This is a genomic window from Geomonas sp. Red32 (genome assembly GCF_023652955.1).
Taxonomy (GTDB): domain Bacteria; phylum Desulfobacterota; class Desulfuromonadia; order Geobacterales; family Geobacteraceae; genus Geomonas.
Genome location: NZ_JAKLOY010000004.1, coordinates 399,538 through 457,208 on the forward strand (window position 1 = coordinate 399,538; position 57,671 = coordinate 457,208).

Sequence of the window (57,671 nt, forward strand, 5' to 3'; positions counted from 1 at the left end):
TTGAGGTCGTGCGCGACCCCGGCCGCCAGGTGCCCGATGGCCTCCATCTTCTGCGCCTGCACGAGCTCCTCCTCGAGCTTCTTCTGGGCCGAGATATCGTGCATGATCCCCTGGGTGCCGATGAACTCCCCCGCGGCCGGCACCTCCCCCCGGTAGAGCCCCTCCGCCGATATGTCGAACTCGCCGATCACCGGCGCCTCGCCCGGCTGCCGCCGGGGAATCCGGAGCCGGACCTCCAGTCCCCGGGTGGCCCGAGTTCCCGTCCGCTTCTCGTTCAAACGGTAGCGTGCCTTGGGGAGATCCTCCGGGACCACCAGGTCGAAGATGGCGACGCCGATCAGCGAGTCGCCGGCGTCGGTGTAGCGGGCGATGGCGGGGCTGATGAAGGTGATCCGCCCGGATTTGTCCAGCCGGAAGATGATGTCGGGGACGGTCTTGATGATGGAGCTCAGGTTCTTTTCGCTCGACTTGAGAAGCACCAGGGCGTCCTGCACCGCATCCTGGGCCTCGGCCTGGGAGTCCCACGCCTTGAGGACGGTCAGCACGGCGTAGACGGCGACCGCCACGAGGCTCGGGAGGAGCGGGGAGAAGAGGTACCCCTTGGCGTCGAAGAGGAGCACCGCCCCGTACCAGCTCGCCGTCACCAGGGAAACCGACGCGGCAAGGCTCGCCAGGATCCCCGCCCGTACCACCGCAAGCGTGCAGGCCGCCGCCACCAGGATCCCCGCCAGCGCTTCCACGAGGACCAGCATGCCGTTGCGGATGGCCCAGCGGCCGGAGAGGAGGCTCTCCAACGCCTCGGCATGGAGCTCGGCGTGGGTCACCAGCGACCCGGCCGGCGTCTGGTAGAGCGGTGCGAGACCGGCCGCCGAAGCTCCCACCACGACCAGCTTCCCCTCCACCCGTTCCCGGGGCACCTTCCCCTCCAAAAGATCCGCCGCCGAGATGCGCGGGATCGCCCCCGGCCGGGAGAAGGGCATGATGAGGTTGCCGCGGGAATCGACCGGGATGGCGCGGCTTCCGGCCACCACCCTCCCCTCACGGAGCCATCCCCCATACAGCGACAGCTGGCCCACCCGCTGATAGCTCATCAAGAGCGCCAGCGACAAGGAGGGATACAGGCGGTCCCGGTAGCGGATCATCATCGGCATCCGCCTCATGACACCGTCGGGGTCGGGGGTGGCATTGAGAAAACCGGAGCGCCTGACCGCGCGGGAGAAGAGCCCCTGGTTGGCCACCACGGAGGTGGCGGCGAAGAAGGCAGGGAGGCTCCCGTGCCCTCCCCGCTCGACCTCCACGATCCCGGGGGGATGCAGTTCTTCCGCGTGGGAGACGGTCACCGCGGGGTCGAAGAGGAACTCGTAGCCAGTCACCAAGCCCCCACCGGCCAAGGCTTCCGCCAATCTCCGGTCTCCCTCCCCGCCACCCGAGGCTTCAGCGACAGCCACCCGTCCCCGGGCGGGCCCGGCGGCAGCCCCCCTCTCCGGCAGCTCGCCTGGGGAGGTTCCGCGCTCCGGTTCCGCCAGCACCATGTCGAGGCCGATGCAGGCCGCGCCCTCCTTTTTCAGGGTATCGAGGACGCGGGCCAGGGTTTCCCGTGGCCAGGGCCAGCGGCCATAGCGGGCGAGGCTTCGTTCGTCGACGTCGGCGATAACCACCGAGCGGGGGGCAGGTTGGCGATAGGCGAGGGAAAGGACGGCGTCCATGCACCAGGTATGGAGCGGGGCGAGCGGGGACGGTTCGGCGAGATGGGAGGCGGTGATGGCCAGGGTGATGGCCACTGCGGTCCAGAGGGTGCGCCGGGTCGGGCGGCGTTTATGGAGCAGCGGCTCCGGCATGGCGGCTCCCCCTAATGGACCACGACCTCGACGCGGCGGTTGCGCGGTTCATAGACATTGTCGCCGGTAGGGACGAGGGGGTTTTCCTTGCCGTGGGAGGTGGTGCGCAGGTAGCTCTCCGGCACCCCGTTTTTCACCAGCAGTTCCCGCACCGTCTCGGCGCGGCGGCGGGAGAGGGCGGTGTTGTAATCGGCGCTCCCCACCGTGTCGGTATGGCCGATGGCCCAGACCTCTTGCGAGGCGCGGGTAGCGATGGCGGCCAGGATGGCGGGGATGAGGGCACGGGAGGCGGCGGTCAGCTCGGTGTCGCGGTCGAAGTAGAGCAGGAAATGGACCGGGGGCTTGGGCTCGATGGAGAGCGCCTCGCCGAAGGCCGCCTCGACGGCTCCCTTGCCGATGTCCTCCGGAGGTGCCGGAGCCCCCTTTTCCCCCTTCACCACCGTGGCGCGGTACGGCTGGTCGATGGCGACCTTTTCCCCCTCGTTTTCCACCGTGATGGCCCCCACATGCCCGTCCGGGTCGGGGGCCAGCGCCACCAGCGTGCGGGGGCCGGCACAGCCGCAGACCACGGCGATAACGGCAACTGCGAGGATGAGACGCAAAAGGCCGGTCATGGCAAGCCCCCCAAAGGAACGTTAGTCGACCTGGATCAGAACGTGGGTTCCCCGTACCCCGACCGTCGCGTTGGGAGTCTTCAGGTGGACGAGGTTGGGGGCCAGCTTGGCAATCTGGCCGGAAAGGTAGGATACGGTGCCGTGCAGGATGCGGGCGACGAGGGAAAGTTTCTTCTCGTTGGGCTGAAACAGGAAACTTTCCAGCACGAGGTGACTGTCGGGGCCGAGGGAGATGACGGTGTCGTCCTCGAGGATGAGGCCCACCTTGCCGTTTTTGCCGGTGCGGACGAGGTCACCCTGGAAGACCTTGGCGTTGAGGGTGGCTGGGAAGGTGCGGCCGTCCCTCACCAGGGTCACCTCACCAGCGAGAGCCTTGACGATGCCGGCATGGACGGCCTCGGCCGCGAACGCGCAGGGGGCGGCGGCCAGCAGCATGGTAACCGAAACGACAACAAGGAGGGTCTTCATAAGGCACCATCCACCAGAGACGTAGGTCGTGTTGAGGAACGAAACGCGACGGTTTCAGTTCCACCGCCGTTATCCCTAATTGTTGCGTTTCACGGTGAGTCCGTTCAACGCAACCTACTGAGTGAGCGAGATCTCCATTCTCTATCGGGGAAAGGCTATGCCTGTCATAAAAGTTCTACTAGCTTTCCCTGAGACAGACATATTATTTCATGCTAATGACATAATGCAACCTCTCAGACTAAATTCCGATTTCTTTGTCCTTGACTGCATCAATCCTCCCACCCGCCCTTAGTTAATAGCCACCGTTGGCATTGGGTCCCCCCCTTTGCGAAGGGGGGACAGGGGGGATTTTGCTTTTAGATTTTTGCCCCACCGTTGTGCCGCCAGCGCTAAACTCCCCCTACAGTTAAGTTAAGTTCTCCCCCTCCCTTGATGGGAGGGGGCCGGGGGGGTGGGTGAAGCCGCAGGCTACTGAAAATGTGGCGCCTTCCCCCACCCCCTAACCCCCTCCCTCTAGGGGAGGGGGAACGCCGAGCTGAGGCAGAATCAACTCAACAACAGTGCTCGTGCCGCGGCGAGCGTTCACCGCGCGGTTGGTGGTATAGTAGCCGAAGAAGGTAAGCTTGAGACCCAAGGAGAAAAACACCATGAAAGGAACGATTCCGGAAGGATTTACCTCCCTCACGCCGACCCTGGTGTTCAAGGACACCAGGAAGGCCATCAACTTCTACAAGGAAGCGTTCGGCGCCAAGGAGTGCTACTGCATGCCCGGCCCCAACGGCCAGGGCGTGATGCACGCCGAAGTGATGATAGGCAACAGCATTGTGATGATGAACGACGAGTTTCCGCAGCAGCAGGTCAAAAGCGCGGAGAGCCTCGGGGTATCCCCGGTTAACTTCTATCTCTACGTCGACGACGTCGATGCGAGCTTTGCCCGCGCCCTGGCCGCCGGGGGCGAGCAGGAGATGGCAGTGCAGGACATGTTCTGGGGCGACCGCGCCGGATCCTTCAAAGACCCGTTCGGTTACAACTGGATGCTGGCCACCCACGTGAAGAATCTTACCCCCGAGGAGATGGCCGACGCCGCTAGCAAGTTCTTCGAGAGCAACAAATGCCCCTAACCGTAGAGCCTCTTCACTGTGATGAAAAGCCCTCCCCCCTTCAGCCGGGAGGGCCTCGAAGGGCGGGTGAGGGTCCCCCCCTCACTCCGCCCCTCTTCGCTCCCCGCCCCTCTTCGCTCCCCCCCTCTCTTCGCTCCCCCCCTCTCTTCGCTCCGCCCCTCTCTTCACTCCGTCCCCCCCACCTCAAACGCCCTCTCGTTCCGGCCACTCCTTTTCCCGCTTTCACTCAACTCGCATCTTTCGAACATTGCACTATACTTACAAAACACCTTCAATTTGCAGTCATAAGGGAGATAGTCATGTCAGAGGTCCGGTCCACTTCAGGCACAGCTGATCCTGCACAACTGGCAAAAACAATAGAAGGGCTTGATATCCCCCTCGAAAGAGACCTCTTCCTGAGGACCCTGATCAGGGAACTGGCGGGAACTCTGGAGGAGATCGTCGGCTATGAGGAAGCCGCCGGTTACATCAGCCTGGTAGGACAGCGGATAGGAGAATGGATCGACTCGCTGTACCGGGCGAAACTGAACGTCCCCTCCCTCTCCCGCCCCCAGGTCGCCCAGGTGCTCGTGGACCTGAAACGGAGGATCCAGGGGGATTTCTCGGTGGTCGAACAGGACGACGACCGGATCCTCCTGAAAAGCGCCAGCTGTCCCTTCGCCGACAAGGTCGTCGGCCGCCCCTCCATGTGCATGATGACCTCCAACGTCTTCGGCGTGATCGCCGCCAACAACCTGGGATACGCCAAGGTGGCGCTCGAAGAGACCATCGCCGAGGGGAAAAATGGGTGCAGGGTCGCCGTCTACCTGCAGAGGTCTCCCGCCGCCCTGGCGGCCGCGGGCAGGGAATACTATGGGAGATGACCACCCCGCTTCCGGCCTCGCCGAGCTCTTTGCCGAGCTCTGCGACCCGTGGGACCAGGCCTGTTTCCTGGTCACCTCTCAGGGGGAGGTGGTGGCCGTCAACCAGGCCGGCCTCCGGATTCTCGGCGCCGCGCCGGGCGCGGTGACCGGAGAGGAGCTCCCCGCCCTGGTCGCCAATCCGCCGGAGAACGTCCGCCGCTACCTCCTGAGTTGTGCCGGGAGCCGTAACCAGCTCCCCGGCGTCCTCACCTGCCAGGGAAACGACGGCAAGGAGATCAGGTACCGCGTGGCCGGCTTCCGGGTCGACACCTCGCTCACCTCCACCCCGCTCATCTTCCTTCGCTGTACCCTCACCGAGGGGGTGGTGGACCGCTTCACCGCCCTCAACCGCCAGCTCGATAAGCAGCACCTCATCCAGCACCAGCTCTCCGAGGAGCGCGACCAGCTCCAGGTCGAAATCGCGGAACGGAAGCGGATCGAAGAGCGGCTGCGCACCACCAGCAACACGCTCAACATGATCGTCGAGAACCTCCCCGACATGATCTTTTTGAAAGACGCCAAAGAGCTCCGCTACGTCCGCTTCAACCACGCGGGCGAGGCGCTGCTCGGGGTCTCGCGGGAGGAGATGCTGGGAAAAAACGACGCCGATCTCTTTCCCGCCTGCCAGGCGGAATTCTTCACCCGCAAAGACCACGAGGTGCTCGAGAAAAAGGATGTCCTGGACATCCCGGAGGAGCCGATCCTGGCCGGCGGCGGCAAGACGGTGATCCTGCACACCAAGAAGGTGCCGATCCTCGACGAGGCGGGAGAGCCGGTCTACCTCCTCGGCATCTCCGAGGACATCACCGAGCGCAGGAAGGCCGAAGAAGCGCTACGGGCGAGCGAGGAAAAATACCGCACGGTGGCCGATTTCACCTACGACTGGGAGTACTGGATCGGACCGGACAAAAGCTTCGTCTACTGCTCCCCCGCCTGCGAACGGATCACCGGCTACCCCGCCGCCGACTTCCTCGCCGAACCTTCCCTTCTGGAGAGGATCATCCATCCCGAGGACCGGGAGCAGCTGAGCCACGAGCATTTCAACGAGGCGGAGATGTCGGCCGCCGAGGTGGGGGAGTGCGAGTTCCGCATCATCGACCGCTCCGGTGCCGTCCGCTGGATCTCCCACGTCTGCCGCCGGGTGTACGGCGCCAACGGGGCCTGGCTCGGGCGTAGGGGGGCCAACCGCGACATCACCGACCGCAAGACCGGCGAGGAGGAGCGGATCGCCCTGGAGAGGCAGCTCCTCCATGCCCAAAAGCTCGAGTCGCTCGGTATCCTGGCGGGGGGGATCGCCCACGACTTCAATAACATCCTGATGGCCATCCTGGGGAATGCCGAGCTGGCCTTGCTCAAGATCCCCCCGGGTGCGCCCTGCCTGGAGCACCTCCACCAGATCGGCGAAGCCGCCACCCGGGCCGCCGACCTGGCGAAGCAGATGCTCGCCTATTCCGGCCGGGGAAAATTCTACGTCGAGCCCCTCGACCTCAACCGGATCCTGACCGAGATGCTCCACATGCTGGAGGTGGCCATCTCCAAGAAGGCGGTCCTCCGCCTGAATCTTGCCGACTCTTCCCCCATCGTGGTGGCCGACGCCACCCAGATCCGCCAGATCGTCATGAACCTGGCGATCAACGCCTCCGAGGCGATCGGCGAGCGAAGCGGCACCATCACGGTCACCACCGGTCACCTGCAGTGCGAGGCCGCCTACCTCAAGGACGCCTCGGGAGAAGGGGACCTCCCTGCCGGCTGCTACGCCTTCATTGAGGTCTCCGATACCGGCTGCGGCATGGACCGGGAGACCGTCTCCCGGATCTTCGACCCGTTCTTTTCCACCAAGTTCACCGGGCGGGGACTCGGCCTCTCCGCCGTGCTCGGGATCGTGCGGGGGCACCGGGGGTGCATCAAGGTCTACAGCGAACGGGGAATGGGGACCACCTTCAAGATTCTCCTTCCCGCCTCTCAAAACGCCCCCGCGGCGGCCATCCCGGGCGGCCGGGACGACGGCTGGCAGGGATCGGGAGTAGCGCTCCTCGTGGACGACGAGGAAGCGGTCCGCAAGATCGGCAGCGACATGCTGAAAGAGCTCGGCTTCACCCCCGTTACCGCCAGCGACGGCAGGGAGGCGGTCGAGATCTACCGCAACCACCCCGAGATCGCCGTGGTCATCCTCGATCTGACCATGCCCCACCTGGACGGCAAGGGGTGTTTCCAGCAACTGCGGCAGATCGATCCCGAGGCCCGGGTGATCGTTTCGAGCGGCTTCAACGAGCAGGAAACCCTGGCCATCTTCGCCGGCCGAGGAGTGGCCGGTTTCATCCAGAAGCCGTACCGGCTGAGCGCCCTCAGGGAGGTACTCATGAAGGTGTCCCCCCCGCTCTCGCGCTAGCCAGGCCGCAGCTTCCCGCCAAGATCCCCCTTAACATCGCGCATCCATTCATGTTCCAATTGGAATAGCACGTGAACGGGCAAGGCTGCTGCCAGCGGGAGGCGGCCGGGGACCTTTTGGCCGACGACTTCTGGCGGCGGGTCGAGCTATTCCGGGCCCGCGCCAACGTCAGCATTGCCGCCTTCGTCGTGAAGATGCAGCTCGGAAACTCTCCCGAGCTCTGGCGGGTGCTGGTAGAGTCGGAGCGGGCCCTGACCTACCTCGTGTAACGAAAAAGCCTCCCCCCCCCCTCGCCCGTTTCCTCAAGGGAGGGAGGCAGGCTTCGGCACTCCGTGGATACCTCCCCCACCCCCTCGCCCCCTCCCTCAAGGGGAGGGGGGAAGACTGCCTCCTGGCCTGAGGTGAAAAAAAAGGCCCCGCGGGTAGCCGCGGGGCCTGAACATCGTCCCTCCCCTTCAAGGGGAGGGACAGGGTGAGGAGGGGATTTAGAAGTACCTCTTCAGCAGCCCGGCGAACACCTGGCCGTGACGGGCCTCGTCCTTGCACATCTCGTGGACGGTATCGTGAACGGCGTCGTAGTTCAACTGCTTCGCCTTGGTGGCAAGATCCTTCTTACCCTGGCAGGCGCCGTTCTCGGCTTCCACCCTCATCTTGAGGTTGGTCTTCGTGTCGGCGGTCACCACCTCGCCCAGAAGCTCGGCGAACTTGGCGGCGTGCTCGGCCTCCTCGAAGGCGATCCGCTTGTAGGCTTCGGCCACTTCGGGGAACCCTTCGCGGTCGGCCTGGCGGCTCATGGCGAGGTACATCCCGACCTCGGTGCATTCGCCCAGGAAGTTCCTCTTGAGCCCTTCGACGATCTCGGCGTCGATCCCCTTCGCCACGCCGATCTTGTGCTCGTCGGCCCAGGAAAGGGTCCCGGCGCCCTGCTCAACGAACTTATCGGCTTTCGCCTTGCAAAGCGGGCATTCGGCCGGCGGCACGTCCCCCTCGTGAACATAACCGCAAACGGTGCAGACAAATTTCTTCATGTACTCTTTCCTCCTATTGAAGTTTCGGAATAGGTCCTTAGACCTTTGCTGCCACGGAAACTGACGCCGCCTCCCCTCGTGGCCGGAGAGGAAACGGATCGCCCGCCTGATGACAGATCGTCACCGGCAGGTCAATTCTTTAACACACCGCGCCGCCCGACTGCAACTGTCCCTTTTCCGAAGCTGCCGCGGCCACCCCCTCGCCCATCTGCAGCGACGGCGACGGAACCCCGACGTAGAAGCCTTGGGCGTAGTCGATCCCCACGCTCTTGACGGCGGCGAGGATCTCCTCGGTCTCGATGTACTCGGCGATGGTGCTGATGTTGAACTCCTTGGCCAGGATGGCAAGCGTCTTCACGAACGCCATGTCCTTGTAGTCGTTGAGCATGTTCCTGACGAAGACCCCCTCGATCTTCACGTAGTCGATGGGGAACTGGCGGATGTACTGGAACGAGGAGAAGCCGGAGCCGAAGTCGTCGATGGCGAACTTGAATCCCTGGCTCTTCAGGTCCCGGACGAACTTCTCGAGCAGGGTCAGGTTCCGCACCGTCTCCCGCTCGGTCAGCTCGAACACCACCCGGCTGCGGGCGATTCCGTAGCGGTCGGCCAGCCCGGTGATGTTGGGGAGGAACTCCTGGAGGATCATCGACTTGGGCGAGAGGTTCACGAAGAGGTTCCCCTGGTACCCTTCCTCGGTGGCCTTGGCGAAGGCCTTGTCGATCAGGATGGCGTCCATCCTCCCGACGATGCCGAGACTTTCCGCCGCCTCGATGAATTCGCTCGCCGGGATGATCTCGCCGTCCATCTCGATCCGGCAGAGCACCTCGCAGCACTCCGGCAGCCCCTCGCTGAAGGGGGCGATGGGCTGGAAGTAGGGAATGACCTTCCGCTCGTCGACCGCCTCGCGCACGAGCCGGGCCTTTTCTCCCACCAGGCGGAACACCTCGACCACGTCCTCCTCGGTCGGCACGCTCACCCGGTTCTTGCCGTCCCCCTTGGCCTTGTAGGTCATGTTGTCGGCGAACAGGAAGAGGTCCCGTTCGTTGGTGGCGTGGAGCGGGAAGACCGCGAGGCCGATGGAGGCGGTCGCCTTGGCCTTGGAATCGTCCGGGGTGGTGACGAAGAGCTCCTCGGTGATCTCCCGGATCCTGCCGGCCACCATGACCGCCTGCTCCTCCCCCGCCTCCGGCAGGATGATGACGAACTCGTCGCCGCCGTAGCGGGCGAAGATGTCCCCCTTGCGGAGGGTCTCCTGCACCTGCGTGGCGAAGGTCGCGAGGTAACGGTCGCCGGTGGCGTGCCCCCAGCTGTCGTTGATGTTCTTGAAGTTGTCCAGGTCGATCACCAGCAGGGCGAAGCGGTAGGCGTGGCGGTCGGCGCGCCCGATCTCGTAGGTGATGAGCTCCCAGAAGACCCGCTGGTTGAAGAGGTTGGTGAGGGGATCGCGGGTGGCGTAGTACTCCAGGTCCTTCGTGTACTTGTGGATCGCCTTGATGGAGCCGATCACGTTCAAAAGCGTTGTCAGGATGCTGTCGATGACCAGCGAACGGGTGGTGTTCCAGGCGGACTCCGACTGTACCCCGATCCCCACCACCCCGCCGATCTGCGGGGAGTCGAGGATCAGCGACTTGGTCTGCAGATCCATCTCGGTTTCGTTCAACGAGATGGTGGAAGCCTTGGCGGCGGCGACGTTGTGGGTGACGTGCAGGGTGGGGCTCATGGCCAGCCGGGCGTTCTCCGTCCGTACCTTTCTAAGGACCGCCTCCTCCACCTGCTGCCTCGTCTCCTCGCTTGGGTTGCTGCGCCAGAAGATCTCGATGTCGTAGAGCTCCTCCCCTACCTGGAAGATGCAGAAGAGCATGTAGGCCTCGACCACCTGGTTGATCTCCAAAAGCAGGGAGCCTACGTGCTCCTTCCAGTCCCGGATGACCTCCGAGGTGATGATGAACTTCTCCAGCATCTGGATTTCCAGCTCCATGATCTCCTTGTCCACCGAGACCGCCCGGATCTTGCCGACCAGCTCGGAGACCTCGGTGAACACCCGGTCGAGCTCGGTAAAGCCGGGGGCGACGTTGAATTCGAGGCGGGTGAGGTCGCGGATGCTGTTGACCTGGGAGACCTTGTCCCCGAGCTCGTTGAGCGAGCGGGCGACCCGGGCGTTGACGGCGCGGGAGATGAAGATCGCCATCAGGATCGGGATGGGCGAGAGGAAAAAGAAGAGCGGGAGGAGCTTCTTGCGGGCGTCGCGGGTGATCGGCTCGAGGTCCTGCCGCACCCTGAGCGCGCCGAGGATGCTTCCCACCCGGGCGTTGGCGTGGCAGCCGAGGCAGCTTTCCCCCGCCACCAGCGGGTAGACGCTCTTCACCTCCTGCCCCTCCTTTCTCTCGAGGGGGACCCCGGAGCGAAGGACGTAGGCCACGTCGGAGTCGGCGGGAAGATCGACCTTGCCGTAGAGCTGCTCGACCACCTCGGTGCGATACAGCTGCACCGATTTTTTCCCCACCGTTTCCTTGCCGCTTGGCTCGTTATAGAGGCTCAAAAGCTCGTCGCGCGAAAACCCCTTCCCCATCAGAAACGGTATGGCGCGGTAGAACTGCTGCGCTTCCTGGTAGGCGAGCCTCCCGGCATTCTGCTGGAGGGCGTCCAGGCAGACCAGACCGGTGAGGCCGAGGACCACGGCGAAGCTCACGAAGGATACCAGGAGGGATGCGGTCAGGATGAAAGTCCGCAGGGAGAGGCGAAGCCCCGGCGGGGTCTCTAGGGAAGAGGCGGCATTTTGCGACATTGATTTTCTCCAGACGGTTCGCCGACCAGGGAGGGGAAGGGGTCAGGCGGGGCAAACAAGACCAAAAAGGTCTTTTTAAAACTTGCTGCCTTATAGCACTTACCCGCGCCTTTTGCAACGTTTATCACTGAATTAAATGGGCCTAATTCTCCAGGCCGGTACTCTTAGTAAAGTATTGGCACTATTTGCCGATACATAAGAGACAAGAAGCCCTGTTTATTCCTCGCGAACGAGGCACACCTGCTCCTGTACCTCCCGCACGTGTGAGAAAGCAGCAACAACGAACACAGTGAAGGTGGAGACCGCCATGAAGATGTCACTCACAACACTCAGCTTCAGATCGAAATTGGTGCTGTTGGTCCTCTCCAGTTGTTTCGTGCTGGGAGCCCCTACCGGCTTCATCGCTCTTCGCGAGTTCATCACCAGCCATACGGCCTATGTCGAAACGTACCGGAAGTCGCTGCAGGACAGCTTCGACCTGCGGGCGAAGAGCGAGGTCGAGCTTGCGGTCAGCACCCTGCAAAGGATCTACGACCGGCAGAAAAACGGAGAAATGACGCTGGACCAGGCCAAGACCCTGGGTGCCGACATCATCCGCAACATGCGTTACGGCAACGGGAGCTACGTCTGGGTCGACACCTCGCAAGGGGTGAACGTCGCCATGATGGGAAAGGCCGCCATCGAGGGAAAGAGCCGCTGGGACCAGCAGGACGTCAACGGCAAGTACATGATGCGGGAGATCATCAAGGCCGGCAAGCAGCCGGGAGGGGGGTACACCGACTACTGGTTCCCGAAGCCGGGAGAGACCAAGCCGCTCCCCAAGCGTAGTTACTCCCTGTACTTCGAGCCGTTCGACTGGGTGATCGGCACCGGCAACTACATCGACGACATCGACCAGGTGGTGAACGCCGCGGCCATCGTCAGCAGCAACCGGATCAAAAGCGGCGTCTACCTGATCGTCGGCGTCACCCTCGCCGTCCTCATCTTCGTGAGCCTTTTGACCCACGTGGTGACCCGGTGGCTCCTCAAGAGCGTCGGGGCGGAACCGGCCGAGATGGAGTCGATCGCCCAGACCGTGGCCCAAGGCGACCTGACGGTATCCATCGAGGCCGGGCACTCCGGCATCTACGAGGCGATGCGGCAGATGGTGGGAAGCCTGCGGCAGGTTATGGAGAAGGTCAACCAGAGCAGCCAGGAGGTCTACCATTCGGCGACCAAGCTCAACGATACCTCCCGGGAGATGACCGACGGGGCCAACGACGTGGTCAGCCGGGCCGCCACCGTGGCGACGGCCAGCGAAGAGATGTCCGCCACCAGCTCCGACATCGCCCTCAACTGCCACCAGGCGGCGGAGAGCTCCAACCGGGCCTCCTCGGTAGCCCGCGACGGCGCCGGAATCGTCCGGGAAACGGTGGAGGGGATGGGGCGCATCGCCGAAAAGGTGCGTCACTCAGCCGGGGCGGTCGAGCAGTTGGGAAGCCGGTCCCAGCAGATCGGGGACATCATCTGCACCATCGAGGACATAGCCGACCAGACGAACCTCCTCGCCCTCAACGCCGCCATCGAGGCGGCCCGGGCCGGCGAGCAGGGGAGAGGCTTCGCTGTGGTCGCCGACGAGGTGCGCGCCCTGGCCGAGCGGACCACCAAGGCGACCCGCGAGATCGACCAGATGATCAAGGGGATCCAGAGCGAGACCAAGCTCGCGGTACGGGCGATGGAAGAAGGGGTCGAGGAAGTCGAGAAGGGTTCCGTGGGGGCCGCCAAGTCCGGCGAAGCACTCGAAATGATCCTTCAGCAGATCTACGACGTGACGGCCCAGATCAACCAGATCGCCACCGCCGCCGAGGAGCAGACCGCGACCACCCGGGAGATCACCCAGAACATCCACGACATCTCCAACATCGTGAGGACCAGCGCCGAAGGCGCCGAAGAGATGTCCCACTCCTCCGCCGGCCTCTCGAATCTTTCCAACGAGCTCCAGGAAATCGTCCAGCGCTTCCGGGTGTAGCCGCCGTCTCCGCCCTCCTACGAAAGAAACGGGCGGCGGTAGCGGCACTCCATCGGCCCACACAGAAAAAGGCCCTTGCCCCCTTCCGGGGCAAGGGCCTTTGCCGTTCGCCAAGAACCTCTCTTCTTACATCCGCTCGTACTGCTGGTCGACATCGTCGTCCAGCCTGAATTCGACCCCAGCCGCCGACCCGGAGGACATTCCCCGATTGGGGGCGCCGCTTCGGGTGAGCCGGGAGTAGGCACCATCAGCTCTCCCCGGTCTCGCCGTCCGGGATTCGGGCATCCTCATCGGCCGGGACCCATAGGAAACCGGCTCTCTCCTCGTCTCGCCGAAGAAGGCTACCACATCCCTCAACTGTTCCGCCTGAGAGGCCAACTCCTCCGAGGTCGAGGCCATCTCCTCGGAAGCCGAGGCGTTCTGCTGGATCACCTGCTCAAGCTGCAAGATTGCCGCATTGATCTGCTCGGCCCCCTGGTCCTGCTCCCGGCAGGCCGCGCTGATCTCCTGCACCAGTTGTGCAGTCCGCTGGATATCGGGAACCAGAACGGTCAGCATGCTTCCCGCCTCTTCCGCGATCGCGACGCTGTCCTTGGAGAGCTTGCCGATCTCCGAGGCCGCCTTCTGGCTTCTTTCCGCGAGCTTTCGCACCTCCGAGGCCACCACCGCGAATCCCTTGCCGTGCTCCCCGGCCCGGGCCGCCTCGATGGCCGCGTTCAGCGCCAAGAGGTTGGTCTGCCGGGCGATCTCTTCGACGATGGAGATCTTGTCGGAAATCTCCCGCATCGCCTGCACCGTGTTGGCCACCGCCACCCCTCCCGACTTGGCGTTTTCCGAACTGAGGGTGGCGATCTTCTCGGTCTGGCAGGCGTTATCGGCATTCTGACGGATGGTCGAGCTCATCTCCTCCATGGCGGCGGAGGCCTCTTCCGCGGCGGCGGCCTGTTCGGTCGCCCCCTGGCTGAGCTCCTGCGAGCCGGTGGAGATCTGGTGGCTCCCGGCGGCGACGTTCTCCACTGCCCGGCAGAGATCGGAGATGGGGCCGGCAATGCTCCGCTTCAACATGAAAAAGGCCGCCAGGTAGACGACCATGGCGGCCAGCATGAACGCGATCGTCTCGGCCGTGGAGCGGTCGGCGGCACTCCTGAGGGACTGCTCCTCGCTGCTCATCCGCTTGGCGCCGTCGGTGGCAAAATCCTTGGCGGCGTTCTCCAGCTTGTGGATATCGTCCTTGTACTCGTCGATGGCCGTATTCGCCTGCTGAGTAGTGGTGATCTTGTTGAGGTCGATCTGGTCGGATACCTTGCCGAAGCCGGTCACGTAGACGGCCAAGGCGGATTTCATGGTCCGGACCACCTCTTTGTCCTGCGGGGTCTGCACGATCCTCTCGAGGTCCGCAACCCTCGACTGGGCGTGCTCCAGCTGCTCCCGCCACTTCCCGCGGTATTCGTTCACCTTGGCCTTGGCGGCGATGTTGATGAAGGAGTCCTTTTCGAAACGGCGCAGCCCGAGAACATCGGCACGCAGACGCTCGGCGTTCTGGGCGATCTTGGCCTCCAGCCCCAGGGTCCTGGAAGTGGCGCCGGAAAGGGAATGAACCGCCCAGTAGCTGGTGGCGCCGACCAGCAACAGCATCGCAAAGGCGGTAGCAAAGGTTAACTTCAGCTTCTGTCCCAGATTCATATTCGCCCCAATCATGGTTCCTCCACCGGAAGAGAGTCCTTTCCCGGGAAACCGGCACGCTCAGGAAGGTCCCAACCTTATCGGCAAAAGGAGGAAAACATGAAGGAGAAAGCCTGATTCCGTCCCCGCCGTCAGGGGGACCGGCGCGAGGAACGGGCAATTTGACGAGGGAGCCGCACCAGGCGCTATCGCTGGCGGGGCATGATGCTCTTGCTGGCGGGGATTGATGCTCTTTCTGGCGGGCGCGATGCTGTTTCTGACGGGGATGATGCTGTTGTGGCGGGAATGGCGGCTTCCGGCGCTACGACTGGAGCACGCTCTGGACCTTCCTGGTAAACGAGGCTGCGTCGAACGGTTTCTGGATGTAATGGATCCCCTCTTCCAGCACCCCCTGGTGGACGATGACGTTGTGGGTATAGCCGGACATGTACAGGGCACGGAGTCCGGCATGCCCCTCCAAAAGCCGCGTGTAGAGCTCGGGCCCGTTCAGGTCCGGCATCACCACGTCGGTGATCAGCAGGTCCAGCTGGCGCCCTTTGCTTATGTTGAGCGCTTCTTCCGCCGTGCCGGCATCCAGCACCTGGAACCCCTGCCCGGCCAGGAACTCCTGCACCATGGCCCTCACCATCTCGTCGTCCTCCACGAGAAGGATGGTCCGCAGCCCGCCCTCCAAGGAGACCTCCGCTTCGGCCGCCGCCTCCTCGGCAACCGGCTCTGCGTCGACGATGGGGAAGTAGCACTTGAAGGTGGTTCCTTTGCCGGGCTCGCTGTAGACCCAGATGTTCCCGCCATGCTGGCGCACGATGCCGTACACGGTGGCGAGCCCCAAGCCGGTCCCCTTCCCCACCCCCTTGGTGGTGAAGAACGGTTCGAAGATGCGCTGGCGGGTCTCCTGGTCCATCCCGCAGCCGTCGTCGCTGACCGCCACCATGAGGTAGCGGCCGGGGACCACCTCGGTATGCAGGCCGGCGTACTCGTTGTCCAGCAGCACCGGGCCGGTCTCGATGATGATCGTGCCGTGGCCGGCGATGGCATCCTGGGCGTTGACGGCGAGGTTCATGATGACCTGCTCGATCTGGTTGCGGTCGGCACGCACACCGTAGCGCTGAGGCGCCAGGTTGAAACGGAGCTCGACGCTCTCGCGGATGGTGTGGCGCAGGATTCCCTTGAGCCCGCCGATCACCTCGCTCAGGTCCATGACCTTCATCTCCAGCACCTGCTTGCGGCTGAAGCTCAACAGCTGCTTCACGAGCTCCCGGGCCTTCCCCGCAGCCTTCAGGACGTTGGAGAGCATGGCAACGGCCTGGTCGTTACCGGCCAGATCCTTCCTCAGGATCTCGGTATACCCCATGATCGGCGTCAGCAGGTTGTTGAAGTCGTGGGCCACCCCGCCGGTCAGCCGGCCGATCGACTCAAGCTTCTGCGCCTGTACCAGCTGCTCGGTCAGGCGGATCCTTTCGGAGATGTCGAGGAAGGTCACCACCGCCCCGGTGATCCGCTCCCCTTCCCGGACCGGATACGCCCAGTACTCGGCGGGAATCGGGGTGCCGTCGATCCGCCAGAAGAATTCGCGGTCACAGTGATAGCGCTCCCCCTTCCGGAAGGCGTCGAAGATCCCGCAACGCTCCATCTGGTAGGGGGTACCGTCGGGCCTGGTGTGATGCAGCAGGCTGTGCATGTTCTTGCCCAAAAGCTGTTGTTCGCTGCCGTACCCCAGCATGGCGACGCAGGCGGCATTGCAGAAGATGCAATTTCCCTCTACGTCGAGGCCATAGATCGCTTCGGCGGTGGAATCGAGCAGGAGCTTGATGCGGGCCTCCTTCGCCACCACCTCGTTCTTGCTCCGCACCTGCTCGGCGAGCGCACTCTCGAGGGCGGCGGTCCGCTCGGCAACGGTGGTCTCCAGTTGCTCCTTGGTGAAAAGGGTCTGCCGCAACCGGTCGGCCATATCGTTAAAGGCCCGGCCGATCTCCCCGAGCTCGTCCTTGCGGTCGCCGCTGAAGCGGTAGGTGAGGCTCCCCTCCCCTATCTCGCGGATCCCGTAGAGAAAGGGGGTGATCGAGTTGCGGAGAAAGAAGTGGACGTAAAAGAAGCCGATCACCATGGCCACCAGCGCCGCCACGTTGACGGCGATGCCGGTGCGCCAAAAGAGCCGCTGCATCGACTTGGTGACGTGTGAGGCGTCGACCCCGATGGTCAGCGACCCGTCGACCTGGTGGCCGGCGTTGCCGTTGACCTCTCCGAAGGCGGGGCCGCCGGGAGAGCCGCCGACGGCGTGAAGGGGGAAGGCAACCTCGAAGATGTTGTGCGCGTTGCTGTTTATCCAGCGGGCGGCACGGATCTCTCCCTCGGCCGACTTGACTATGATGTAGCAGATTTCCGGGTCGAGCACCGCGGCCTTCAGGTGCTGATCCATCCCCCCGTCCCCGTGCTGGTGACCTTCCAGGGTCTTGGCGAGGTAGCCGCCGAAGAGCTCGATCCGGCGCCTGAGCTCTTCCTGGAGGGAGGTGTACTGCTCTTGCAGGAAATAGCCCGCCAGGATGGTGCCGAGGGAAAACACCACCGCGAGGACGATGAGGTTTATTTTCAGCGCGATGCCTGCACGCATCGATCCCCCTTCACGCGCCCCAGCCCGGGCGCCGGGCTTCCCTGCCCGCACCATGGTGGCGGTCAATCCTCACGAAACGATGAAGTGGAAGGTCCGGGGGCGGCAGTAGTCGAGGGCCTTGCCTTCCACCTCAGTGTACGGATACATGAAGTAATTGGTGGTGGAATAGGGGAACCAGAGCTTGACGTTACCGGCCTCGCGGGGTGCGGGGACTTCGATGGAGAAGGTGACGGTGCCGCGCCGTTCTCCGGCAAGAGCGGTACCGCCGCCGAGAGTCAGGAGGAAAACGATGAGCAGGCAGAGGAGGAGAAAAGATCTCTTTGCGGACGCTATAGCCATGTACCGGCACCTCCCTCCCCTCATCTATGAGGCCCGTATTGTCACTACGGAGGTGCCGCGTGTCGCAGAACATTGATACAGAGAGAAGACACATGCTTTATTAATTCATTTTAAATAACACTGCAGCCCTTTTACCAAGCTTAACATTACTCAAACCACTTGCAAGGTTGATTCGCGTTACAGGCTTCGCGTCAAATGTGACAATGTTAATTATTTTATTATCGTATTCTCGGCACATCTCACCCAACGACGAGACCGGGAGCGGGCGCCGCGGAATAATTCTTCCCGGTTGACAGCGGAAGAATTTTAGTTGTATATAGCAACTATATGAAGACTACCGATCAGAAATACAACCTGCACACCTCCCTCGGGCACCTGGCCTCCCGTTTTTCCCGCGCGGTGGTGAAGCGGCTCAACAGTGAGCTCGTCAAGCACCAGCTGCCGATCACCCCGGAACAGTATCTCCTCTTGGGACAGCTGTGGGATTCCAACGGACTGCCGCAGGGTGCGCTGGCGGAGAAAACCGCCAAGGACAAGACCACCATGGCGCGCCTGGCCGCAGGCCTCGAGGAGCGCGGGCTCATCGTGCGGCTTCCCAGCCCCGGCGACGCCAGGGAGCGCCTTTTGTACCTCACCGATGCGGGCAAGGATCTCATGGACCAGGCCACGGCCCTGGCCAAAGCTATCGTGGAGGAGGCCCAGCAGGGGATCGGCGACGAGGAGCTCGAACGCTGCCGCGACGTCCTGCGCCGCGCCTACGCCAACCTCTTGAAGTGATCGGCCCTTTTTTTCGGCAAATAGTTGTATAGAGCAACTTCTTTGGAGATTTCGACGTGATGAAAACGGAAGCAGCGGTTTTACCCGCTGAAATGAGCAGAGCGCAGCTGACCTTCTTCGTGCTGATCCTCGGGGCCCTGACCGCCTTCAGCGCCATGTCCATCGACATGTACCTCCCCGCCTTCCCGGAAATGGCCCGGGATCTCAACATACCGCTCGCCACGGTGCAGCTCTCGGTCTCCGCCTTTCTCTACGGCTCGGCCTTCGGCCAGCTCTTCTACGGCCCGCTCGCCGACCGCTACGGGCGGCGCGGACCGCTCCTCGCCGGGCTCGCCCTCTACGTGCTCTCCACCATCGGATGCGCCATGGTCCACACCGGCTCCGGCCTTCTTTTCTGGAGGGTGGCGATGGCGGTAGGAGGAGGGGCGGGGATGGTCATCTCGCGGGCGGTGGTGCGCGACCTCTACGACACGACGGAAGCGGCCAGGATGTTCTCCCTGCTCATGCTGATCATGGGGGTCGCGCCGATCCTCGCACCGCTGGGAGGTGGGCAGATCCTGCTCATCACCGGATGGAGGGGGATCTTCGGGTTCCTGTCGCTCTTCGGAATCGTTTCGCTGCTGGCGGCTGCGGTGGGGCTCCCCGAATCGCTCCCGAGGGAGCGCCGGCAGAACCGGAGCCTGGCGGAGATGACGAAGGTGTACGGCCACCTCCTTAAGAACCGGCAGTATCTCCGGTACGCCATCGCCCTCGGGTGCGTGGCCGGGTGCAACTTCGCCTACATCTCGGGTGCGCCGCTTTTGTTCATCGAGCTGCACGGCATTTCCCCGCAGCAGTTCGGGCTCTTCTTCGCGGTCAACGCCTTCGGGCTGATCGGGGGCTCCCAGGCCAACCGGAAGCTATTGCGCAGCCACTCCCCCCAGCGGATCGCGGCGGTGGCCTTTGGCGTCAACGCGGCCGCGGGAGTTCTCCTCACCGCCGCCGTCCTCACCGGGGCCGGGGGATTCCCGCTCCAGGCGGTGCTCATCTTCATCGCCCTCTGCACGACCGGGCTTCTCTACCCCAACATCACCGCGCTCGCCATGGCCCCCTTCGACCGGGCGGCGGGCAGCGCCTCGGCGCTGCTGGGGACCATCCAGTACACCCTCGGGGCCTCCGGCGGAGCGCTGGTCGGCCTCTTCAGTAACGGCACGGCCGTCCCGATGACGGTGACCATGGCACTCTGCGGCGTGATTGGCCTCGGCGCGGTCGTCACCGGGACCAGGGCCCGCCGCCATTAACGCCGATAGGAAAGGGAAGCTTCAGGTGCCGGCGTAGCGCGCGGCGCGGTGGGCGCCGATCAGGGTGGCCATGACGACCGAGCCGACGATGAGCAGCCCCCCCATCAGCGTGTTGGCGGTCGGGGCCTCCCCCAGGACGAGGAAGACCCAGACCGGGTTGAATACCGGCTCGATGAGGGCCAGCAGGTTGGCGGTCACCGCGGAGACCCGCTTGATGCCGTAGGAGAAAAAGAGCGAGGCGAAGCCGATCTGCACCACCCCCAGCACGAGGATGCTTCCGATGGCCCGGGGAGTGAAGACCGGCAGGGGGAAGAAGAGCGCGATGCCGAGGGCGACGGCCGCGGCCACCCCGTGGGAAACGAGGAACGATTGCAGCGGGTCGGCCTCTTTCTGCATCCGGGTGAAGACGAACATGAGCGAAAAGGTGAAGGCGGAGGTAAGCGCCAGCAGGTTCCCCAAAAGCTGTCCCGGGGAGAGCCGGTCCATGAAGAGGACCACCATGCCGGCGATGGTGAAAACCAGCGCCAGAAGCTGTTCCCGGTGCAGCCGCTCCTTGAGGACGGTGACCCCGAAAAGGGCGGTGAAGACCGGGGCGAGGTACTGCAGGAGTATGGCGTTGGCGGCGGTGGTGGTCTTGTTGGCGGCCACGAAGAGGAGCATGGTGACCGCATTGGCGAGGGCGGCCGCCAGAAGCGGCCGGGACCACCGGATGCGGAGCGAGCCGATGCAGGCCCAGATGGTGAAAAAGGCGATCAGGCTCCTCAGTCCGGCGATGAGAAAGGGGTTCCAGTCGAGCACCTTGATGAAAAGGCCGGCGAGGCTCCACAAAAAGGCACAGGCGGCCATCGAAAGGGCCCCCGCCAGAGCGGGGGAAAGGCGAGATTCCATAGTGCGATTCCGGGTCTTCCCTCTCCCTCCGGGTGAGGGGCAGGGATGAGGGTGATGTTCCTGCGTGAAAAAAGGGACTGGCTACGTTGGCGGCCAGTCCCCTGAAGGTAAATGCACGTCGTCCCTGGAGATAAGCGGGATTATTTGCTTTCGTAGCTCTGGAGAAAATCCTGCAGCGACTTTATGTGCTCCCGGTCGTCGTTCATCATCGCCTTGAACATGTTCAGGAACTGGTCGCTCGTGAAATCGAGCGCCTGGGCCGTGTGGAATTCCAGCATGGCGGTCTCCATCCTGATGGCGAACTTCAAGGCGGCGGGAACCGAGGGAGGAGAATTTCTCAGGTTGAGGATGGATTCCTTGAAGAGGGCCACGGCGCGGTCCGCCTTCTCCTGGCTGACCGAGGAACCGAGCACCATGTTGGAGGCGAGCCTGAGGCAGAGGTCGAACTGCAGCTGGTGGTTGTCCTCCTCGCGCGCGGTCTTGAGCCACAAGGCGTGGGCCGCGTCGTCGTTCTTATGGACCTTGGCCAGGGTGCGGTAGAGCTCACCCGCCAGGGCTTCGAGATCGGAGCAGGTTTGCAGCAGTTTCCGTAGTGAGTTCTGGTCCTTGACCGCCATGTTCCCGCCTTCGCCCGACGACTTTGCCATCCGTTCGGGCGAATCTATCCCAGCGATGCCTATTTGTCAAACAGAGGAATACCCCTGCCAACCTACGATTATCACTGAGACCGCAGTCCCCTCTCCCCCTTCCCCTCCCTCGCTCGACGAAGCCTATGACCGGAAGGAGCGGCCAACGTTTCCGGTCCCCCTTCCCACTTAAGCATCAAAAATACCCTCGCCCCATCCCCTTACTTTATATGCTCGCCCGTTACAGCCGGGCCCAAGGCACTTTCAACTATCCCCACGCCCCTTCCAGCCTGGCCCAAGCCTCTTTTAACGCCCCCCTCGCCCCTTCTAGCGTAGCCTAAGCCTCTTTCAACTTCGCACCCGCCCCTTCCAGCGTGGCCGAAGACCGGGTGAGGGGGATTCTATCGCCCCCCTTCCCCGTTCGCCACCATCAACCGCCGGTTCGGCAGCCCATCGAGGAGGTCCTGGGGGCTGGAGACGCCGAACTCTTCGAAGAGGTAATCGAGGAAGGTGTTGTGGATTGCCGAGAACCTGCGGCGGCCGAGGATCAAGGTACGTGGCCGGACATGGTCGAAGCCGCGGACCCGGTGAGCCCGCAGTATCCCAGCCTCCACTTCGGAGGCGAAGAGTGCCGACGACCCGAAGGTCACCCCTTTCCCCGCCAGCACCTCCCTGCGGATGAAGGAGAGGTCGTCGAAGTAGACCACGCTGGCGAAATCGCGGCAGCTGCGGTTGAGGGAGGTGAGGTTCTTGTCGATGAAGCGCTTCGCGCACCCTTGCTCGGTCTTCAGGAACAGGCGCTGGCCCAGCAGCATGTCGAGGGTGTTTTCTCCCGCCGGGATTTGCAGGGAGGGAGCGCTGATGAAGAGCACCTCGTCGTGGGGGAGCGGCCAGATGAGCCGGTTGCTGAATTCCACCTCGTCGCAGTGCTCGATAAGGGCCAGATCGAACCGCTCGCTGTCGATGCCCACCAAAGCCTCCTCCGGCATGGCGAAGACGCAGTGGAGATCGACGGTGGCGGCGTGGTCCGAGATGAAGGACTCCAGCACCCTGGCGAGACGGTCCACGCCGAGGGAAGGGGTCGAGCAGAAGGAGATGGCCCGCCTGACCTCGGGGGCTCCCAGCCCCAGGAGGAACTCCTGCTCCAGGTCGAGGATCTTGCGCCCCTTGTCGAGCAGGAGGAGCCCGGCGTCGGTGGGAACCAGGGTGGGTCCGTTACGGTCGAGGAGCGGGGTTCCGATGCTGTCTTCGAGCTGCTTGATGCGCCGGGAGACCGCCGACTGAGTCACGAAGAGAGCCGCGGAAGCCTTGGTGATGCTCCCCAGCGAGACAACCTTCACGAAGGTCTTGAGGAGGGTGAGATCCATACGGGGCACTCCGAACTGGTGATGCGGAAAACGCATGTATTACATGAGAATAATTCACTCATGCTTATGACAATTTTTTTGTAAGATTGCAATAATAATTTAGACTGATAAAGGAATGATTATGAGTCAGTGCTCACCATTTATACACAATGGATCGGGGCGCCTTTCTCAGAGGGAGGTGGCTTAGCAAGAAACGAAGAGCCGGTAATTCAATTTACGATTAACGTTATTTAACCAAAGGAGGGTTTATGTCAGAGAAACTGATTCTCAAGGGCAGATCGGCACTGGCCGGCCTGCTCGCGACGGTTGCAGTCCTGTTCATGGTCAGCGCCGGGTGCGGAACCAAGGGGTACGATGCACCCAGCCGGCCGGTATCCGCCACCGCGCAGACGGCCAACGCCCTCGTCGAAGCGGCCACTCTTCAGCAGTGGGCCTCCCAGGGGCTGGTCAACAGCCAGGATCCCAACACGCTCGACAAGGTGGTGGTCCTCGAAGTCACCACGCCGGCGGCCTATGCCACCGCCCACATCCCCGGCGCGCTGCTGCTCGATTCCACCAACAACGTGGATCTGACCCAGACCCGGCTGGAGGGGGTTGCCGCCATCTCCACCCAGGTTCCCGACGGCACCACCATGGACAACATCATCCAGCGCTCGGGGATCGACAACCGCACCACCATCGTCTTCTCGGTCAGCAAGGGAGGTAACTTCCTCAACATGACCCGCGCCTACTTCACCTTCCGCTACTGGGGCTTCCCGAAAGAGCGCCTGAAGGTGGTCAACGGCGGCGACAACGCCTGGGAGGACGCGGGGCTCACCCTGGCGACCGACGCCACCACGGTTGCCCCCTCCACCTACAGCGTGCGTAACACCGGCCTCAAGGCCTCCTTGCGGCTCGCCATCGGCGACATGATCAAGGCCGTGGACGATCTCAACAAGGGGACCGTGACCGCCAGCGACCTCGCCATCATCGATGCGCGCGGCGGCACCATCACCGCCAACGTCGCCAACGCCATCGTCGACGACTACAACCGTTACGCCGACTTTCCCGGCGGAGTCACCACCAAGACCCGCATGTTCCCCGCCGCAGCTGACCTGGTGACCCGCCTGGAGGCCAAGGGGATCACCGCCGCCCGTTCCAACAACATCGTGTACTGCGCCTCGGGGATGCGCGCCTCGGTCATCTTCTTCGTCCTGGACGGCGTGACCGCCTGGCCGGCCAAGCTCTACGACGGCTCCTGGAACCAGTGGTCCGCCTACGTCTACAACAGCACCACCCCCGCCAACAACCTCCCCACCGGGAGCATCTGGCGGGTCGATGCGGTCACTCCGGGCACCACCGCGCTGCGCACCACCGGGACCATCACCCCGGCCGCCATGGCGCTCGACCCGGTTTCCCACGCCCTCTTCTCCGCCGTCACCGATCCGCGAGCCGACCAGATCCTGCTTCAGGACTCCCAGTACGTCACCACCGGGGCTACCTCCGGCACCGGCACCAGCACCGGCACCAGCGGCGGATCCGGCACCGGGAGCGCCGGGGGCTGCTGACCCACGCCCGCGAAGCGCCAGTGACCAATCGATTTCCTCTACGACAAGGAGTTCCAAACTATGATCATGTCAACTAAATCGGCAGGGGTTGCAGGGTTGACCATCGGCTTCCTGATGCTGGCTGGTACGGCCTTCGCCGGGCCCCAGATGACCTTCGGTCCCGACGACAAGGGTTCGCTGCAGATCGACTACAAGGGGCAGTTCCAGATGACGGTGCGCGACACCGGATCGGGGGACAACAACGACGACACCACCACCAACTTCAACTTCCGCCGTAACCGGCTCGCCCTGATGGGGAACTGGGGCGACCACTTCGGCCTCTACGTCCAGACCGAGTACACCGAGGACCAGAACGTCACCGCCATCGACGTGGCAAGCCAGAACCAGGGGACCCAGTTCCAGCTTCTGGACGCGGTGATGCGTTTCGACCTCAACGACAGCTTCAAGGTCTACGCCGGGAAGTTCAAGTACAACCTCTCCCGCGAGAACCTGGAGGCATGCGAGATGCCGCTCACGCTCGACCGCTCGCTCTTCATCCGCCCCTCCTTCGTCACCACCCGCGACATGGGGGTGGCGGTCTGGGGTAACCTCTTCAACGACATCTTCCAGTACCGGGCCGACGTCATGGAGGGACGCAAGGCGGTCTCCGGCGACACCGCTCCGAGCTCCAACTTCCGCTACTCCTTCCGCGGCCACCTCACCTTCCTCGACCCCGAGAACGCGTACGGCTACAAAGGTACCTACCTCGGCCAGAAGAAGGTGCTGACCGTCGGCGGCGCCTACCAGTTCGAACCGGACGTGGCCTACGGCGACACCGTCAACCGCACCGACAAGAAGGACTACCAGGCCTGGACCTTCGACGGCTACTTCGAGTATCCCTTCGAGGGAGTTGGCACCGTTACCGCCTCCGCGGCCTACGAGCGGGTCGATCTGGACGATCCCCAGTTGGGTGCGAGCCCCGACCTGGGGGCGCTCGGCCTCAACGGCCAGAAAAACGGCTGGTACGTGAAGGGTGGCTACATGCTCCCCTCCCTGCCGCTGCAGTTCTTCGGCCGGTATGAGAAGTGGCGTTTCGCCGAGCTCAACAACATCTTCAACCAGAAGATCGACTGGTTCGGCCTGGGGGCCAACTACTACATCCGCGGCCAGAACCTCAAGGTCACCTTCGAGTACAGCCACACCGACTTCGACCACGAAGGAACCTTCACCGGGCTCCAGGGGGGCAATCTGCGCAGCAAGGACTTCAACACCTTCGTGACCCAGCTGCAGCTGGTATTCTAAAGATACCGGCACCATCGCTCGACATGGCCGACGGCACCCGCCGTCGGCCATTTTTGCGTGTGCAGGCTGGCGGGCGCCGCTCCCCGGAGCGGGATATTCAAAAAATGCAATAAAGTCTTGGTTAATGACACGAGTTTCACTATAGTGGCGCAGACGGCGATTAAACCCGGTAACTGCCGGGGTGGCGGTTCCTGGTGAAAAGGGTGCCGCCCTCACCGCTAACTTTCCCCTTTCGAACCCGGCATCAGATGAACAGTGACCGCATGACAAGGATTCCCCTCCCGATCCCCCTCGACCTGATCCTCACGGCCGCGCTGGGCCTGATCTTCTTGGCTACCCTCGTGCTCTCGGGCTGCACCGCTTCCGGCGGCGGGGCTTCCGGATGCGAGTCGTGCCACGCCGGACTGGAAAAGGCATCGGCAAGCCACTCCGGCTGTGTCTCCTGCCACGGCGGCGATCCCACGGCGGCCACCAAGGAGGCCGCGCACCGCACCATGTTCGGCCCGGGGAACCCGTCCGCGCCGGAACATTGGGAGAGAAGCTGCGGCACCTGCCACCGCTACCAGGTGGGGCGCGTATCCTCCAATCTCATGTACACGGCGAGCGGGATGATCAGGAACATCGGGCTCACCTGGGAAGGGCCCTCCACCCCCTACGGCAGCCGCAAAGCCAAGCTCTTCGACGCGGAGGGGCATCCCTTGGACCTCAAACCGGTGGCGGAGCTCGACCACATCTCGGGCGACCTCTACCGGAAGTTCTGCTCCCGGTGCCACGTCGCCTACCCGGCCTCCGGCGTCTACGGCGCCAGCCACGCGTCCGGCTGCGCGGCCTGCCATTTCCCCTACAACGACGCCGGAATCTATCAGGGAAACGATCCTTCCTTGCGGGGAAAAACCCATTCCGCCAGCCACACCATGGAACGCCTCCCCGGCACCGAAGTCTGCACCCGCTGCCACAACCGCAGCGGCCGGATCGCCCTCTCCTTCCAGGGACTCTACGACGGCAACAACTCGTTCGTTCCCACCAGCCACGGCGATCCCGGTCCGATACTGATGAGCGGCGTCCGCAACGCGGTCCATATCGCCCCCGACGTCCACGCCGCCGCCGGGATGGAGTGCATCGACTGCCATACCTCCCGCGACGTGATGGGGGACGGCTACGCCTACCGCAACATGAACCTCCAGACCGAGATCGCCTGCGAGGACTGCCACGGCGGTACCCGCCCCCCCCGCTACCGGGAGATCCTGCGCGAGAACGAGGAGCCCCTGCGCGAGTCCAAGGGGTACCGGATCCCGATGCGGCAGGGAATGAAGATGATGCTGACCGCCAAGGGGCGGAGCTACTCGAACGCCTTCTACGCAGACGGCACGGTCTACGTGCTCGGCAAGCGAAGCGGCAAGCTGTTCCGGAGCAAGGTCATCACCGGCACCGCCGAGCACACCGTCTCCGGCCACGCCCGGATGGAGTGCTACGCCTGCCACTCCCGCACGGCGGTCCAGTGCTACGGCTGCCACACGAAGTACGACAAAAGCGAGTCCGGCATGGACTTCATCAAGGGGAGGCGGACCCCGGGGAGTTTCAGCGAGACCGAGGACTACCGGATGCTCTACCCGTTCCCCCTGGCGCTGAACCAGCGGGGGAGGATCTCCCCGGTCACCCCAGGCTGCCAGACCTTCGTCACTGTGGTCGATCCCGACGGCGAAGTGGCCAAGAGCGAGTACGTGGCGCGTTTCAAGGGGAAGCACCAGCTCCGCTTCGCCCCCTTCTATTCGCACAATACCGGCAAGAAGGCGGTGGCCTGCGCCGAGTGCCACGGCAACCCCGCGTTTCTTGGGTTCGGGCAGCACGTGGTATCGGGGCGCAACATCGAGGCGACCCTGATTTGCGAGCGTTCGGACGAGAAGCCGCTGGACGGTTTCCTCACCATGCGAAACGGCATGGTCCGGGCCTACTCGGCGATCACCCGCGAGCATTCCCGTCCCCTCGACACGGCCGAGGTGCGGCGGACCCTGGCGGTCAACAGCTGCCTCATCTGTCACGAAAAGGCAGCCGACCCGATCTACCGGAAGAAACTCGACTACCGCGCCCTCGACGACCCGCTCCACCGCCGTCTGCTGGCGCGGCCGTGAAGGGACGGGATAAAAATGGGCGGGGATGGGAGGGAAGCGGCGTGAAGGGGGAACTCATGAGGCAGGCGAAGGGAATCGGCTTTCTGGTACTGGGGTCTTGGCTGGTGGCGACGCCGGTGTCGGCCGACACCATGGTCATCACCTATCGTTCGGGGAAGGTGCAGAAGGTGGTACTGGATGACTCCAGCGCGGAGGTGAGCAGCATCGGCTACCAAGGCGAGCCCCCGGCGGCCGCCGCCCCGAAGACGCCGCCCGCTCCCGCCCAAAGTGAATCGCCGGTTCCGGCCGGGGAAACCGCTGCGAAACGGGCGCCCGGAAAGGAGAAGCCATCCTTCACCATCCGGTGGGCGCCCCCGAGGGAATAACCGGACGGCCGCTCTTTCCTCCTTTCACGGTAAACCTTCGGCGGCCGACGCTCCCGGTGCCGCGGCACCGGCACGGCGGTGGCGTCAGCCAGTGGATCCACGAGAGCCTCTGTGGTTCAGGGAGAACGGAAGGCGGCCCGAGAGGAAGTGATGGCGATAACACGCGGAATTCTGGTAAACTCGCGCGCATGACAAAGTATCCTCGTATCGGCTTTCTTACCCTGCTGCTCTCCTTCCTGGTAGCGGCTCCGTCACAGGCGGCTCCCCCACCGACCTCGCCTCCCCCGGCGGTGGACCGGGTGGTCGTCCTCAAGGGGGCCAAGGTGATGGAGTTGCTCAAGAACGGCCAAGTCATCCGCTCGTACCGGGTCGCCCTGGGGAGAAATACGGCGGGACCGAAGCGCAAAGCGGGGGACTGCCGCACGCCCGAGGGGATCTACCTCATCGACCGGCGCAACGGCAAAAGTGCCTTCCACAAGTCGCTCCACATCTCCTACCCCAACAACGCCGACGCCGCCACCGCCCGCAACGAAGGGCACTCGCCCGGCGGCAACATCGCCATCCACGGCCTTCCCAAGGGATTCGACGACCTGGAGGACATTCACTACCGGAAGAACTGGACCAAGGGGTGCATTGCGGTGAACAACCGCGAGATCGACGAGATCTGGAAACTGGTCCCCGACGGCACCCCGGTGGAGATCAGGCCCTGATGCGGCTTACCGGGTGACGTCGGTGACCACCCCCGACCGGGCGGCCAGCGCCTGCTTCAACTTCTCCTGGTCGACCATCGCGGTCACCCCCTTTTTCTCCAGCAGGGAGCGCACCTCCCGCTCGAGGTCTCTCCCCGGTGCCTGGCGCACATCCTCATGCACCTCCACCAGCACGCGGCCTCCGGAGAAAGCCACCTTGACCGGCTGGTCAACGATGGTGACCCGCGTCCCCACGGGGACCCGCCGGAAGAGCGCGGTGATGTCCTCGGGATAGAGATGCATGCAGCCGTGACTCACCCGCATCCCGATCCCGTAAGGACGGTCGGTGCCGTGGATCAGCACGGTCCCGATGGAAAGGCGGAGGGCATGGCTTCCCAGCGGGTTATCCGGCCCTGGCGGCACCACAGCAGGCAGCTCCGGCTTCTGGGCCCGGATCGAGGCCGGGACGTGCCAGGCAGGTTTTTCGATCTTTTCGATGATACTGTAGGTGCCGAGCGGGGTATCCCACCCCTCGTCCCCGATCCCGATGGGAAAGGTCGTCACGCTCTTCCCCCGGTGCCCGGGGAAAAGGTAGAGGCGCATGTCGGCAAGGTTCACCACGATACCCTGTTCGGCCGGCGTCTCCGGCAGAATCCACCTGGTCGGCAGGGTTATTTTGGTTCCCGGGTCGGGGACGAAGGGATCGACCCCGGGGTTGGCCGAGGTGATCTCGTTGTAGCCCAGGTCGTGGGCCCGGGCGATCTCCAAAAGAGAGTCGTCCTCACCGGCCGCCAGCGACTTGAGCTCCCCGCCGACCCCGCCGTGAAACGCGACCTCGGCCGCAAGGGCCCGGGAGCCGCTCCCCATACCGGCGAGAAGAAGGAGCATGAGCGCGCCGCCGCGCCACCCGGCCCTTCGAAAGTAGTTCCTGGTCATACTGCTCCTGTACTATCATGAAGATAAGGTAGACTATCCCTTAACAATGTACCTCAGCAAGCACCGCGTGCGAGTTTTTTTCTCCGAACCAGCCGCCCAAGCGCCCCCATGACCAGACCAGCAGAAGAAAACGTCCACCACGGCCTCTACCGCAATCCGCTCCTGTGGGTGGGGCTCGTCGTCGCCGGCGTGGCCGGAAACCGTTATCCCTTCACGTTTTTCCTGGACATCCATTTCCTGTTCGGCTCGATCTTCTCCCTGCTGGCACTCCAGTTCTTCGGCCTCAGGCGCGGGATGGCCGCCGGTGCGGTGATCGCCGGAAGCGCCTGGCTCTTCCAGGGCACCCCCTACCCCGCACTGATCATGGCGGCCGAGGTGGCCGCGGTGGGGTTCCTCGTGTTGCGCCGTAACATGGCCATGGTGGTGGCCGACACCTGCTACTGGCTCTTCGCCGGGATACCGGCCACCTACCTCTGTTACCACCTGGCACTCGCGCTCCCCTACGGGAGCACCACCATAACGATGGCGAAGCTGACGGTGAACGGCATCACCAACGCCCTGGTGGCGCGGATGCTGTACATGGCCGCCGCCGTCTACTCCCGGAGGATCACCCTTTCCTACCGGGAGATCATGCACAACCTCTTCTCGTTCTTCGTGCTCTTCCCAAGCCTCGTGGTCCTCGCCTTCACGAGCAGGGCCGACTTCCGGGACACCGAGCGCGCCATCCGGACCTCTTTGGACCAGGACAGCCAGCGTATCGACCGGCTGATGGAAAGCTGGGCGCTCAGCCGCAAGCAGAACCTGGTCGTGCTGGCGGACACCATCGCCAAGGCATCTCCGTCGGAGATCCGCCCCTACCTGGCCCTCGCCACCCGCGCGGAGCTCGACTTCCGGCAGATCGCCCTCATGGACCGCTCGGGAGAGGTGGTCGCCTTCTACCCGCCCCCCGGGCCCGGAGGCTCCCCAAACGTCGGGCTCTACCTCGCCGACCGCCACTACGTCCCCCGTCTCCGGCAGACCCTGGCCCCCATGCTCTCCGATGTCTCCTTCCTCTGGGACACGCCTCCCCGCCCGCGGGTCGCCATGCTCGCTCCGGTGGTCAAGCGGGGGGAATTCGCCGGGTACCTGTGCGGGGTCATCTCCCTCGAGCGGACACGGACACTCCTCGACAAGTTCACCGAGCACACCGGAAAGCTCTACACGCTCACCGACAAGCACGGCAGGGTGATCATGACCAACCGGCCGGTGGACGAAAGCGGAAGCGGTTCTCCCCCGGAGGGGACCGGCCGCCAGGGGCTGCCGTCGGCGCTCACCGCCGCGGCCACCGGCGGCAAGACGGCAGGGGCACCGGCGTACCTGTCCGAAATCGTGGTGGGGGACCTGGGCGAGTGGAAGCTGACCCTCGAGCAGCCCGCCGCCCCCTTCCAGAAGGCGCTCTACGCGAGCTACCTGGAAAAGCTCACCCTTTTATTGGTGGTCCTCCTCGCTTCCCTCGGGCTGGCCGAACTGCTGAGCCGCCGGATGATGCTCAGCCTGGAAACGCTCTTGCAGGTCACCCGCGCCCTCCCCGCCCGGCTTGCCTCCGGAGCCACCGTGCAGTGGCCGGAGACCAGCGTGTCGGAAGGGGCCTACCTGATGACCAACTTCAGGGAGATGGCCGATTCCCTCCAGGACCAGTTCTGCCGCATCCAGGCGGCCAAGGAGGCCGCCGCCCGGCAGACGGAGCTGATCAAGGAGAGCGAGGAGAAGTACCGCCTGCTCTTCGACAGCGCCAACGACGCCATGTTCATCTCCGAAATCGACGGCCGCATCCTCCAGGCCAATCCGCGGGCAATCGAGCGCCTCGGCTACTCCGGCGAGGAACTGGCGGAGCTCTCCACCTGCCAGATCGAGGGTGACGGGGATCTCCGGCAGCGGGAGGAGCGCCTGGCGGCCATACGGCGGCAGACCGCGCTCACCTACGAGACCCTGCACCGGCCCAAGGAGGGCACTCCCGTCCCGGTGGAGGTGAGCGCCCGGCTCATCCAGTGGGGGGACCGTCCGGTCATCCTGAGCATCTGCCGGGACATCACCGAGCGCAAGCAGGCCTACCAGGCACGGGTCATCGCCATGCGCGACCTGATCAGCGCCATCGCGCACCAGTGGCGCCAGCCGCTCGCCACCCTGGGGATGATCGTGCAGCGCACCCACGCCCTCGGGACCCGGGGAGAGCTCCCCCCCGGTCATCTCGACGAGTTCAAGGCCAACGCCATGCGCCAGGTCCGCTACATGTCCGATACCATCGAGGAGTTCCGCAACTTCTACCGCCCCGACAAGGAGCGGCAGGAGTTCTCCGCCGTCGGCTGCATAAATGAAGCGCTCCAGCTGCTCGAGGCCCAGCTCAACCACCACGCCATCGCCGTGCAACTGGAAGGGGGGGAGGCCGCCGGGCTCCGGCTGCAGGGAGGGCCAAGCGAGTTCAAGCAGGTCATCCTCAACCTTTTGGCCAACGCGCGCGACGCGATCCTCGAGAACCGCGAGAAGAACGGGATGGCCTGCGAGGGGAGGATCGTCATCTGCCTGACCGCCCCCCAGCCCGGCCGCCTCGCCATCGAGGTGATCGACAACGGCTGCGGCATCGGCAAGGAGGTCGAGCCCCGCCTCTTCACTCCCCACTTCACCACCAAGAGCGAGCGGGGAGGAACCGGCATCGGCCTGTACCTCTCCAGGATGATCATCGAAGAGAGCATGGGGGGGAGCCTGACCCTCGTGCCGGGGGGGACCGGTGCGACCTTCCGCATCGAGCTCCCGACAGGAAAGGAATCATGAACGACTTGAAGAAGCTGACCGTATTGCTGGTGGAGGACGAAGCCGATCTCCGCAGGGAAACCGGGGCGTTCCTCGCCCTGTACTGCCACCGGGTGCTGGAGGCGGCCAACGGCGCCGACGCCCTGGCCGTTTTTGCCGCCCAGGAGCCCGACCTCGTGATAAGCGACATCCGGATGCCGGTCATGGACGGCCTGGAGCTCGCGGCCAGGCTCAAGGAGAGCTCGCCCGCCACCCCGGTGGTCCTGTGCACCGCCTTCACCGAGACCGGCTACCTGATAAAGGCCATCGAGCTCGGGGTAAGCGGCTTCGTCCGGAAACCGGCCGACGGCGACGAGCTGGTCGCTACCATCGCCCGGGTAGCCCTCCCGGTGCTTCAGCGCCGCCAGATCGAGGGACTCTCCAGCGAACTGAGCGCGAACCTGTGGGAAAGCCTCGGCGGGGCCCCGTTGCATCGCCCGCTGGCCGAGCAGGTGGCCCGGGTGGCGCGCAGCTCCTACAACGTCCTTCTCCAGGGAGAAACCGGCTCCGGCAAGTCCCGCCTCGCCTCGATGATCCACGCCCTGAGCCCGCGCCGGTCCGCACCGCTCATCACCGTGCAGATGGGCGCCCTCCCGGTCACCCTGGTGGAGAGCGAGCTCTTCGGCCACGTCAAGGGAGCCTTCACCGGCGCCGACCGCAACCGGACCGGTTTGGCGGAGCGCGCCGACGGAGGAACGCTCTTCCTGGACGACATCGAGTCCGCCCCTCCCGAACTGCAGGCGAAGCTGCTCCGCTTCGTCGAGGAGAAGCGTTTCACCCCGGTGGGGGGGAGCGAAGAGAAACGGGCGGACGTCCGGGTCATCGCGGCGAGCAATCGCAACCTGAAGAAGGAGGCGGCCGAGGGGAGGTTCCGGGAGGATCTCTACTTCCGGCTGGCCGACACCGTGCTGGCGCTCCCGCCGCTGCGCTCCACCCCGGAGGCGATCCTCCCGCTCGCGCTCCGCTTCCTCAGTGAGAGCTGCGAAGAGCTGGGGGTCCCGGTCCCGCTGATCGACGACGAGGCCGTAGCTCTCCTCGCCTCCCTCCCCTGGCCGGGAAACATCCGGCAGTTGAAGAGCGTGATCCGGCGGGTCGCCCTGGAGACCGGCGGGGTGATCCGCGCGGCCGACGTCGCGGCGCTCTCCGGCGCACCGGAGTCCTCCCCCGTCCTCCCCCCCACCGAGCCCCTCCTCCCCCCTCCCTTCCCTTGCAGCATGGAGACCGTGGAGCGCTGGTTACTGGAGCAGGCCCTTCGCCACTGCGGCGGCAAGAGGATGAAGACCGCGGCCATGCTCGGGATGAACTACTACACCTTCCGCCGCAAGCTCGAAAAGTACGGCCTGGGCGGCAGCGACGACTGAGGGGGCGGCCCCGCCCCCGCTCCACTTGGACCCGGTAGCTGACGCAGGAGCCCCGCCCGGGCGATCTATCTCAGCGGCGGTTTAAGCTATTCATTTTCGCTATCCATTTTGGATACCACTATCTCCACCGCCCACCCTCCCTTCCCGCCCCTCAATCGCCTAACCGCCCGCAATCGCAACCATTTCAATTCCGGCACGCTAGATGCTAACCTGAGAGCATAGTTAAGAGCTCCGGGTTGCCAAACGGCTTCCGTTATACCCTCGTCCCTTCAGGGGAGAGGGTGGCGGAAGGCCGGGTGAGGGAGCATGTTCGTCTTTGGAATCATTGGCAGTCAAACCGGCATCCGGCCCAAGGGGCGGATGCCCACAAGGAGGAAGGTTATGAAAACGATGACGCTGGTGGGGATGGGGTTGGTGACTTCGGCACTGTTGATGTCGGGATGCGCGACGGAAAGTTTCGTCCATGGACAGACGGACCCGTTGGGCGACCGGATGGGGAAACTGGAGGCACGGGTAGGGACGCTGGAAACCAAACTTGCCGCCACCGAAGCGAAGCTCAACCAGGTGGAAGCCGCAGACAAGGGGGACCGCGCCGGGATCCAGGATGCCAAGGATACCGCGAACCGTGCCCTGGAAATGGCGAAGAGCGCCGAGGCTGAAGCAAGGGATGCCCGCGGCGACGCCCACAAGGGAGCGGTAGCCGCCGAAACCGCCGACAAGGCCGCCAAAGAAGCCGAAAAAGCCGCCAAGAAGGCCGAGAAGATCTTCCGCCTCGAACAGAAGAAGTAACCGCAGGCCGGGGGAGCGAACGCTACCCCGGCAGCCGTGAAACAAGGAGAACGCCATGAAGAAGGTATTCCCCATTCTGCTGATCGTTGCGGTTATGGCCCTGGCCGGCTGCACGAGCCTTCCGCACCGCATCGATCTCATGTACATCCCGAGCGGGCCCGTCAAGGGGGGAAGCGGCCAGATCTACCTCGCCGCTCCCAAAGGGGCCACCGCTCTCCCGGGAGAACAGCTGCGCTGGGTGGTGGGTGAGATCAAGGATTCCGACGGCCGGGTGACCGACGACATAACCTCGCCGCTCGCCCCCCGCGACCAGATCACCGACGCCCTCACCCAGGAACTCGAGAAGGCGGGCTACCAAGTCCTCAAGGGGGAAGCCCCGCCGGAAATAGTCTCCGGCCCCTACCTGCGGCTGAGCGACGTGAAGATCGACCTCACCGAGAGCCCCTCCTGGTTCAAGGTCACCTCGTCGGCCTTGGTCTCGGCCAAGCTGGAGATCTGGCGTTCCGGCACGCTCGTCAAAACCGAGCGGTATGACGCTTCGTTCGAGGAGAGCTACGCGCGGACCCAGCCCGAGGAGTTGCAGGTCCTGCTGCAGAAGGCGCTGGAAGGCGTTACCGAAAAGGCGATCCCTGATGTGATCAGGAACCTCGGTTCGCAATAAGGAGAAGGTCCATGAAATTCACCAGGTACCTTACCACGGCCGTGGCCGCGGCGGCGCTCTTGATCGGCTCCGCCACGGTGACCCTGGCCGCCCTGCCGTTGGGGGAGGCGGATCACGGCGCCCCCAACTTCGCGAAGCTCGCCGAGGTACTGACCCCGGCGGTGGTCAACATCAGCACGCGGAAAAACGTCAAGCCTCAGCTCCCCAGCGGCGAACAGCAGTCACCGTCGGGAAACCCCTTCGAGGAGTTCTTCAAGCACTTCTACGGCGACATTCCGCAGCACCGGCATGCCGAGACCAGTCTCGGCTCCGGCGTCATCATCAGCAGTGACGGGGAAATTGTCACCAACTACCACGTGGTCGCCGATGCCGACGAGATCACCGTGCGGCTTTCCGACCATCGCCACTACAAGGCGAAGGTACTGGGGAGCGACGACAAGCTCGACGTAGCAGTCCTGAAGATCGACGCCAAGGGGAACCTCCACCCGGCACCGCTGGGGGACAGCGACCTGATCCGGGTGGGTGACTGGGTGATGGCGATCGGCAACCCCTTCGGCCTGGAACGGACGGTCACCGCCGGGATCATCAGCGCCAAGGGGCGGGTGATCGGCTCCGGCCCCTACGACGACTTCCTGCAGACCGATGCCTCCATCAACCCCGGCAACTCCGGGGGCCCCCTCATCAACGGCCGCGGCGAAGTGATCGGTATCAACACCGCCATCATCGCCTCCGGCCAGGGGATCGGCTTCGCCATCCCGATCGACATGGTGAAGTCGGTGCTCCCGCAACTGAAGGAAGGGAAAGAGATCACCCGCGGCTATCTCGGGGTGAGCGTCCAGACGGTGACCGAGGAGCTCGCGAGCTCGTTCGGGCTCGAGGAGCCGACCGGTGCGCTGGTGGCTGAGGTCAGTGCCGGTGGGCCGGCGGACAAGGCCGGGGTCAAGGCGGGCGACGTCATCCTCACGTTCGACGGCAAGACCGTCCACGACATGACCGAGCTTCCCCGCATGGTGGCGGGAACCGCGGTGGGAAAAACCGTCCACCTCACGCTGTTGCGGGACGGGAAGAAGATCGACAAGACCGCCGTCGTCGCCCGGCTCCCCGAGGAGCGGAAGGCCACTTCCGCGGCGGCGGACCAAAGCGCCGCGGGACTCTCGGTGGAGGATCTGACCCCCGAGTATGCGCAAAGCGCGGGGATCGCCTTCCAGCCCGCGGTGGTGGTGACCGCAGTTGCCCCGGACAGTGCCGCCGAGGCGGCGGGGATCAAGGTCAACGACCTGATCCGCCAGGTAAACGGTGTGAACGTGACGACCAAGGCCGCGTACGGCCACGCCTTGGAGCGGGTTGCCAAGGGAGCGTCCGTGAGGCTCCTGCTGAAGCGGGGGGAAACCTTCCTCTTCGTTGCCTTCACCCTTCCCTAGGCCCCTTCGCTGGGACGAGGTGACAGTATGAAACTCATAACAACAACACGCCTGATCTCCCGCGGCGCCATGGTGCTCCTGGTGGCGGGCGCAACGCTGCTTGGAGGGTGCAAGAAGGACAAGCCCGCCGCCCTGCTCGCCTTCCCCCGCTCCTTCTCCGAGCTCGCGGAGAAGGTGCAGCCGGCGGTGGTTAACATCAGGAGCACCAGCACGGTCACCGTGCCGGGCGATCCCTTCCTGCACTTCTTCGGCCGCGACGGCAGCGCCCCCGGTCAGGACGACTTCTTCGGCAACTTCTTCCACGACGTCCCGGACCGGGCGGTCAAGCAGCAAAGCCTCGGCTCGGGGTTCATCATCGACCGTAACGGCTACATCATCACCAACAATCACGTGGTCGACAAGGCGGACGAGATAAAGGTGAAGCTCTCCGACGGCAGGGAATTCACCGCCAAGGTGGTGGGAAGGGACTCCAAGACCGACCTGGCGCTCATCAAGATATCCTCCACGTTCCGAGAGCTCCCGGTGCTCCCGTTGGGAGACTCCGACAAGATGCGGGTGGGGGACTGGGTGCTGGCGGTCGGCAACCCCTTCGGCCTCGAACACACGGTGACCCAGGGGATCATCAGTGCGACCGGCAGGGTGATCGGCTCGGGCCCCTACGACAACTTCCTGCAGACCGACGCCCCCATCAACCCGGGGAACAGCGGCGGACCGCTCATCAACATGCAGGGTGAGGTGATCGGCATCAACACCGCCATCATCCAGGGGGGACAGGGGATCGGGTTCGCCATCCCAAGTAACCTCGCGAAGTCGGTCAGCAGCCAGATCAGGGAGAAAGGGAAGGTGACCCGCGGCTGGCTCGGAGTCTCCATCCAGACGGTGACGCCGGAACTGGCGCAGTCGCTCGGGCTCAAGGAACCCAAGGGGGCCCTGGTCTCGTCGGTGATGACCAACAGTCCGGCAAGTGCTGCCGGGATTCACGCCGGGGACGTGGTGATCTCCTGCTACGGTCACGCCGTGGCGAACGCCAACGATCTCCCGAGGATCGTGGCCGAGGCCCCGGTCGGCAAGGAGATTGCCATCACCGTGATCAGGGACGGCGCCGAGCTCCCCCTGCGGGTAACACTAAAGGACGCCTCGCAGGCGGCTGAAGCCCGGGGAACGCTCTCCTCGCAGGCCGATCTCGGCGTCACCGTCAAGCCTCTCGACCACCGGCGGGCGGCGCGCAACGGGATCGCCAAAGGGCACGGCGTGGTGGTCGCCGCTGTGGACGAGGACGGTCCTGCCGGAGCGGCCGGGATCCGCCCGGGAGACGTCATCCTCGAGGTGAACCGGAAACCGATCCGCGGGGTGCAGGACTTCCTGGACGCCCTCTCCGCCGGGCGGACACCGCTCCTCATCCTGCTGCAACGCGGCGGAACCACCTTCTTCGTGACCGTCGGATGACCGAGGGGCAGCTCCCGCGGCAATAAAAAAAAGGCACCCCGTTTCGGCAGAGTGCCTTTCGTCTCCCCCCCCCACTTTTAGCCTATTTAAGTTTCCGCACCTGAACAATACCTCACCCTAACCGGTTACGCCCCGGGCTTAAAACGGAATTAACACAAATAAGCTCAAGTCATTACCTCGCAAAGCCGATAGGCCCAATTACTTGAGATCATTCCGGCTTTTTTACGCACACATTGTAGTGCATCCCACAGTTGCGAGGTAAACATGAATTGGTTCACTAATGCGAAGGTCAGCACCAAAATCATCTCCGGCTTTGTTGTGCTATCAGTCATCACGCTCGCGATTGGAGCAATGGGACTCAAGAACATGCACACAATCAACGTCCTTTCCGACAACATGTATCAAAAAGAGATGCAGGGTCTCTCGTTCATAAAGCAGGCGAACATCGACCTTCTCTATGTAGTGCGCGCCGAGAAGAACTTCATCATGTCTACCACCAAAGAGGAGAGGGAGCGTTACGCCGCCAACGAAGCAAAGTACAAAGTCATGCTCAAGCAGGATGTCGACAACGCCCGCCCCCTCTTCTACACCGAGAAGGGTAAAGAACTGATGAAGAAGTTCGACGCCGGCCTGGCCGACTGGGAGAAGGCCCACCAGAAGGTCATGGACACCGCTGCCAACGAACCGCTGGCCCAGGCCAAGGTATCGACCGCACTCTCTTTTGGAGAAGCCCGGCAGAAAGTCAACGTCATCGACGAGTTAGTCGCCGGCCTCAGCAAGGTCAAAGAGGCCAACGGCAAAAAGGCCAACGACGACATAAACTCCATCTATCACACGAGCTTTATTTCCATGGCCGTCTTCATCGGCATCGGGATCGCGATCGGTATGGCCCTCGGCGTCTTCATTTCCCGCATGATCAGCCGCGCGCTCGCCAAAGGGGTCGATGTTGCCAACCGCCTGGCCCAGGGCGATCTCACCGCAACCATCGGGGAGACCAGTCACGACGAAACCGGACAGCTGCTGGCCGCCATGCAGACCATGGTGGACAGCATCAAGGCACTGGTCGCCGACAGCATGTCGCTTTCCAGGGCGGCGGTGGCAGGAAAGCTTGCCACCCGCGCCGACGCAAGCAAGCACCAAGGGTCGTATCGCGAAGTCATCGAAGGGGTAAACGGGACTCTCGACGCCGTGGTCGGGCCTTTGAACGTGGCGGCCGACTACATGGACCGCATTTCCAAAGGGGATGTACCTCCCAAGATCGCCGACGAATACCGGGGAGACTTCAACGAGATCAAAAACAGCCTTAACCGCTGCATTGACAACGTCAACGCCCTGATCGCCGACGCCAATCTGCTGGCCGAGGCCGCGAAGGAAGGGGCACTGGCCACCCGCGCCGATGCCGGCCGCCATCACGGCGATTTCCGCAAGATCATAGCCGGGGTAAACGCTACCCTCGATGCGGTCATCGGTCCGCTCAACGTGGCGGCCTCCTACGTGGAGCGGATTTCCAAGGGGGACATGCCCGATCAGATCCAGGACGCGTACAAGGGAGACTTCAACGCCATCAAGAACAACCTGAACCTGCTGATCGGCGCCACCAACGAGATCACCGCCGCAGCCAAAGAGGTTGCCGCCGGTAACCTTACCGTCAAGCTGACGGCACGCTCCGCCAACGACCAGTTGATGCAGGCCCTCTCGGCCATGGTCGAAAAGCTCCGCATGGTCGTCCAGGAGGTCAAGGCTGCCGCCGACAACGTCGCCACCGGAAGCCAGCAGATGTCTTCGAGTGCCGAGCAGATGTCCCAGGGGGCGACGGAACAGGCAGCGGCGGCAGAGGAGGCATCCTCCGCCATGGAGGAGATGTCGGCCAATATCAGGCAGAGTGCCGACAACGCAATGCAGACGGAAACCATCGCGGTGAAGTCCGCTACCGACGCCCGCGAGGGAGGCAAAGCAGTTTCCCGGACGGTCGACGCCATGAAGGACATCGCAGGAAAGATCTCGATCATCGAGGAGATCGCCCGCCAGACCAACCTGCTCGCCTTGAACGCCGCCATCGAGGCGGCCCGCGCCGGGGAACATGGGAAGGGGTTCGCGGTGGTGGCCAGCGAAGTGAGAAAGCTCGCCGAAAGGTCGCAAAAGGCCGCTTCCGAAATCTCCGATCTCTCGTCCTCGAGCGTCGAAGTCGCCGAAAGGGCTGGGGACATGCTTTCCAGGATGCTCCCGGACATCCAGAGGACGGCCGAACTTGTCCAGGAGATCTCGGCCTCCTCGAAGGAGCAGGATTCCGGTTCCGAACAGATCAACAAGGCCATTCAGCAGCTGGACCAGGTAATCCAGCAAAACGCCTCCTCCGCCGAGCAGATGTCGGCCACCGCCGAGGAGCTCGCCACCCAATCGGAGCAGTTGCAGGATACCATCGGCTTCTTCAACATCGGGGACTCCACAACCGGAAGCGGCGCGGCCTCCCCGGTCAGGGTTTCCCACCGCCCTGCCCCGCAGAAAACCGCGGCGGCCAAGCCCAAGCCGAAGAGGGTACTTACCCACGGTGCCAACCTGGAGCTGACGGGAGACGAGCAGTTCCAAAGCTACTGAGTTCCCACCTTTCCCTGCGTAAAACAAAAAGGCACCCGGGCCGAAGCCGGGTGCCTTTTTGATTTCAGTATCAGCCCAATGTGGAAGGCCTCGATTCCGCCGCGCCGGCGGACTCAGGCCGGAGTTTCCCTGGATGCCTTCAGCCACGCCGCGAAACGCTCCCTGGTCCCCTTGTAGAGGATGGGGCCGAACGCTTTCTGATCGTAAAGGTACAGACAGTGCCGTATGGAGGTGAAAGGGCCGAAAGTCTTTTCGGGGTTCCCGGCCAGGAACCAGTCGCGGTAATCCCTTACCACCTTCCAGTTCTCGTTGAGACACCTATGCAGATCCGATTTCTTGAAACCATTCTGCAGCTCCAGGATGTCCTGGACAAAGGTGTCGACCTTGTCCGCCTCGAATTCGGAATCCCGGAAGAAATGCCCGGCCACTCGCAGGAAGTTAAAGGCGTTGACGATTTTTCCGCTGGCGGCCGCCGCCGTCTGCCCCGCCGTGTCAGGGGCGGCATCGGGAGGGTCGCTGACCGGTGCTACCGTCGCCTGCAGCAGCAGTTCCGTGGTGGCATTGCGGATTTCCTGGAATTCCCGGTCGGCCAGCTCGAAGAGCGCCGAAAGAACGGTGATTCTCCGCTTGAGATCGGTGGGGATCGATTTCTTGTACTTGATCTTGTGATCCAGCACGCTCCAGGCATCCTGGACCATGGACCGGATCTGCACTTCGCAGGAGAAATCGCGGCACGCCTGGTACTTCGTCAGGGCGGCCATCTCGTCGTTCAGGGCCAGGTCCAGGTGCAGCCCCTTATAGCCGAAGGAATCCTCGGTGCTCTCCACCGCGGATATCTTGTCGGTGACCTCGAGAACCTTGAAGTGGCGCTGCAACACCTCGGAGACCGCCGAGATCTGGTCCTTGTAGAGGCAGACGATGCGGACGCCGATCAGGTCGGTGATGAAATCCTTGATCTGGTACGGTTGCTCCCCGGCTTCGAGCTTCATCAGGTATTTGCGGTTAAATTTCCTGATGCACTCCTCTTTGTCCTTGACCCGGCCTTCTATTTTCGTCACCTCGCCCACGTCCAGCCGGTTGAGCAGCGAAGAGATGATGCGGATGTAGGCGCTCCTGGCATCGGCGAATCTTTTGCGATCGCTATCGTAGAATTTCCTGAAGGCCTTTTTTTCCGCCTCGAAATCGAGAGAGGGCATGATCGTATCCGTTTTTTACTTGGTGTGGCCGGCGTTCTTTAGGTTTAGGACTTCCGGGAAGGAGGGGTCATCGGGTCGAGGCTTCGGCGTGAAGGGGCGGGGGACGGCAAAGGTGCAGAGAGGTAAGGGGGAAAGATCCGGACCGGGGCGGCAGCGGCCTTCACCGCGGCGGCAAGGGCGGGGAGGGATAGGAAGCCGTTGTCCGGACCGGATGGGACCGGCGCGGAGCCACGCCCGGCAATGCCGGCGCGCAGCGCGTTCACTGCTTGCTTTTCCGCCCCTTGGAAACTGCCTTGACGCCCTTTTTTGCGGCAACCAGGGGTGCTACTTCGGGAACTACAGGGTGGTAGGAACTGTGCGCCGCGGGAACCAGGTCGTCGAAATGGGAGCAGGCAATCTTGCGGGTGGTCCCGTCGTTGAACAGGATGGACACCCGGTCGATAGTTGCCTCGACCACCTTGCCAACGCCCCATTCGGTCGCTATGGCATGGGTTACTACGTCTCCTTGCTTGACGGACATATCGGTCTCCTCTGAGTCCTGTAAAGCAAGGCCTCAGGTAATGCCTTGGCCCCGGAGGTGCCTCCGAAACGGGCTGGAGGGTCCGGGCTGGGGGAGGGATGCAGAAAAGGCACGAGGCCCTGAAGACAGGGCCTCGTCCAATGGCGAAGCTACTGACCGGCTGCGGGATCACCGGGCCGGACAGCGTACGAGAACTAGACCTTTTTCACGTTGGCGGCCTGGAGACCTTTCGGTCCCTTGACCACATCGAACGTCACCCTATCGCCTTCGACCAGCGATTTGAAGCCGTCGCCGCTGATGGCGGAGAAGTGGCAAAATACGTCCTCGCCGCTTTCCTGTTCGAGGAAACCAAACCCTTTGCTGTCGTTAAACCATTTCACCGTTCCGTTTGCCATGTCTTTCTTTCTCCGAGTATTTCCGCTGTTTTTATCCGGAATCTTTCCGGATCTATTATGGTTTAACAGCTTAATGCCCGTAATGCAAGCCTTTATAATTTGGATGCTAGGCAAAACAAACGGCACGCCGCATACTTTTTGCAGCAAACTCCCCGGCAAAACCAGTGGGAACGAGAGGTATAATGAGTCCAAACAGCTGGTTACCAGCTGCCAGAGACTCGAATCTCCCGGATCGCCCCGGCATAAAACCATAAAACCATCAATCTGCTTGCTATTAAATATATACGCAGGCACTATGGAAACGATTTTTGAACGGCAAACAGCGGAGAACGACCGGCTCCGAGGAGATCACATGGCCAAGCCCAACTTCAAATTCCAAAAACGCCAGAAAGAGTTGGATAAAAAGAAGAAGCAGGAAGAAAAACAGCAGCGCAAACAGGAGAGGGCTGCGTCCTCGCTCGAAGAGGAACCGGGCGCCGAGGAAGAAGGCGAATCGGAAACCGAGTAACGCCCGACCCAAATGCCGCCAGCGGGCGGTTAACGTACCAGGACATATCCGGCGACGGACAATTTGCAGACGCCACGAAAGCGATCCGGAAACGGCAGATTGAGGAAGAAGGGGAGCCGTGAAGCGAATCGTCTGGAAAGCCCAAGCCGCCGCATTTTACTGTCTCACCTTTGGCGCCGCCATGGTGCCCGCCGCCATCTTTGACCGCTTCGCTTCCGGAATCGGGCATCTTATCTCATTCATCCTCTTCAACCGCCGTAAAATCCTTTTTGATAACCTACGCCGCGCACTCCCCTTCATGGAGCACCATCCGCTCTGGTCGCCTCCCTGCGGGGATGTCCGCAACCTGGCCACGGAGACCTTCGAGAACATGGGGAGGTCCCTGGTCGAGGTCTGCCGCCTCTACCACGGCCAAGGGGAAGAGGTCGTCGCCGGCATCGAGTTGCGCGGACGCGAGCACTTCGAGGCGGCCAGGGCTAAGGGAAGAGGGATGATCTGCCTGAGTGGCCACTGCGGCAATTGGGAACTGATGGCTTTGGCGATCGGCCGCCTCCTCGGAGAGGGAGCGGTGATAGCCAACCAGCAGAAAAACCCGTTTTTCAACGAGATGGTGGAGCGGATGCGCATGCGCTACCACAGCCGGGTTATCTACAAGAAGGGGGCGTTCAGGAGAATGCTGGCCGAGCTGAGGAGAGGGCACCTGATCGGCCTGCTCGCCGATCAAGCGGACTTTCCTGCCCAAGGAGTACTGATCGACTTCATGGGACGCAAAGCATGGGCCTCCAAGGCCCCGGTGCAGATCGCCCGTAAAAGCGGCGCCCCCCTGGTTCCGGTCTTCATCCATCGGGAGGGGGGACGGCACGTTATCACCTTTTATCCCGAACACCTTCTCGGCGACGATCTGAGCGAAGAAGGCACCGGAAAGGAAATCCAGGCCCTGTCGCGTTACGTAGAAGATTACGTGGTCGCCCACCCGGCCCAGTGGTACTGGGTGCATCGCCGCTGGAAGCGGGCAGAAGGGCTCGTCTAGGCCCCGGCCTCACGCCCCTTTGGTGGCGTGCAGTACCGGGAGCAGATTCATCTCGTCAAGCAGCTCGTACAGGTTGTTGTCCCCCACCAGCATGGCTATCTTGCACCTCTTCTGGTTGACGGCCTGGAGCAGGAAGCCGATCACCGAAGAGGGCATCGAGAAGGACTCCGGTATCCTCAGCAGGATATCCCCCGCCCCGCCGGCGACGATCCCGTTAACCGCATCCCGTATGGCAAGATAATCCTCCACCGACTTGATATTGCCGTAAATGGTCAGCTCCCTGTTCCCGCTTATCTCTATTCTCATGGCGGCTCCTCAGCTCAGATACTTAAGAAGGCAGAGACTGTTTCCCTGCCGGTTGTAAAACATTCCGTCGACGTACCTGCGGATCATCTTGAGCCCCCGTCCGCAGCTCCGGTCCACCCCCGCCTTTTTCTCCAGCGCCGAGTTGAAATCGAACCCCTTCCCCCCATCCGAGATGGTCAAAAGCAGCAACGAGCGCTCCCCGGGCAGAAAACGGAGGGCGATTTCCACGAGAATGCCGGCCGACGGGTCCGGGGCCGGGGTAGCCAGGTAGTCGTCGTAGCCCCCCTCCTCGATCAGGCGGGACTTTTGCTCCTGATCGAGCCCCAGGCATCCATGCTCGTAGGCGTTCATCAGCGCCTCGGCCGCCGCGATGGCCAATTCCTCCCGCCCTTTTTCGCTAAACCCGGCCAGATGGGCACAGGTATCCCCCACCCATGTCCCGGCCTTTCCAACCACTCCCAGCCCATCCTTGACCGGGAAGAATTCCGAGGCGATCCGGTCCCCCTCCAGCCGGGTGAAGCGGATGGAGGTGCTGTCGTCGTTCTTCCCGAGGACCAAGCGGTCGAAGCGGGCCATCAGCTCGGCCGAGAGGAAGGTCTCCCCGAAATCGGCGGGAAGATGGGCCCGGTAGGTCTTTCCGTCGCTGGTCTCGGCGTCGCTCAACCCGTCGGTGTAAAGGAGGATGCTTTCCGCCGCGGCGAGGCCGAACTGCTGGCTGTCATACCCGTGCAGGGTGGTGGAGATCGGAGGGTTTTTTCCCTTTATCCGGCGCACCACCGTGCCGGTTGTCCGCAGCAGCAAGGGAGGGAGCCCGAACAGCGCGGCGTCCGCCACGTCGCTGTCGTGGTGGAGAAGCAGGAAGCCGCAGGAGAGCACCTCGTCCGGCAGGAGAACGGTGTGGCAGAAGTTGATGAACAGCTTTATCACCCGGTCGAAGACAAAGCGGTGCTCCTCCTCGTACAGGGCGAAGAGGTAGTTGAGGAAAGCGACCGAGCACATGGCGGTAACCGAGGCCGAGAGCCCGGCTCCCATGGCATCGACCAGGAATACGAGCACATCGCCGTTTTGGTGCCGCCGCACCATGTAACCGTCGCCGCACATGATGTCCTGCGGGCAGTAGGAGATCTCGGCTATCCACCCCCCGCCGTGGCCCGGCGAGCCCAGCGGGGTGAGGAGGTTCGCCAGGTCGTTCCTGATGAGGTGCTCTTCCTTGCTCTTGGCCAGCTCCTGTTGACGGTTATGGTAACGCCTTTCGTAGCGCAAGAGCTCCAGCTCCTGCTGCCGGTTTACCTCCAGCACCTTGCGGGCCACGATCTCGCTCGACACGGAACTGAAGGACTTCAGAATGGAAGCGAAATCGATCGGCTTGGTGAGGAACTTGGAGACCCCGAGGTTGATGGCCTCGATGAGGACCCTTTTGTCGGTCTCGGTGGTCAGCAGGAAGATGGGGACGCTGTTCCCGGAGCGGCGCAGCTCACGGATCATCTCCAGCCCGGTCATGACCGGCATCAGGTGGTCGGTTAGAATCAGGTCGGGATGCTCGGCCTCCGCCAGCTCCAACCCCTCCCTTCCGTTGACTGCCACGAAGAGCCGCTTGAAGTGGCGCGCCAGCCTCGCCTGGACCATCATCCGGAGAACGGTGTCGTCCTCCACGAAGAGCAGCGTCAGCTGGGCCGCGTACTCCAGGGCCTTCTTCGGGATCGTCTGCATTAACGGCTACACCCTGAACTGGTTGAGCTCCCGCTGAAGAGAGGACGATTTTTCGGCCAGCAGCTGGGAGACCTCGCGGGTGTTCTCCCCCGCGTAGCTGATCTGCTGGGAGAGGTCGCACATCCGCTGGGTGACGGAGATCAGCTCCTTGGTGCGCAGGGCGATGGCGGTGCTTTTCTTCACGAGGGTCAGCGACGAATTCACCGTGCCGGAAAGCTTGTCGTTGGTGGAGGAGGCGGCGCCGATCAGCTGCTGGGATCCCTGCGAGATGCCGACGATGTCGTTGGTGATCCGGCCGACCTCGGAATGGATGTCGTCGATGGTCACGGTGATCTTCCCCGTGATGCCGCCGATCTCCACCAGCGATGCCTGGGTCTTTACCGCCAGCTTGCGCACCTCGTCGGCGACCACGGCAAATCCCCTTCCCTGCTCTCCGGCCCGGGCGGCCTCGATGGAGGCGTTCAAGGCGAGCAGGTTGGTCTGGTCGGCGATGTCCGAGATGATCTCCAGGACGGAGCGGATCCGCTCGGCTTCGAGGTGAAGGCTGTCCATCCGGCGGGTGAGCTCCACCTGGGCATCCTTGTCCCGCAGGATGAGGACGTCGAGCTCTCCGAGATCCTTGATGAAACTCGCAAGCATCCCCGAGGTCTGCTTGAGCACCTCGGCGGAGGTGGCGGCCAGTTCCTCGGTGATGTCGAGATCCTTGCCGACCTCGGAGACCAGCTGGCCGGAGGTGGAGACCAGGGCGAACTGGTCGTTGATGTTCCTCGCCAGACTCTCGGCGGTGGCGGACAGCTCCTCGCTGGCGGTGGCCGTTTCGTGGGAGCTCTCCGAAGCGGAACGAACCACCCGCTGGGTGGCATCGAGGAAGGTGTTGATCGAGTCGCTGGCCAGGGAGACCTCGTCATTGCCGAGCACCCTCACGCGCCGGGTGAGGTCCCCTTTGGCCAGGTGGCAGGATGCGTCGGTTATGCAATCGAGGGAGGCAACGACGCCGCGGATCGCCAGCATCGCGCAGAGCAGGGTCCCCGCCACCGATAAGACGGTCACGCAGATGAGAACGATCATGGTGGTGCGGGTAGCGGAAATAAGTTCTCCGGCCCTTCCGGCCAGGTCGCCGGCCAGACGGTTCTCCACCTCTTTGAGCATGTCGATACGTTTGGTGGCCACCTCGAACCAGTGCGCCGCGTCGATCCCCCCGAGAGTCGGGGCATCCCCCTTCTCGAGCGCCGTCTTCCTGAGCAGGGAGACCTCGTCGACGGCGGGGCCGGTTACGGTATCGTCGAACATTTTCTTCTGCGAGCCGTTCGCGTAAAGGCGGAAAAGGTCGAGGTAGGTTTCCTGTTTGGCGAGCAGGGTGACGAAGCGGTTGAAGAATCCGGGGGCGAAGGAATCCCGGGCAAAGGTATTGGAAAGGGTCGCGCGCTCGATCCCCGCCATCTCCTTGGCGTAGAGGAGGTTGGCATAGCTGTTGGCCATGACGGCAAGGCTCGCATTGGAACTGACCAGGGGGAGAGAGGCGGGAATCTTCAGGAGCAGCGCGATGGTCTGCGTGTAGTAGCCGATGGCTGCGGCGGCATCCGTGCTTTGCGCGGTGACCCCGCTGCGGACCTCGGCGATCTTGCCCAACTGGCCGATCGCCTCGCTCTGCAACGTGGCGAAGGACGGATACCGGCTTCCGTCGAAACCCTGGAGCGCCGTTTTCAGCTTCTCGATACGGGCGTCGCTGACCTTGCGCTGCTCCGGCAGTTCCTGGGCGAACTTCGCCCCCTTGCTCCCCAGGTATCCGGCCGACATCCCCCGTTCCTTCTGCAGTTCATGGGCAAGGTCCCCGAAGCGGGTGGAGAGGACCGTCAAAGCGGTGACCGAGCTGAGTTCGCGGTATTCGGCAATCTTCTGGTAGGTCGATGAGACAGCAAAATAGGCCATCAACACAATGGGAAAACTGACAAGCAACAGTAACTTGGTCCTGATGGTGGTACCTCGAATCATCCCCTACCTCGTTCCCGGGGTCGCGTTTTACGCCCCCTTAAGCCGGACCGGCTCACCCGGCAAAATCTCGACAGCTGACGGAATTATCGGCAAAACGGTGTCATTCTTTAAGGGAATCACCGCCCACGCGCCACGAATTGACCATAGCTCGCGTCAGTCTGTAACCCGGCTCATATACGGGAAGGGATGAGAAAATATCAGCATTGGCCCCGGCAGGGTCGGCGGGAGGCGCTTCGATCATCGCGCCCTCCAGATGCAAAAGGCACCCGGCTGTGCAACCGGGTGCCTTTTTTCAACGGTATCCCCTTTCGGGGCGTACTTCCCAGCCCAAAGAATCGCGAAGCAGTCCAGGGTGAACCGGGTAAACAACGAAGGGGAGCGCCTGCCGAACGGCGCTCCCCCCTTGTTAAAGCTGCTGCCGGGCGTACCCGGCCTCGACCGTTATTTCTACTTCACCGTGAAGTACGAGCTCGAGCTCCCCGTCCCGCCGGCGCTGGTCACCGAAATCCTTCCGCTGGCCGCGCCGGAAGGGACGGTCACCACGACCTTGCTTGCCGAGAGCACCTGGAAGCGGGCAGTTACTCCCCCGATTTTCGCCGAGGTAATTGCTCCCAGGTTGGTGCCTACTACGGTGACTGCGGTACCGGCCGGTCCCGAGGTGGGAGAGAAGCTCTGGATTTTGGGGGATACCGAGCGGGTACCGACCGAAAAGCTGGTGCTGCTGGTGGCTGTTCCGGAACCGGTGGTGACACGGATGGCCCCCGAAGTTGCCCCCTTCGGCACCCCGCACACCACGGTGGTGTCCGATACCACCGTGAAGGGAGCGCTCACGCCGTTGAAGGTGACGCTGCTCGCCCCGGTGAAGCCCGAACCGGTAAGGGTAACGGCGGTACCCACTCCGCCGTAGGTCGGGGTAAAGCTGACGATGCGGGACGCCTGCGACAGCACGGTAAAGCTGGTGCCGCTCACCGCACTGCCGCCGGGAGTGGTCACGCTGATCGCGCCGCTCGTGGCCCCTGCGGGTACCACGGCACTGATCTGGGTTGCGGAGACGACGGTGAAGGAAGCGGCCGTGCCGTTGAAGGCCACCCGGGACGCGCCGGTGAAGTTGGCGCCGGTGATCGCGACGGCACCGCCGGCTGCGGCAGACGTCGGGGTGAAGCCGGTTATGGCAGGGGCCGGAGAGGTGACGGTCAAGGTCGCAGTTGTACTGACCGCCGATCCATCGCCGTTGGCCACCGCCACGTAGTAGGAGCCCGCGTCGGCGAGGCCTGCCGCCGCTATGGCAAAGGAGGCGCTGGTGGCGCCGGAAATGGGGCTGCCGTTTTTGTACCACTGGTAGGAAAGGGTCGGTACGCCGGTGGCGGTAACGCTGAAGGTCACCGGGCTCCCAGCCACCACCGATTGGCTCAACGGGTTTTGCGTGACGAGCGGCGCGCCGGGGGTCACGGTGACGGTTGCGGTGGCGAGCCTGGAGTTTTTGGCGCCATCGTAGGCGGCAAAGGTAAAGGTGTCGGTGCCGGTGAATCCGGCAGCCGGGTAATAGGTGGCGGTGTTGTTGCTGAGCCCGACGGTGCCATTGACGGGCTGGCTGACGATGCGCAGGACCGCACCGGTGCCGGTCACGGAGAGGGGAATGGTTACCGGCTGCCCGGCTACCCCCTGGGCGGAAACATCGCCGACCACGGGAGCTGCCGCGGTGTTCCAGCTGTCGTCACCGGGGCCCTGATGGCAGGTGTAGCATCCTATGGTTGCGCCGCGGTAGAAGGTCTGGGTGCCGCCGGCCGAGAAGGTGCGGCTCCCCTGGACCCGGGAGAGGACGGTACCGCGGTAATCCGTACCGTGGCAGGTCTGGCACCAGGCACGGCCGAGCGCGCTGACCTGGCTCTCATGCCCGCTCACCCAGCTCTGCCCGATGGGGTGCATCCCGTGAGGACCGCCGTTGGGGCTGGTCGGCATGGTGGCATGGCAGGAGGTGCACTCGGCAACCATCCCTACGTGACCCTGGAGCTGGATGTTGCGGATGTTGTCGTTACGTCCGGAGGACGGGAACTCCGCGTGGGTGGAGCCGTGGCATGCCGAACACTGCAGACCTCCGTGCCCGACCGAGAAGCGGTACAGGGAAAGTCCGGCGGCCGGGGTATTGGGGGTGGTGGCGAAGGTTTGATCTGCGGCCACCCGCGGTTGCCCGTTGGCGTCGAACGCGCTGGTGTAGAGTATCTGGCCGCTGTTCTTGGTTGCGGTGCCGGTGTGGCAGCTCTGGCAGGCAGGTTCCATGAACCAGCCGGTACGGGTGGGAGAGCCGACCTGGCTCATGGTGCCGTGGCAGCTTTGGCACTGCATGGCCATGGTCCCGTCCGGGGCGACGGAGCTTCCCATGGCACCCCGCAGGCAGCGGGTGGCCGAACCGGGGTGGCAGCGGTAGCAGGCGTTGCGGTTTCCGGCATCGTTTAACGTGACGTTAAGCTGCGGGTCCATGACCGTGGAGTGCTCGGTGTGCATGGAGGTGGTCAGCTGGGGGACGGTCCCGTTGGCGCTGGAAAAGCTGGGAAGCCCCAAGGCCTCCGAGGCGTGGCAGCCGGCGCAGAGGATGGGCTTGCCGTTGTTGGCCGTGGTGTAGAGGCCGGTGGCGTCGTACCCCTTGGCAGCCAGCGCGTCCCGGTATAGAGCGGCGTTATCGGCGAACTGTTTCTCGTCGTGCAGCTTGAGGATGTTGAGGCGGTAATCGCGATCCTTGGAGGAGGCGAACACCCACCCGGCGGCGGGCTGCGCGGCGGTCTGCGAGCCGGAAAGGTGGCATGCGGAGCAGTCCATCTCATCCGAAACCGGCAGCACGATGTCGCTGGTGGCGATGATCGTGTTGGTGGCGTCCCGCGCCACGAGGTGCATCAGCGGATAGCTGTTTTTGACCCCCTTGTCGTCGATGGGGGTGAGCGGAATCCCCTCGGCGCGGAACCAGTTCACCGGCGTGGAAACTCCTGCCGCCGGGCTGTTGGCCGTCTCGAACCGCATCGCCTGCGGGGTGTTGGCCGCCCCCGGCATGTTCCAGCCGGCCAGGCCGGTATCGGCGCCGTAAGGGGACGGCGCGCCGTAGAGGATGGAAGCGAAGAGCCCCCAATTCCCTTTGCCGATGGAGGTCGTATTGATCGAACCGTCCGGGTCGGCGATCGCCTCATAGGTCAAGGTGTACCCGGAACCGGTTGTCATCAATTTCCCACCAACGATAAGCTGCGCCTCTATCGTGTTGTAAGGGGGGAGAATGGAAAAAACCGAGTAGTCGCTGTCCATGCAGTGCATGCCCAGGTTGTTCCACCCCAAAATGGCGGAGCTGGCAGCCTGCGCCTGGGTGAGCCATCCCGCAGAGATCATGAAACAGAGCGCAACGGCGACAAAAAACTTTTTTACGTGCATAAATTTGCTCCTCTCTCACTGCCTACATGTTGTTCCTTGCCCCTGAACGGAAACCGTCAAGGGCGATAGGAATGAACCCATATATTCAGAAACAATGCGAGATCCGGAACAAAAAAAAGCCGGGTCGCCTTGATATCGAGTGGATATTTCGGCAACCCGGCTGTCTCGGTGAGACCCTATAGGCTTTCCGCCCCACCCTCGCGGGTGGTTGAGTATTGTCGTCTATCTGCTAAAAGTTGCGCTGCTTTTACCGCATGCTTTTTCCGAAGTCAACATTTAATTATCGCTATGTCCAAATGCCTCGTGATTACCGGCAATTGCCCGGCCGGTTGAAAATGGCCTCCTGAAAGATGGGGGCGCCGCTTGGTGCGAAAACGAGAAAGGCGCCTGGTCGAAACCGGGCGCCTTTCTCATATGGTAGCGGGGATAGGATGTGAAATCAGTTGAACGCCCCTGTCTGGGTCACCGAAAAGGCCCCGGCCGGGTAGGAACTTCCTGTTTCGTCGACTACCTCCTCGACGGCCGGGGCTCCGAGGATGACGGACTGGCCGGCAGCATCCGGCGCGGAAACCTGAAGCTGGATTTTGACAAACGCACTTCCGAACGAGGTGAACCCGGAACCGTCAACCAGGGCCACTTCCACTTCCCTGGTCGCCTGATCGTAGCTCGCCGCCACCACCCCCTGCACGGTGCCGATGACGAGGGCGATAGAGGACTGTGCCACCTGTACACGTCCTCCGTAAGCGTAGCCGCCGCTGTCGATGATCGGCTCTACTCCTTCGGGAACCGCAAAGCGGAAACTGATTCCCCTGACGTTGGCCGGGGAAACCGGGAGAGAATTGGAGAGGGTGAAGCTGGCCGTGTAGTTGCCGCTTTGGCCGCTCGCCACCGTCGCTGCCTGGCTTTGGGCGCTGCCGGCCGAGGACGCCCCCCCTCCGCCGCTGCCGCATCCCGCCAACATTGCGATGACAACCATTCCGATGGCCCAGACCTTTAAGTTTTTCATTGCCTGCCTCCTGCAGTTTCCTTTGAGATGCGGTTTCCTCTTCCGCGTATGGCCGTGCTTGGGCTTTCCTTTGGGAGATCGCTTACGCCCGACGAAGGAGAACTAGCAGGTACAATGCCAACGGGTAACTATGCCAAAACACGACAATTCGAAACACGCCCCCCTAACAAAACCGTCCCCGTGCGGGACAACTGTCCCATCAATGAACAGCGAAAATTGCACAGCCGCCGGACGCCATGGCTTCCGATCGGCGGTGATGGTGAACGTAGCGGCGGCGGATGGAACAGGGGACGGGGAACTTTCCGGAGCGGTAGATGAGGAGGCGACTGCGAGAGAAAGGGGGATGGGGGGGCGGGCGCCATGGCGCCTGGAGACCCCCACCCGGAGGGCTAGCGGCACAACAGTCGATAGGTGGCGTCGTTCAGGGAATCGGGCTTCAACGGGTATTCGATCGGGGGCTGATTCTTCTGAGGCTTCAGATAGTCCCCCGCCCGGTCGTAAGGGTAGGTGGCAATGGCAAAAAGCCGGTGCTGGGAGCAGGATGCGGTGAATTGGATCTTGACGCCCCCTTCGCCCCCCTTGGGTTTCACATAGTGCCACCGGACCCACACCGATGGCTGGCCGTGGTACGGCTCGTAGGAAAGAATATTGACCGAGGCTACCACGCTTTCGTCTTCCCGGTACAGTTCCCAGGCCCCCCAGGCGGTATGCGAGCCCATCAACAGGAAGAGAAGTGACAAGCTAAGGGCATTTCTGGTTATCACATCGGCCTCCTGACATTCATCTTGCCCGCTCTTCGATCAGCCATAACAAAAAAGATATCATCTATCGTTCGTTTTGGCAGAAGGCGCGGCAGGGATGCCGCTTTCCGGCATGTCATCGCGGAGGGAATACACCGGCAGGCACCGCAACAGCCAGCACCGTGGCATCGCTTGGTGGTAAGATAAGAAGTGGACGCCGACAATGAGAAAGGTACACCCCGCCATCGTCACGGCATCGTTTGCCGTAAGCTTGCTTCTCCTCGGGTACTGGGATTACATCAGCGGTTTCAGGCTCAGTCTCTTTCCCCTTTATCTGCTTCTCCTGGTCGTGGTCGCCTGGTACTTGGGAAAAGCCACCACGCTGGCAATGTCGGCCATAGCGGCCGCCATCATCATGGTCAAAGACAGCGCCGTGGTTCCGGCTCTCCACGATTTCTACTTCTACTGGGATGAGGGGACGAAGTGCGTCTTGCTGGTTCTCACCGGTTCGGCGGTATGGCAAATCAGGCATCTCCTCACGGAAAAGGAGACAACAAACAGGGAGTTAAGAAAGGCACTGTCCGAGATACGGGAACTGCGCAGGATGATACCGATCTGCTCGATGTGCCATTCGATACGGACCGACAAAGGCTTTTACGAGAAAATCGAGGTCTACCTAAGCCACCTCACCGGTGCCGAACTGACCCATGGTATCTGCCCGGCCTGCCTCAGGAAGAATTTCAGCCATCTTACCCGTTCCACGGGTCCCGAAGCCCGGCCGGCCCCGGCCAAATCCGAAAAAAAATGACTCCCGCTCGGTCAGCCCTCACGTGAAAAGAGGGACGCTGGCTCCGAGGCCTCCGACGACGCTGGTGAAGGCGTTCTTGGTCTCGAGCTTTTCCGCCCCGAAACGCTCTTCGAACAACCTCCTGACCAGCGGAATCCGTGAGGTTCCGCCGGTGAGAAAGACGGTATCTATCCCGGCACAATCGACTCCCGACTGCCTGATCGTCTCGTCTATGCACCCCGCGATGGTGCTTACGTTCTCGCGGTTGATGCTCTCGAATTCCTCTCTCCCCATCTCCTCCGCTATGCAAAGGTCCCGTTCGCTGAAACGGATGCTCGTTTGCTCTTGATTCGACAGCTCGCACTTCGCCTTCTCGATGGCCTGGAACAGGAAGAAGCCGTAATTGTCGTTGATGAGCTGTTCGAGGTTTTCAAGCGGTTTGCTGTCGACGGCGGCGTTTTTGATGAGCCGGATCTGCTCCCTCGTTTTTCTGGCCCGCAAAAGCGGCACCCGGTGCCATTGGCAGAGGGTGTGGATGATGCTGTGCGGGACATCGAAGAGCTCGCTCTTCCCCATCCCTCGATACTTCGCACCGCGGCCGAAGTACTTGGCGATCTTCTCCCACATGATCTGCGAGTCGAACTTGTCCCCCGCCGTGTAGACGCCACCTACGGCAAGGACGTCGCTCCGCCTGTCGGACCGCCCGAAGGCGCCCCCCTTGACCCGCATCACGGTGAAGTCGGAGGTACCCCCGCCGAAGTCCCCGATGAAGACGAGCTTTTCGGCGCCTGCGGCAAGGGATTCCTCGAAACTGAGGGCCGCGGCCACCGGTTCGAGCTGGAAATGGATTTGCGTGAATCCCGCCTTGCGTGCTGCCTTTTCCAGACGGCTCTGGGCAAGAGCGTCCTTCTCCGCATCCTCGGAAAAAAGGACCGGGCGCCCCAGCACCACGGAGTCGACCGGGTACCCTACGGCAGCCTCACCTTTCAGCTTTATCTTTCTCAGGATGACGGCCACCAGGTCGTCGATGCCGTACTTCCTGCCGTAGACCTCGGTCCCTTCGAAATTTCTGTTGGGGAGGAAGGTCTTGATGGATTGCATGAAGCGTCCTGCCGCGACGTCGTTTACGTAGTTGTCGACCGCCTCCTGACCGGCAAAAACCTCGTCATCCTCGTTGAAGTAGAGGACCGAACGCATCAGCAACCCGTCCCCTTTCAGTTCGTCAATCTTCAGCAGCTCGACCGATCCGTTTCTGTAGACGGAGAGAGCCGAGTTGGTGGTACCGAAATCAATTCCGAAAACTGTCTGCACGAAAACTCCTGGCGTAGAAAAAATAATGAGGGCGGTGCTGAGCGCCGCCCTCGAGTATTTATTTTGGGCACGCGACCGAAGTCGATGGCCCTTTGTGTTGTTAGGCCTTCTTTACGAACTCCGACTTGAGCTGCATGGCGCCGATGCCGTCGATCTTGCAGTCGATGTTGTGGTCCCCCTCGATGAGGCGGATGTTTCTCACCTTGGTGCCGACTTTGACCACCGACGACGACCCTTTTATCTTCAGATCCTTCACCACGGTGACCGCATCGCCATCGCTCAGGACGGCTCCAAATGCGTCGCGCACGACCGGTTGTTCCACGCTCGCTTCCGCCGCCACCATCGGCCACTCGTGCGCACACTCCGGGCAAACGTAGAGAGAACCGTCCTCATAGGTATACTCGGAACTGCACTGCGGGCATTTTGGCGTCGTACTCATACTTCTCCTCCTTCATCGGCTGATCGTAAAGTTGCCTTCGGTGGCCACCGGGGGACACCTGGACCCGAGATAGTAGCGCACCGGCGTCGCCGTGACAAGGAGTTTACGGGCAGGCCCCTTCACCCAGACGACCTCTGCCCCCACAGGCCGCGACCGTCAACAGCCGGTGCAGCTCGTTATCGTCCGTTGGCGAAAGTATTTCCGAGGATGCGAACACTTTTCAAAGTTTTACCGGGATTGTGGAAAGTCTGGAAGGTGTTTGGAAAACTTGGCGAGGAACTTTAACAAGTTAACGATGAAGTTTCACGGGTTGGATACTAACTTTTCGCAGATTAGAATTAATCATGAAGCATTATAAAAGGAAGTTGTCTAAGGTTGTGCTCTAATATTTACAGATTATAGCGCTGCTCGACAAAATTAAAAAGGTACCTAAAACAAATTGCCGCAAAACTTTATAAACTTTTACTGCAACTCGAAAAACTCTTGCTCCACGTATTACTTTTTTTTAAAACTATAAAAGGTTTTTCAGCAGGTCGGGATAACTCTGCGCAGAACTTTCAAATATTAAAGGCCAGGTTTTGCAACAGCACACACAACCTGTAAAAGTAGCGCCAAACATTTATAAAATGAGAGAAGGAACTGTGGATTTATGGGCAGGTGAAAATCCTTGTGTACATGGCGGGGTTTACGCCGCGGCGAAGCGGCAGCGGACAATCGGGGCTGAACCGTCCGGCTCAGCCCCGACGGCAGGAGAAAGTTAATGGATGAGTATGCTGACGACGAAAGACCAGCGGCCACTGGCGCCTTTCTCGTGATACCGGCCCCTGACGTAGATCCTCTTGGCGGACCCAAGCCCCCTCAACTCGACGCGGGACTGCATGAACATTCCCTCGCCGTACTTACTCCACGAGCTTTCGTCCGACGGATTCTCCGTCACCTGCAACTCGACGACGGCGTTGGGTGCCGCCCGTCTCATCACGATCACCATGGTTTGCGGCACGATTACCTTGCTCGCGAACAGGTATTTCGCCGTCAACTCCGGCACCAGATCCAGGAGACTGACCTTGTTCTTGGCCATGGTTTCCTGTTTCATGGGGAAGCCAGCGTCAAGGATGGCCGGGTCGTTGAGATGGGCCGACAGCATGATGAGGTGCTGGGAATTGAAGGTAAGGCGCTGAATCCCCTGCGCCATGAGCGACTTGACGTCTTGCGTCCTTCCCTGGCCGTGTGCCAGCGTAAGGGCCGCGGAGATTCCCCTCAAGGTATCGGAACGAGACAAGTAAACCGGCCGGTACTCGTCCTTATAGCCCACGTGGGTTTCCCCCTTGTCGGCCACGCTGTTCAGCGTGCCGATGGTGCCGGTGACGGATTTCTCATAGCTGCGGTCGAACGGATCCTTGATCCCCATCTGTTTCCTCCTTTGGAAGCCGTAGTCGTTAAAATTAGGAAACATTAACTCGCCACAGCCGTTTGTCAACTGCCAATGAGGCACGGGAGGAAGGCAACGAGTGGGGTAGAGTATAAGCCCCCGGCCGTCGAGCGTGGATCGGATT

At 62.7% G+C, this 57,671-nt stretch carries 46 protein-coding genes and 1 riboswitch (1 of these 47 running past the window's edge); of the genes, 22 read left to right on the forward strand and 24 right to left on the reverse strand.

Annotated features, from left to right (window positions below):
* The 3 genes in view from L4X63_RS13370 to L4X63_RS13380 are tightly spaced (at most 21 nt apart) and all read right to left on the reverse strand, a layout consistent with a single transcriptional unit that may run on beyond the window.
* Window positions 1–1,838, reverse strand: the 5' portion of a protein-coding gene (locus tag L4X63_RS13370; RefSeq protein ID WP_250679142.1) for a CHASE2 domain-containing protein. It extends 1,117 nt beyond the left edge of the window; only the first 1,838 of its 2,955 coding nucleotides appear in the window; its start codon is at window positions 1,836–1,838; its stop codon lies beyond the left edge, outside the window.
* Between the two features lie 11 nt (window positions 1,839–1,849).
* Complete coding sequence (locus L4X63_RS13375) at window positions 1,850–2,452, reverse strand: OmpA family protein (protein ID WP_250679143.1); 603 nt, start codon at window positions 2,450–2,452, stop codon at window positions 1,850–1,852.
* Window positions 2,453–2,473: 21 nt separating this feature from the next.
* Complete coding sequence (locus tag L4X63_RS13380) at window positions 2,474–2,920, reverse strand: FecR family protein (protein ID WP_250679144.1); 447 nt, start codon at window positions 2,918–2,920, stop codon at window positions 2,474–2,476.
* A gap of 647 nt (window positions 2,921–3,567) precedes the next feature.
* Between L4X63_RS13380 and L4X63_RS13385 the strand changes: the two genes are divergently transcribed.
* From L4X63_RS13385 to L4X63_RS13400, 4 genes are all read left to right on the forward strand, one after another.
* Complete coding sequence (locus L4X63_RS13385; protein ID WP_250679145.1) at window positions 3,568–4,041, forward strand: VOC family protein; 474 nt, start codon at window positions 3,568–3,570, stop codon at window positions 4,039–4,041.
* Window positions 4,042–4,340: 299 nt separating this feature from the next.
* On the forward strand, window positions 4,341–4,904 hold the full coding sequence (locus L4X63_RS13390; protein ID WP_250679146.1) for a methanogen output domain 1-containing protein: 564 nt from the start codon (window positions 4,341–4,343) through the stop codon (window positions 4,902–4,904).
* A complete protein-coding gene (locus L4X63_RS13395) occupies window positions 4,894–7,332 on the forward strand; it encodes a PAS domain-containing hybrid sensor histidine kinase/response regulator (protein WP_250679147.1) in 2,439 nt (812 codons plus the stop codon). The genes L4X63_RS13390 and L4X63_RS13395 overlap by 11 nt, the downstream gene beginning before the upstream one ends.
* A 71-nt stretch (window positions 7,333–7,403) precedes the next feature.
* Window positions 7,404–7,601: a hypothetical protein gene (locus tag L4X63_RS13400; protein WP_250679148.1), complete on the forward strand. Its 198-nt coding sequence runs from the start codon at window positions 7,404–7,406 to the stop codon at window positions 7,599–7,601.
* 216 nt (window positions 7,602–7,817) lie between these two features.
* Here L4X63_RS13400 and L4X63_RS13405 read toward each other — a convergent pair whose 3' ends face one another.
* Both L4X63_RS13405 and L4X63_RS13410 read right to left on the reverse strand, forming a co-directional pair.
* Complete coding sequence (locus tag L4X63_RS13405) at window positions 7,818–8,360, reverse strand: NADH peroxidase (RefSeq protein WP_250679149.1); 543 nt, start codon at window positions 8,358–8,360, stop codon at window positions 7,818–7,820.
* A gap of 139 nt (window positions 8,361–8,499) precedes the next feature.
* Entirely contained in the window at window positions 8,500–11,145 is a 2,646-nt protein-coding gene (locus L4X63_RS13410) for a putative bifunctional diguanylate cyclase/phosphodiesterase (protein ID WP_250679150.1), read from the reverse strand.
* Between the two features lie 307 nt (window positions 11,146–11,452).
* Between L4X63_RS13410 and L4X63_RS13415 the strand changes: the two genes are divergently transcribed.
* Window positions 11,453–13,153: a methyl-accepting chemotaxis protein gene (locus tag L4X63_RS13415; protein ID WP_250679151.1), complete on the forward strand. Its 1,701-nt coding sequence runs from the start codon at window positions 11,453–11,455 to the stop codon at window positions 13,151–13,153.
* Window positions 13,154–13,279: 126 nt separating this feature from the next.
* Here L4X63_RS13415 and L4X63_RS13420 read toward each other — a convergent pair whose 3' ends face one another.
* The 3 genes from L4X63_RS13420 to L4X63_RS13430 all read right to left on the reverse strand — a co-directional run bounded on the left by L4X63_RS13420 (window position 13,280) and on the right by L4X63_RS13430 (window position 17,783).
* The gene (locus L4X63_RS13420) at window positions 13,280–14,851 is read right to left on the reverse strand and encodes a methyl-accepting chemotaxis protein (RefSeq protein WP_250679152.1); all 1,572 of its coding nucleotides are present in this window, start codon (window positions 14,849–14,851) and stop codon (window positions 13,280–13,282) included.
* A 286-nt stretch (window positions 14,852–15,137) separates the two neighbouring features.
* The gene (locus tag L4X63_RS13425; protein WP_250679153.1) at window positions 15,138–17,444 is read right to left on the reverse strand and encodes a hybrid sensor histidine kinase/response regulator; all 2,307 of its coding nucleotides are present in this window, start codon (window positions 17,442–17,444) and stop codon (window positions 15,138–15,140) included.
* Between the two features lie 69 nt (window positions 17,445–17,513).
* Complete coding sequence (locus L4X63_RS13430) at window positions 17,514–17,783, reverse strand: hypothetical protein (protein WP_250679154.1); 270 nt, start codon at window positions 17,781–17,783, stop codon at window positions 17,514–17,516.
* 327 nt (window positions 17,784–18,110) lie between these two features.
* Between L4X63_RS13430 and L4X63_RS13435 the strand changes: the two genes are divergently transcribed.
* Together L4X63_RS13435 and L4X63_RS13440 are read left to right on the forward strand one after the other, a co-directional pair.
* Window positions 18,111–18,560 (forward strand): MarR family winged helix-turn-helix transcriptional regulator, encoded by a 450-nt coding sequence (locus tag L4X63_RS13435; RefSeq protein ID WP_250679155.1) that lies wholly within the window; start codon window positions 18,111–18,113, stop codon window positions 18,558–18,560.
* Between the two features lie 92 nt (window positions 18,561–18,652).
* Window positions 18,653–19,840 (forward strand): multidrug effflux MFS transporter, encoded by a 1,188-nt coding sequence (locus L4X63_RS13440; protein WP_250679156.1) that lies wholly within the window; start codon window positions 18,653–18,655, stop codon window positions 19,838–19,840.
* Between the two features lie 21 nt (window positions 19,841–19,861).
* Here L4X63_RS13440 and L4X63_RS13445 read toward each other — a convergent pair whose 3' ends face one another.
* The 3 genes from L4X63_RS13445 to L4X63_RS13455 form a co-directional block, all read right to left on the reverse strand.
* Window positions 19,862–20,728, reverse strand: coding sequence for a DMT family transporter (locus L4X63_RS13445; protein WP_250679157.1), 867 nt, complete (start codon window positions 20,726–20,728; stop codon window positions 19,862–19,864).
* 140 nt (window positions 20,729–20,868) lie between these two features.
* Window positions 20,869–21,375: a ferritin family protein gene (locus L4X63_RS13450; RefSeq protein ID WP_250679158.1), complete on the reverse strand. Its 507-nt coding sequence runs from the start codon at window positions 21,373–21,375 to the stop codon at window positions 20,869–20,871.
* A gap of 380 nt (window positions 21,376–21,755) precedes the next feature.
* The gene (locus L4X63_RS13455; RefSeq protein ID WP_250679159.1) at window positions 21,756–22,721 is read right to left on the reverse strand and encodes a LysR family transcriptional regulator; all 966 of its coding nucleotides are present in this window, start codon (window positions 22,719–22,721) and stop codon (window positions 21,756–21,758) included.
* Window positions 22,722–22,969: 248 nt separating this feature from the next.
* Here L4X63_RS13455 and extH point away from each other — a divergent pair, with 248 nt between their 5' ends.
* The 5 genes from extH (at window position 22,970) to L4X63_RS13480 (ending at window position 28,753) form a co-directional block, all read left to right on the forward strand.
* The gene (gene extH, locus L4X63_RS13460) at window positions 22,970–24,268 is read left to right on the forward strand and encodes a selenite/tellurite reduction operon rhodanese-like protein ExtH (protein ID WP_250679160.1); all 1,299 of its coding nucleotides are present in this window, start codon (window positions 22,970–22,972) and stop codon (window positions 24,266–24,268) included.
* A 60-nt stretch (window positions 24,269–24,328) separates the two neighbouring features.
* Window positions 24,329–25,549 (forward strand): selenite/tellurite reduction operon porin ExtI, encoded by a 1,221-nt coding sequence (gene extI, locus L4X63_RS13465; RefSeq protein ID WP_502799914.1) that lies wholly within the window; start codon window positions 24,329–24,331, stop codon window positions 25,547–25,549.
* Window positions 25,550–25,812: 263 nt separating this feature from the next.
* Window positions 25,813–27,678, forward strand: coding sequence for a selenite/tellurite reduction operon c-type cytochrome ExtM (gene extM / locus L4X63_RS13470; RefSeq protein ID WP_250679162.1), 1,866 nt, complete (start codon window positions 25,813–25,815; stop codon window positions 27,676–27,678).
* A gap of 56 nt (window positions 27,679–27,734) precedes the next feature.
* Window positions 27,735–28,043, forward strand: coding sequence for a hypothetical protein (locus L4X63_RS13475; protein ID WP_250679163.1), 309 nt, complete (start codon window positions 27,735–27,737; stop codon window positions 28,041–28,043).
* Window positions 28,044–28,231: 188 nt separating this feature from the next.
* Window positions 28,232–28,753, forward strand: coding sequence for a L,D-transpeptidase family protein (locus tag L4X63_RS13480; protein WP_250679164.1), 522 nt, complete (start codon window positions 28,232–28,234; stop codon window positions 28,751–28,753).
* A 6-nt stretch (window positions 28,754–28,759) separates the two neighbouring features.
* Here the strand turns inward: L4X63_RS13480 and L4X63_RS13485 are convergent, their stop codons facing one another.
* The gene (locus L4X63_RS13485) at window positions 28,760–29,668 is read right to left on the reverse strand and encodes a L,D-transpeptidase family protein (protein WP_250679165.1); all 909 of its coding nucleotides are present in this window, start codon (window positions 29,666–29,668) and stop codon (window positions 28,760–28,762) included.
* Window positions 29,669–29,776: 108 nt separating this feature from the next.
* On the opposite strand from L4X63_RS13485, the gene L4X63_RS13490 reads away from it, so the two are divergent.
* From L4X63_RS13490 to L4X63_RS13520, 7 genes are all read left to right on the forward strand, one after another.
* Entirely contained in the window at window positions 29,777–32,476 is a 2,700-nt protein-coding gene (locus L4X63_RS13490; RefSeq protein WP_250679166.1) for a PAS domain S-box protein, read from the forward strand.
* A complete protein-coding gene (locus tag L4X63_RS13495; RefSeq protein ID WP_250679167.1) occupies window positions 32,473–33,855 on the forward strand; it encodes a sigma-54-dependent transcriptional regulator in 1,383 nt (460 codons plus the stop codon). The genes L4X63_RS13490 and L4X63_RS13495 overlap by 4 nt, the downstream gene beginning before the upstream one ends.
* Window positions 33,856–34,236: 381 nt before the next feature.
* Window positions 34,237–34,644 (forward strand): hypothetical protein, encoded by a 408-nt coding sequence (locus L4X63_RS13500; RefSeq protein WP_250679168.1) that lies wholly within the window; start codon window positions 34,237–34,239, stop codon window positions 34,642–34,644.
* A gap of 55 nt (window positions 34,645–34,699) precedes the next feature.
* A complete protein-coding gene (locus L4X63_RS13505) occupies window positions 34,700–35,305 on the forward strand; it encodes a YajG family lipoprotein (RefSeq protein WP_250679169.1) in 606 nt (201 codons plus the stop codon).
* Between the two features lie 11 nt (window positions 35,306–35,316).
* Window positions 35,317–36,726, forward strand: coding sequence for a DegQ family serine endoprotease (locus L4X63_RS13510; protein ID WP_250679170.1), 1,410 nt, complete (start codon window positions 35,317–35,319; stop codon window positions 36,724–36,726).
* A 27-nt stretch (window positions 36,727–36,753) separates the two neighbouring features.
* Entirely contained in the window at window positions 36,754–38,172 is a 1,419-nt protein-coding gene (locus L4X63_RS13515; RefSeq protein WP_250679171.1) for a DegQ family serine endoprotease, read from the forward strand.
* Between the two features lie 264 nt (window positions 38,173–38,436).
* Complete coding sequence (locus L4X63_RS13520; protein WP_250679172.1) at window positions 38,437–40,767, forward strand: methyl-accepting chemotaxis protein; 2,331 nt, start codon at window positions 38,437–38,439, stop codon at window positions 40,765–40,767.
* A 113-nt stretch (window positions 40,768–40,880) separates the two neighbouring features.
* Here the strand turns inward: L4X63_RS13520 and L4X63_RS13525 are convergent, their stop codons facing one another.
* The 3 genes from L4X63_RS13525 to L4X63_RS13535 form a co-directional block, all read right to left on the reverse strand.
* A complete protein-coding gene (locus L4X63_RS13525) occupies window positions 40,881–41,963 on the reverse strand; it encodes a GTP pyrophosphokinase (protein ID WP_250679173.1) in 1,083 nt (360 codons plus the stop codon).
* A 259-nt stretch (window positions 41,964–42,222) separates the two neighbouring features.
* Window positions 42,223–42,483: a DUF3553 domain-containing protein gene (locus L4X63_RS13530; protein ID WP_250679174.1), complete on the reverse strand. Its 261-nt coding sequence runs from the start codon at window positions 42,481–42,483 to the stop codon at window positions 42,223–42,225.
* 194 nt (window positions 42,484–42,677) lie between these two features.
* Complete coding sequence (locus L4X63_RS13535) at window positions 42,678–42,878, reverse strand: cold-shock protein (protein WP_250679175.1); 201 nt, start codon at window positions 42,876–42,878, stop codon at window positions 42,678–42,680.
* Window positions 42,879–43,230: 352 nt separating this feature from the next.
* On the opposite strand from L4X63_RS13535, the gene L4X63_RS13540 reads away from it, so the two are divergent.
* The gene (locus L4X63_RS13540; protein ID WP_250679176.1) at window positions 43,231–43,386 is read left to right on the forward strand and encodes a hypothetical protein; all 156 of its coding nucleotides are present in this window, start codon (window positions 43,231–43,233) and stop codon (window positions 43,384–43,386) included.
* A 118-nt stretch (window positions 43,387–43,504) separates the two neighbouring features.
* On the forward strand, window positions 43,505–44,416 hold the full coding sequence (locus L4X63_RS13545) for a lysophospholipid acyltransferase family protein (RefSeq protein WP_250679177.1): 912 nt from the start codon (window positions 43,505–43,507) through the stop codon (window positions 44,414–44,416).
* A gap of 9 nt (window positions 44,417–44,425) precedes the next feature.
* On the opposite strand, the gene L4X63_RS13550 is transcribed toward L4X63_RS13545, so the two are convergent.
* The 6 genes from L4X63_RS13550 to L4X63_RS13575 form a co-directional block, all read right to left on the reverse strand.
* The gene (locus L4X63_RS13550) at window positions 44,426–44,722 is read right to left on the reverse strand and encodes a hypothetical protein (RefSeq protein WP_250679178.1); all 297 of its coding nucleotides are present in this window, start codon (window positions 44,720–44,722) and stop codon (window positions 44,426–44,428) included.
* A 9-nt stretch (window positions 44,723–44,731) separates the two neighbouring features.
* Complete coding sequence (locus L4X63_RS13555; protein ID WP_250679179.1) at window positions 44,732–46,432, reverse strand: response regulator; 1,701 nt, start codon at window positions 46,430–46,432, stop codon at window positions 44,732–44,734.
* Window positions 46,433–46,438: 6 nt separating this feature from the next.
* Window positions 46,439–48,424 carry a methyl-accepting chemotaxis protein gene (locus L4X63_RS13560; RefSeq protein WP_250679180.1) on the reverse strand — a complete coding sequence of 662 codons (1,986 nt, stop codon included), beginning with the start codon at window positions 48,422–48,424 and terminating at the stop codon, window positions 46,439–46,441.
* Between the two features lie 447 nt (window positions 48,425–48,871).
* Complete coding sequence (locus L4X63_RS13565; RefSeq protein WP_250679181.1) at window positions 48,872–51,835, reverse strand: IPT/TIG domain-containing protein; 2,964 nt, start codon at window positions 51,833–51,835, stop codon at window positions 48,872–48,874.
* Window positions 51,836–51,982: 147 nt separating this feature from the next.
* Window positions 51,983–52,059: riboswitch (cyclic di-GMP riboswitch) on the reverse strand.
* Between the two features lie 215 nt (window positions 52,060–52,274).
* Window positions 52,275–52,841, reverse strand: coding sequence for a hypothetical protein (locus L4X63_RS13570; protein WP_250679182.1), 567 nt, complete (start codon window positions 52,839–52,841; stop codon window positions 52,275–52,277).
* A gap of 389 nt (window positions 52,842–53,230) precedes the next feature.
* A complete protein-coding gene (locus L4X63_RS13575) occupies window positions 53,231–53,581 on the reverse strand; it encodes a hypothetical protein (RefSeq protein WP_250679183.1) in 351 nt (116 codons plus the stop codon).
* Window positions 53,582–53,804: 223 nt separating this feature from the next.
* On the opposite strand from L4X63_RS13575, the gene L4X63_RS13580 reads away from it, so the two are divergent.
* Window positions 53,805–54,389, forward strand: a complete 585-nt coding sequence (locus L4X63_RS13580) for a hypothetical protein (protein WP_250679184.1) — start codon at window positions 53,805–53,807, stop codon at window positions 54,387–54,389.
* 18 nt (window positions 54,390–54,407) lie between these two features.
* Here L4X63_RS13580 and L4X63_RS23905 read toward each other — a convergent pair whose 3' ends face one another.
* The 3 genes from L4X63_RS23905 to L4X63_RS13595 all read right to left on the reverse strand — a co-directional run bounded on the left by L4X63_RS23905 (window position 54,408) and on the right by L4X63_RS13595 (window position 57,526).
* A complete protein-coding gene (locus L4X63_RS23905; protein ID WP_250679185.1) occupies window positions 54,408–55,679 on the reverse strand; it encodes an Hsp70 family protein in 1,272 nt (423 codons plus the stop codon).
* Window positions 55,680–55,779: 100 nt separating this feature from the next.
* A complete protein-coding gene (locus L4X63_RS13590; protein ID WP_250679186.1) occupies window positions 55,780–56,118 on the reverse strand; it encodes a zinc ribbon domain-containing protein YjdM in 339 nt (112 codons plus the stop codon).
* Window positions 56,119–56,875: 757 nt separating this feature from the next.
* Entirely contained in the window at window positions 56,876–57,526 is a 651-nt protein-coding gene (locus tag L4X63_RS13595; protein WP_250679187.1) for a hypothetical protein, read from the reverse strand.
* Between the last annotated feature and the right edge of the window lie 145 nt (window positions 57,527–57,671).

Bases quoted from the DNA above. Each gene is read 5' to 3' on its own strand.
- L4X63_RS13375 (WP_250679143.1), bottom strand. From the start codon at position 2,452: ATGACCGGCCTTTTGCGTCTCATCCTCGCAGTTGCCGTTATCGCCGTG.
- L4X63_RS13485 (WP_250679165.1), bottom strand. From the start codon at position 29,668: ATGACCAGGAACTACTTTCGAAGGGCCGGGTGGCGCGGCGGCGCGCTC.
- L4X63_RS13510 (WP_250679170.1), top strand. From the start codon at position 35,317: ATGAAATTCACCAGGTACCTTACCACGGCCGTGGCCGCGGCGGCGCTC.
- L4X63_RS13560 (WP_250679180.1), bottom strand. From the start codon at position 48,424: ATGATTCGAGGTACCACCATCAGGACCAAGTTACTGTTGCTTGTCAGT.
- L4X63_RS13530 (WP_250679174.1), bottom strand. From the start codon at position 42,483: ATGTCCGTCAAGCAAGGAGACGTAGTAACCCATGCCATAGCGACCGAA.
- L4X63_RS13405 (WP_250679149.1), bottom strand. From the start codon at position 8,360: ATGAAGAAATTTGTCTGCACCGTTTGCGGTTATGTTCACGAGGGGGAC.
- L4X63_RS13535 (WP_250679175.1), bottom strand. From the start codon at position 42,878: ATGGCAAACGGAACGGTGAAATGGTTTAACGACAGCAAAGGGTTTGGT.
- extI (WP_502799914.1), top strand. From the start codon at position 24,329: ATGATCATGTCAACTAAATCGGCAGGGGTTGCAGGGTTGACCATCGGC.
- L4X63_RS13515 (WP_250679171.1), top strand. From the start codon at position 36,754: ATGAAACTCATAACAACAACACGCCTGATCTCCCGCGGCGCCATGGTG.
- L4X63_RS13425 (WP_250679153.1), bottom strand. From the start codon at position 17,444: ATGCGTGCAGGCATCGCGCTGAAAATAAACCTCATCGTCCTCGCGGTG.
- L4X63_RS13565 (WP_250679181.1), bottom strand. From the start codon at position 51,835: ATGCACGTAAAAAAGTTTTTTGTCGCCGTTGCGCTCTGTTTCATGATC.
- L4X63_RS13430 (WP_250679154.1), bottom strand. From the start codon at position 17,783: ATGGCTATAGCGTCCGCAAAGAGATCTTTTCTCCTCCTCTGCCTGCTC.
- L4X63_RS13540 (WP_250679176.1), top strand. From the start codon at position 43,231: ATGGCCAAGCCCAACTTCAAATTCCAAAAACGCCAGAAAGAGTTGGAT.
- L4X63_RS13390 (WP_250679146.1), top strand. From the start codon at position 4,341: ATGTCAGAGGTCCGGTCCACTTCAGGCACAGCTGATCCTGCACAACTG.
- L4X63_RS13415 (WP_250679151.1), top strand. From the start codon at position 11,453: ATGAAGATGTCACTCACAACACTCAGCTTCAGATCGAAATTGGTGCTG.
- L4X63_RS13525 (WP_250679173.1), bottom strand. From the start codon at position 41,963: ATGCCCTCTCTCGATTTCGAGGCGGAAAAAAAGGCCTTCAGGAAATTC.
- L4X63_RS13480 (WP_250679164.1), top strand. From the start codon at position 28,232: ATGACAAAGTATCCTCGTATCGGCTTTCTTACCCTGCTGCTCTCCTTC.
- L4X63_RS13445 (WP_250679157.1), bottom strand. From the start codon at position 20,728: ATGGAATCTCGCCTTTCCCCCGCTCTGGCGGGGGCCCTTTCGATGGCC.
- L4X63_RS13450 (WP_250679158.1), bottom strand. From the start codon at position 21,375: ATGGCAAAGTCGTCGGGCGAAGGCGGGAACATGGCGGTCAAGGACCAG.
- L4X63_RS13420 (WP_250679152.1), bottom strand. From the start codon at position 14,851: ATGATTGGGGCGAATATGAATCTGGGACAGAAGCTGAAGTTAACCTTT.
- L4X63_RS13435 (WP_250679155.1), top strand. From the start codon at position 18,111: ATGAAGACTACCGATCAGAAATACAACCTGCACACCTCCCTCGGGCAC.
- L4X63_RS13440 (WP_250679156.1), top strand. From the start codon at position 18,653: ATGAGCAGAGCGCAGCTGACCTTCTTCGTGCTGATCCTCGGGGCCCTG.
- L4X63_RS13580 (WP_250679184.1), top strand. From the start codon at position 53,805: ATGAGAAAGGTACACCCCGCCATCGTCACGGCATCGTTTGCCGTAAGC.
- L4X63_RS13570 (WP_250679182.1), bottom strand. From the start codon at position 52,841: ATGAAAAACTTAAAGGTCTGGGCCATCGGAATGGTTGTCATCGCAATG.
- extM (WP_250679162.1), top strand. From the start codon at position 25,813: ATGACAAGGATTCCCCTCCCGATCCCCCTCGACCTGATCCTCACGGCC.
- L4X63_RS13520 (WP_250679172.1), top strand. From the start codon at position 38,437: ATGAATTGGTTCACTAATGCGAAGGTCAGCACCAAAATCATCTCCGGC.
- L4X63_RS13410 (WP_250679150.1), bottom strand. From the start codon at position 11,145: ATGTCGCAAAATGCCGCCTCTTCCCTAGAGACCCCGCCGGGGCTTCGC.
- L4X63_RS13505 (WP_250679169.1), top strand. From the start codon at position 34,700: ATGAAGAAGGTATTCCCCATTCTGCTGATCGTTGCGGTTATGGCCCTG.
- extH (WP_250679160.1), top strand. From the start codon at position 22,970: ATGTCAGAGAAACTGATTCTCAAGGGCAGATCGGCACTGGCCGGCCTG.
- L4X63_RS13490 (WP_250679166.1), top strand. From the start codon at position 29,777: ATGACCAGACCAGCAGAAGAAAACGTCCACCACGGCCTCTACCGCAAT.
- L4X63_RS13455 (WP_250679159.1), bottom strand. From the start codon at position 22,721: ATGGATCTCACCCTCCTCAAGACCTTCGTGAAGGTTGTCTCGCTGGGG.
- L4X63_RS13475 (WP_250679163.1), top strand. From the start codon at position 27,735: ATGAGGCAGGCGAAGGGAATCGGCTTTCTGGTACTGGGGTCTTGGCTG.
- L4X63_RS13595 (WP_250679187.1), bottom strand. From the start codon at position 57,526: ATGGGGATCAAGGATCCGTTCGACCGCAGCTATGAGAAATCCGTCACC.
- L4X63_RS13550 (WP_250679178.1), bottom strand. From the start codon at position 44,722: ATGAGAATAGAGATAAGCGGGAACAGGGAGCTGACCATTTACGGCAAT.
- L4X63_RS13385 (WP_250679145.1), top strand. From the start codon at position 3,568: ATGAAAGGAACGATTCCGGAAGGATTTACCTCCCTCACGCCGACCCTG.
- L4X63_RS13495 (WP_250679167.1), top strand. From the start codon at position 32,473: ATGAACGACTTGAAGAAGCTGACCGTATTGCTGGTGGAGGACGAAGCC.
- L4X63_RS13395 (WP_250679147.1), top strand. From the start codon at position 4,894: ATGGGAGATGACCACCCCGCTTCCGGCCTCGCCGAGCTCTTTGCCGAG.
- L4X63_RS13500 (WP_250679168.1), top strand. From the start codon at position 34,237: ATGAAAACGATGACGCTGGTGGGGATGGGGTTGGTGACTTCGGCACTG.
- L4X63_RS13590 (WP_250679186.1), bottom strand. From the start codon at position 56,118: ATGAGTACGACGCCAAAATGCCCGCAGTGCAGTTCCGAGTATACCTAT.
- L4X63_RS13555 (WP_250679179.1), bottom strand. From the start codon at position 46,432: ATGCAGACGATCCCGAAGAAGGCCCTGGAGTACGCGGCCCAGCTGACG.
- L4X63_RS13380 (WP_250679144.1), bottom strand. From the start codon at position 2,920: ATGAAGACCCTCCTTGTTGTCGTTTCGGTTACCATGCTGCTGGCCGCC.